Origin of the sequence: Paenibacillus sp. A14 (assembly GCF_036864815.1) — a bacterium.
Lineage (GTDB): Bacteria > Bacillota > Bacilli > Paenibacillales > Paenibacillaceae > Fontibacillus > Fontibacillus sanfengchensis.
This window is the reverse complement of sequence record NZ_JBAGJD010000011.1, coordinates 57428-111750: the sequence shown is the minus strand read 5'-3', so window position 1 is coordinate 111750 and position 54323 is coordinate 57428. Positions and strand designations below refer to the sequence as shown.

The following is a 54323-nucleotide window of genomic DNA, read 5'->3' as shown; positions in this document are numbered from 1 at the left end:
TGCTCCAGGTAGTCATAATTCTCTTCACCACCATAGCCCGCATCGGCGATGACGGTGCCCGGGAGCTTTCCTAACTGCGATTTTAACTTTTCAAGATGCGGGATGAGGCAGCGCGTATCGGTCGGGCGCTGGTGTAAACTGTAACCGACAATAAATTGATTTTCGGTGCCGATCTGCACATTGTATCCCGGCTTGAGTTGACCATTTCGCATGTGGTCTTCTTTCATTCGCATAAATGTAGCGTCAGGGTCCGTTTTGCTGTAGCTGTTTCTAGTACCTAAAATTGCTTGTTGTGTTTCGTACTTTTGAAGACGCGGAAGCAAGTCCTTACGGAGGGTGCGCACCGCCTTCTTGAGCGGCTTGTCTTTCGGTTTCTCCCGCAGGCGCTCTTCCAATTGCTTGACTGCTTGCTCCAGCTTCTCACTGGTCATAGTAGAGGACTCACCCAGCTCGAGAAGATCCCGACCTTCGTGAATTCCTTCTTCTTGCTTCTCCGCTTCCTCAATGGCTTCAAATAGGGTCTGGACTTTCTCCTGAAGCTTGGCTTTATGCTTCACCATAGCCTTCCCCCAAACAAAGGTATATCGGTTGGCATTCGCTTCAATCTTAGTGCCGTCTACAAAATAATGCTCCAACTGTATGTAGTTCTCCTCTGCCAGAAACTGAAGAACGGCAGTAAACACAGTCTCCAGTGTGCTTTTCATTCGTTCTGATCGAAATCGGTTGATGGTACGGAAGTCTGGGCGCTGACGACCCGCGATCCACATAAACATGATGTTTTCGCGGACAGCTTTGGCGATCTGGCGAGAGGAATAGATGCGCTGTGTGTAGGCGTAAATGATAACTTTGGTGAGCATTTTAGGATGGTAGCTGTCTCGTCCGCCTCCAGGGTAAGACGGGTCGAAGATAGCGTCGTCGAGACGATTTACGGCGGCGTTAACCACGCGAACGAGATGATTTTCGGGGATATCCTCTTCTAAATCCATTGGTAAACAGAGTTGATCCATGGTATATTGAATGTACAAAAGAAACCTCTCCTTTTGGGTAATGGTTGGTGGTACTTCCATTTTACCAAAGAGTGGTTTCTTTTTGTTTGACAAACTAAAAGAGGTTGCCCCTCAGTCATCTATGATGACTTTTGGGACAGCCTCTTGCTCTAAGGCATATAAGCCTTTATTACCGGCTCGCGTCTAAAGGCGCTAGCTTTCACTACGTTTAAGTATGCCGTTGCGCGATTATTACTAGTACCCCGTCAGACAACCTTGATAACATAAAATTCCTGCATATCTGCATGCTTTTTTCCTGTTTGGACTCAAAATTTCTAAATACCTGTAAATCCTCTAAGGAATTTCCGACGAAAACGGCTCGTTTCTCTAAAATCGCTGGAAATGCCTGCAGATTTGCATCTTTTTGGAGTTCGAAGCTTAGAAGCACACTAGGCGCCTCTTTGTATGTGACATATCACTTCGATTAGCCATTAAGCCACCTTTTCCTTTCGTTATACATAGTAGCTTGAACATTCCTATGATAACGACCCCATCAGGTGGTTTTTGCTATAAGCAGCACTACACAAGTGTTTTTTTGTTTCGCACGCTTCGCGAGCTCAACTGGCTAAAGCCCCAAATAAACAGGCTGCCCGTTAAGGACAGCCTGTTTACACCGTATCTTTAATAATCCGTGCGGCTGCTAAGCCCCTGCGCGATCGCCACGCCCGCGCTCGTTCCGAGCCGGGTCGCTCCCGCCGCGAGCATCGCCTCCGCATCGGCCAAGCTGCGTACGCCGCCCGAGGCCTTGACGCCGACGCCCGGTCCGACCGTCTTCGCCATCAGCTCCACCGCCTCGACGGTGGCTCCTCCGGTGGAGAAGCCCGTCGATGTTTTCACGAAATCCACGCCGGCCGATACGGCCAGCTTGCACGCGCGGACGATCTCTTCCTGCGTCAGCAGGCAGGTTTCCAGAATCACCTTTACCAGCGCCTTGCCGGCAGCGCTCTCCACCACGGCCACCATATCGCGGACCACAGTTTCTTCATCCCCGTCTTTCAAGGCACCGATATTGATGACCATGTCCACTTCCGTAGCACCATCCCGAATCGCCTGGGTCGTTTCAAAGGCTTTCACCTCGGAAGCCGACGCGCCCAGGGGAAACCCGATGACCGTGCACACTTTGACCTCCGGTGTATCCTTCAACGCTTCCGCGGCCGTCTTTACCCAGTACGGATTGACGCATACCGAAGCAAACCGATGCTCCTTCGCTTCGGCGGCCAGCTTGAGGATGGCTTCTTTGCCCGCATCGGCTTTGAGCAGCGTATGGTCAATCCGGCTTAATACTGATTGTGTCGTCATAAGAAATACCTCCGCTATTAATATAGGCTGTTAATTTGAACGCCCTCGGGGAGCTTAAACGGGTGGTCCTTATTGATCCGGTCATAGAACATGATCCCGTTCAGATGATCAATTTCATGCTGCATGACGATGGCGTCGAAGCCTTTGAAGCGTAGCTTCAATTCCTTGCCTTCCCCATCATAAGCTTTGATCTGCACCTTCTCGTAACGGGGCACGAAGCCCTGAACCACCCGGTCCACCGACAGGCAGCCTTCGCTTTCCGGCAGATAAGTCATCGCCGTGGAATGGCTGACGATTTTCGGATTATACAGGGCGACCTCGCGGTCGTTCCCCTGGTCGTCCGTTAGCAGTGCGGCAAACATCCGCTTGTTTAGGCCGATCTGATTGGCCGATAGCCCGACCCCGGCCCGAAGCTTGTATTTCTTGCTGATTTCCGGATCCTGGCTGTTCTTTAGAAAAAGCAGCATCGCCGCCATTTCCTCCCGGTCCTCTTCCGTTGGCGGGACGCTTACCGGCTCCGTCACCACGCGCAAAATCGGATCGCCTTCCCGAACGATATCATCCATAGTAATCATATAATCGCTTTTAAATTTACTCATGAGTGAACCCTTCATCCACCTTCATATACAAAATTTTCATGTCAATTCAGACCAGCCCCCAGCTTAGCACGGGGCGGAGGCCATGTCAAAATCAACGTTTGATCTTCATCCCCCAAACCGAATCCTTTTGAAAAGCGGCCGCTTCCCGAAGTTTCTCCAGGCGAATATCCCCCGGATAATGCCGCTCCAGATACAAGGCAAAGGCTTCCCGGAGTCTGATTTCCTCGTCAAGCTTATTATACTCGTTCGGGTGCTTCTCCAGTTCCTCAAGATTCGCTTCCCACAAGGCGAGATCCTCATCCGAGGACCGCTTCTCCCGCGTCCGTTCGCTTAAAGTCCGAAGCTGCCCGTACGCCGCCTTCACTTTGCCGGACAGCTTCTGCTTCTGATTCAGCCAACCCAAAATGACAATAATCAGAAAAAGCCCAACCCATAATAAGATCGCTTTCAAATCTTCACCCCGGTTGTTCGATTCATGCCTAAAGTATCACAGCGGGAAAAACCATGTCAACCAACGCTTGGACCGATACCCGTTATTATGGTCCACAGCCCCGAAATGATGATAAGCACCAGCACCGTTTTTCTGAAAAAACGCTCATTCATTCGGCTGCCCGCCCAAATACCGGTCACAACCCCGGTAATCATCGCGGGGATCGTCCAGGCCAAGGTGGAGGTGACCGTCTTATCCAGCAATCCGTTGTATGAATAACTTATAATGGTGACGATATTCAGCACCAACGCATAAAACGTCAGGTTGGCCCGGAAGGTCTGCTTGTCCGTTCCCTGGTTGGATAGGAACAAGGCCACCGGCGGGCCGCTCATCGAGATGCTTCCGTTAAGCAAACCGCTGGCCAGGCCGGCCGTCACGAAACCCAGCTTCTCGCTGCGGACCGGAAACGAGCGCCCCAGGAGCATGATCGCAGCGAACAGCAGGATCAGCCCTCCGACAAGGACTTTTAGCCAAGTCTCTGATATGTATACGAGCAAGTACGTTCCGAACGGTGCGGCCGCTATGCCCGACAGGATCAGGAGCAGCACTTTACGTACGGCCAGGTGTTTATAGCAAGCCGAGAGAATCGAAATATTCGTGAGCAGGCTCAAAACCACGATGACAGGGACCGTCTGCCGCACCGGCAAAATTTGAAATAGCAGCGGCAGGGACACCAAAGCAAATCCGAAGCTCGTTACCCCCTGAACAAAGCCCGCCAACAGGATGACAAGCATCCCAAGCAAGGTCCACAAGTTTATATCCGGAAGCATGACGATTTCCTCCATTCCACAAATTGGAGAATTATTTAACGGAAATTCGCATTTCAGGTGGATTACTACCGGGTACAATTCCCGTTAATTTGAATCCGGGCAATAGCAGTAACTTGAATCATTATAATAAAGAAAGCCGGCGTTTCGCCGGCTCTCTCCAATTATATTTATTACAGGCTGCGGCTAGTGTTTCAAGATAATCGAGCCGTAGAGCGGAAGATCGACCATGCCCGCCTTAACCTCCCCGGTCTCCAGGTCGGTATATGCCCGGTCGTCCAAGCGGACCTGCGCCGGTTTGCCGGAGAAGTTCAACAGAAACACGTAGTCGCTTACTCCGTCCGAACGGAGTTGGGCGGTCACGCCCTCCGGCAGATCGGCATTCAAAGCCCGGCGGACCCGGGCTTCGCGAATGAGCCGGCCGTACAGCGAATCGTAAAACCCGTCTTCCCGGACGCGGGCCGCCAAATAATAGGCTTGGCCCGCTCCCCGTTGATTTACCGTAAGCACCGGCATTCCGGCGTAGAAATCGTCCCGGTACGTTGCCAACACCTCAGCTTCCTCCGCATGAATCACTTCGCAGAGCTCGTGAATCTCAAAGCTTCCTTCGAACTCCAGCCGATTTGCGGGATTCATCACCAGTGCGTTGCGATCATGGTCGTGAAGGCCGTCGATCTCCTCCGCCCAAATGCCGAGCGTCTGCCGGAGCGGCCCCGGAAATCCGTTAAGATAGCAGAGATCGTGCTCATCGACAACGCCCGACCAGTACGTGACAAGCAAGGTGCCTCCGTTCTCCACGAACTTGTCCAGGCGCTTCCCGGTTTCTTCGCGCAGCAGGTAAGCCATCGGAAGCACGATCAGCTTGTACGGCGAGAAATCATCGCCGGATCCGATGACATCGGTCGGAACTCCCTGCTTCCACAAAGCCCGGTAGTGCTGGACCACCGTCTGTTCGTAATGCAAGCCGCCGTTGCGGGGGCCCTGGGCATCATGGATCGCCCAGCGGTTGTCCCAGTCAAACAGGACGGCCGCTTCCGCCGGCACGTTTGTGCCCAGCACCTCGGTGATTTGCGACAAGGTACGGCCAAGCGCCGCGACATCCTGGAACACACGGGTATGCTCGTGCCCGACATGATCTACGACAGCGCCGTGGAATTTCTCGCTGGACCCGCGGCTCTTCCGCCACTGGAAGTACTGCACGGTATCGGAGCCGTGCGCGACCGCCTGCAGGGAAGATAACCGGTGCATCCCCGGGCGTTTCAGCTTGCTGACCGGCTGCCAGTTGGTTTGGCTCGGCGTGCTTTCCATCAGCATGAACGGTTTCTTCTTGATCGTGCGGAAAATATCGTGATTAAAAGCGAACCAGGATGCAATGCCGACCTCCGATTCCGCTTCATGCCAGGTCGGGTAGGCATCCCAGGAGACGACGTCCACCGCTTTGGCGAACTCGCGGTAATCCAGGCCATAGAACAAGTCCATCATGTTCACCGTGCAGGGCAGATCCGGATTAACCGCCTTGAGCGGCTTGATCTCATGTCTGTAGAAGTCGATCGTCTGATCGGAAACGAAACGCCGCCAGTCCAGGTTGTGGCCATGGACCATCATCTCCCCGTGAGGGGCGGGCGACTCGACCTGGGACCAGGACGTGTACGTATGGCTCCAGAACGTCGTCCACCAGGCCCGGTTCAACGCATCGAGCGAACCGTATTTGCGCTTCAGCCAGGAACGGAACGCTTCCTGGCAATAATCGCAGTGGCACTCGCCCCCGTATTCATTGGAGACATGCCAACCGACGACGGCAGGATGAGAGGAGTACCGCTCCGCCAGCTTGCCGTTCATAATCATTGCCTTTTCGCGGTAAACCGGAGAGGTGAAGCAATGGTTATGCCGCATCCCGTGCAGATTGCGGCGGCGGTTGGATTCCACGCGCAGCACTTCCGGATACTTCTCGGACATCCACGCGGGACGCGCCCCGCTCGGCGTAGCGAGCCATGCATAAATGCCGTTTTCGACCAGCCGGTCCAACACTTGATCCAGCCATCCGAAATGGAAGGTCCCCTCCTCCGGCTCCAGGGCAGCCCAGGAAAATATGCCGACGGACATGACGTTGCAGCCCGCCAGCTTCATCAGCCGGATATCCTCCTCCAGCACCGCCGGGTCATGCAGCCATTGCTCCGGGTTATAATCGGCCCCGTGCATAAAGACTGGAAGCTTGCCGCTAATGGGCGGGAATTTGTGTGTCATTGGATGATCCTCCATTCATTCAAATATATTAGGAATAAGTCTTATCCGCAGCTTTACCGGCGGCTTCCCTCAGCCCAAGTTAGGCATAGCGCAAGCAAAGCGTCTCAGGAGTGAACCGAAAAGGCCTGCCCGCCGTGGAGTCCATTAGGCTGATAAATCTAAAGAAGAATTCCGAAGAGGGCGTCAAATTCCTGCAAATGTGCAGGTTTCTCCAAGCGTTTAGATCCGTAACACCGAAATGCCTGCAAAAATGCAGATTTTTCACCCCAACAATCCCCGTTCCTCGGGAATCATAAGAATTTCCTGCAGATTTGCAGGAATTCATGAAACCGGAGGCCACCGGCGCTCCGAAGTTCCCACGGCCGTCCGGGGCCGAAGTCCACTAACGGAAGCCATAGCTGCTATTTCGCATTTTTAAGGCGAATCGGAAATCTTACGGACGTATTAGTGGCTATTTTGGCAAAACGGGGCCATTCGGGCGGCATGTAAGCACAATAGGTGCTATCGCTTCCGTTAGAACACTCATACCTCGGATTTACGCAAAATAGCGTCTATTATGTACCGTAAGTGAAGTAAAAAAACCGCGATTTCACACCGCCCAGCCGAATACGCCGCATCAGGCCCTTATTCACCTGCCCGCTTCAAAGGAAGCGGGTCGCCGGAAGCGCCCCCGCTGCCCTGCGAGGACGGCGTCGGCCCCCTTGTATCCCCCGGCCTAACCGGGGACGACAAACCGCTGGAGCCGCAGGCTCCAGCCGTCCGTGCTCCGCCCCTGCCCCGGCCGCTTACTTATGAGCCGCCAGGAAGGCGTCGATCTGGCTTTGCAGCTCCTGCTGAATCTTGTCGATGCCGGCGGATTTCAACTGCTTGATCAGTTCCGCATGGCCTTTATCCAGGTCGTTGATGAGCCCGTATTCCAACGGAATCGCATAGCGAAGCATAACATTGCCCACGTTGGCCACTTCATTCTTCACCTTCGAATCGTCGAACACGAACGTTTCGAGCGGGAAGTGATAGACTTTCTCCTGCCATGCCTTGAGCAAGTCGTCCGCTTCCACCGGATATGAGGAATCCGTCCGGTTCAACGGCGAGTTCCAGCCCCAGTTGGAGAATCCGGTGTAGTTGGCCGCGCTCGGCCCCGCTTTGAACTTGTCGTCGCCCACCGGCTCGTAATGCTTGCCGACGATACCGTACATGGTAAGGTCATGAATTTCCTTATCGTTCTGCAGCAGATCCAGCAGCATCAAAGAACGCTCCACGTTTTTGGATGTGGCATGGATCGCCATCCCGTTTTGCGTTGAGATGGCCCCGATCTTTTTCTTGTCCGGTGTCAAATCCACAATAGCGCCCTCAAATTCCGGCTTCTCGCGGCGCATTTCGGCGAGATTGGCGCCCAAGGTTCCCAGCGTATGGGCGTAAGATCCGGTTTTGCCGGCTTTGATATCCTGCCATACATCGTTTTTGTTGCTTACGATATTTTTCGACCAGGCTTTGTTGTCGGCGAGATCTTTATAGTAAGTGACCAGCTGTTTAAATTCCGGCGTATCGTAGACATTGAAAACCTGGCCCTTCTCATCCGTAAGCTTATAGGCGAGCGGGATGCTGTAATCCACCAGATTCCACTCATTTTTCTGCTCCAGCAAAATCTGATCAAGCTCATGCCATTTCCAGCCGTCAGCCGGCTTCGCGCCGAACGCGTTGAATCCCTTCTCGTTGGCCCCGACCGTTTTCACGTAAGCCGCATAAGTTTCCGGGCTGTCGACCGGCTCCAGATTGTATTTTTTGCGCAGGTCTTCACGGATAAATACAACCTTATCGGTCACTTCCCGGTTGTTGTTGGGCACCATGTACAGTTTGCCGTCCACCTTGGCCTGATCCCAGGACACTTGCGGCATGGCTTCCCATGTTTTCGGCATGTAGGTTTTGAGCATGTCCTCCGTCAATTCCAGGAATCCGCCTTTGCGCGCCTGATCATTGTAAAAAGCCCAATTGGCCGTATATACAAGGTCAAAATCTTCATTGGCGGCGAACTTCAGCGGGTACTTCTGCGTCCAGTCCGCCCAGTCCAGGAATTCGGTTTCAACGGTGGCGTTGATCTTCTCTTTCAGGAGCTTGTTCAACTCGCCGAACACTTCATCGTAATCGGCCGGCTTGCCGCCGACGAGAAGCATTTTCAGCTTCACTTCCTTGGACAAGTCCGCTCCATCCGAGGCCGCCGCCGAGTTCGTGCCCGCCGTACCGGACTTCCCGCCCGAAGCGGCATCTCCCCCCTTCCCCCCGCATGCGCTCAGGAAGGTGGATACCGCCAAAACCATCGCCAGCAGTAACAGGAATCTCTTGTTTTTTAGTTTCATGACTAAAGTTCCCCCTAATGATATGAAGTTGGAATCTATCGACAACCAGGTTGCCCTGAGGTCATCCTCATCCTTTAACCGCACCGATGGTCAGGCCTTGGACGAAATAGCGCTGGATGAACGGATACGCCAGTAGAATCGGCCCCGTCGCCACGATGGTCATCGCCATCTTCAAGCTTTCCGTCGGCAGGTTCGTGGTCACCACCGCGCCCGACGCAATCATCGCCTTGCGCATCCCGTCCATGTTGCCGAGCAGGCGGTACAAGTAGTACTGCAGCGGCATCAAATCCTCGTTGGAGATGAAAAGAAGCGCATTATACCAGTCGTTCCAGTAAGCCAGTGCGATAAACAGGCCGATCGTGGCCAGTGCAGGCTTGGACAGCGGGAGAATGAACCGGACGTAAATCTGGAAATCTCCCGCCCCGTCGATTTTGGCGGATTCGATAATCGCCTCGGGAATATTGCTCATGAACGATTTCATCACGATGATGTAAAACACGTTCATCAGCATCGGCAGGATCAGCACGATCAGCGTATCCTTCAGCTCCAGGTAATTGACGATCAGCAGATACCAGGGGACAAGCCCCCCGCTGAACAAGGTGGTGAAGAAGAAGAAGAACGAGAACGAGTTGCGCCATTTGAAATCTTTTCGGGACAGTACATACGCCGTCATTGATGTCAAAAAAAGTCCGAAAAACGTGCCCAGCGCCGTTACCGAGAAGGTCACGGCATACGCTTTCAGCATATCCGCCGGAAACTCGAACAGAATGCGGTAAGCTTCCGTCGAGAACGAGGTCGGTATCAGTTGAAACCCGTTCTCGATAATGCTGCTCTCCTCGGTCAACGAGGACGAGATGACGAGCAAAAAAGGAAATATGCAAAACAACGCCAGAATGGTCAATGCGGTGTAGCCGATCACGGCCAGCATCAGCCGGTCTTTGGATTTCTTTTTGCGGGCGGTCGGAGTGATTTCCGTCCCCACGCCGCCTACTGTCGATGCGGTTGCGTTCATGTCCTCTACCTCCATGGTCAAAATAGGGCGTGATCTTTGTCGTATTTGCGCACGGCGTAATTGGCCAGCATAATGGTCGCAAAACCGAGAATGGACTGGTAGAACCCCGCGGCAGCCGACATGCCGATTTCATTCGATGTAATCAAAGACCGGAACACGAAGGTATCGATGACATCGGTGGAGGAGAACAGAAGACCGTTGTTTCCGACCATGTTGTAGAACATCCCGAAATCGCCGCGGAAAATGTTGCCGATCGCCAGCAGCACGAGAATAATCACCGTTGGCATCAGGTTCGGAATCGTAATTTTCCTAATTCGCTGAAAAATGTTGGCCCCGTCGATCTCTGCGGCTTCGTACATTTCCGTATCGATGCTTGTAATCGCTGCCAAATACATGATTGTGCCATAGCCCAGCGTCTTCCATGCCGACACCAGCACCAGAATGACCGGCCAATAAGCCGCGTTGTTGTAAATATCTACCGACTCCATGCCCAGTTTGTTCAACAGCACATTGATCGTGCCCACATCAAAGTTAAACAAGTTGTAGGAGATAGCGCCCACGACGACCCAGGAAATAAAGTAAGGCAGAAACATCACCGTTTGCGTGATTTTCCGGAACCATTTACCCGCCACTTCGAACAGCAGGATCGCCGCAAAAATTTGCAGCAAATTGTTGACGACGATAAATGCGATATTGTAGAGTGCCGTATTCCGGGTCACCCGCCAGGCGTCCCCCGAATCGAAGAAAAAGCGGAAATTGTCCAGTCCGTTCCAAGGACTTCCGAAAATTCCGCCGGCATAATTGTACTGCTTGAAGGCCAGCACGATTCCCGCCATCGGAATATAGGCGAACAGCAGGAAAAACAGAACGGCTGGAACCAGCATGATAAGCAGGACTCTATATTTTTTTACATCTCCCCAAAAGCCGTGTCCTTTCATCAGGCTTTTCGACTCCCCTCTTGTTGTGTCTGCCTAAATTATAGGGCGGAGAGTTCAGGGCCGATAATTCAGCGGCTCAACTAAAACTAATACTTTTTCCACGATCGCAAAATCGGGCTGATGGACCCTGCGTTATATGTTGTTCCTCTTCCGGTATTCGCCGGGCGTCATGTTCATCAACTGCTTGAACTGCCGGTTGAAATAAATAATGTTCTTGTATCCCATGCGCTCGGCGATCTCGTAAATCCGCAGGGTAGGGTCGTTAAGGAGCTCACAGATCCGTCTCATTTTCCGCTCGTTCAAAAAATCGCTAAAATGGGTTCCCGTCTCCTCCTTGAACAGGAAGCCAAGGTAATTCGGCGTAAAATCAAAATGAACCGCTACCCCTTTTAAAGTGATTTTCTGCTCAATGTTCCCCTCGACATACTGCATGATCTCCTCGATCAGCTTGCGCTTTTGCCGTTGCTTCTTAACGTAGAGCAGCTCGGACAGCTCGTAAAATCTTCGCCGCAGCCAGGATTTGATATCCTGAACGGTTTCGAACTGAAACAAAATAACCGGTTGATGGGCATCCCATTTCAAAAGCTCATACAGGTTCTCCCCCAGCTGCCTCAAATCCGAATGCAGCTTCGTCGTAATGCGCAGAATCAAGTCGTAAACTTCGTTTTTGCGCGCAAACGAGGCGTGGCGTTGGTGGAAAATCTCCTCCAGACAATCATCCACGGCCACCAGGTCGTATTCCAGAATGGCGCGCAGCATATTGTCCAAAATTCCTTCCACATTGGGCAGAGGCTGCTCCCCGTCCGGAACCCATTCCACGACATCCCAGGCGATCACGCGGTTTTTGCCCAGCAGCCATTTGATGCTGAGCGCGGCCTCGGCCTGGCGGTAGGATTCCCGCAGCCGCACTTCATCCTTCGCGGACTTGCCGACTCCGACCGTTACGGTTAAAGGGAAGTTGGCATTGACCGCGGCGAGCAAACCGGTCAACTGTTCGATGAAATCTCCTTCGGGGATGGAGGACAAAATCAGGCACCTCGTCTGCTCGCTGCGGAAAAATGTCCCCAGCATGTTCTCCTCCACATAACCGCGAATGAAAGAGGTTAACCCGTAAATCCGGTCATGCCTCTCCTTGTCGTCCAACCGGCTGATCTTCCATTCCACATCGTCAATCTCCGCCAAGGCGACCGCCGTTCCAAACCGCAGCAGGGGACGGAGATTGTCCAGAATGTGAGCCTCCACCGAGCCGGAGGCCAAGTCATTGAGCCAGCGCAGCAGCAGCTCCTCCCCGACGGCAGACCAAACGGCCGAAGCGGAGCGGTTCTCCTCTCTCTCCCGCTCCACCGCCTTGCATAGCGTATGCAGCATATCGTACAGCTCGCGGTCTTCCACAGGCTTCAGCAAATAACCGGAAGCCCCCAATTGGATCGCCTTCCGAGCGTAGTCGAAATCCTCATGGCCGCTGATAAATACGATTTTGGCCAACTCGTTCATTTCCTTGGCACGACGGGCGAACTCCACGCCCGACATGATCGGCATGCGAATATCGGACAGGATGATGTCCACCCGCTCCTGTTCGAGGAATTTCAACGCGTTGAACCCGCTGTTTGCCGTACCGATCACACGCAGGGAAAACGGCAGCCCGCTGCCCGCGATCCGCCGGCACAGCCATTCCAAATCCACCGCTTCGTCATCCACCAGCAACACATTGATATCCATAAATCGTCGTCCCTCCGGTTGAAATAGCCTATTGCTCTTGAGCATAGCCTACGGCTGACAAACTGAACATAAACTTTTTCAATGAAAACCCATACTTTTTCACCGATCGTCTTCACAGCGCTCCCCGCCTTTCACGTCCGGGAGAAGAATTCTCACTGTCGTTCCGGCCCCGAATATACTTGCGATCGTAATGCCGTAGTCCTCGCCGTATCTGAGCTTGATCCGCTCATCCACGTTTTTGATGCCGTATCCCTCGGTCTGGGAGGGGGCCGCCAGCAGTTGCTTAACCGTCCCCGGCCTCATCCCGATTCCGTTGTCAATGACTTTGAGTTCAATGCCCTCGGCCATTCGGCGGCCGGTAATTCTGATCGCGAGATGGTCCCCGAACCAGGCATGCTTAAACACATTTTCCACAAACGGCTGAAGAATGAGCTTGATGACCGGCACAAGCAGGATATCTTCCTCCATGTCCACGTAAACCTCAAATCGGTCCGCATATTTTACCCGTTGAATATCGAGATAGGTCTCGACTTGGCTCACTTCGTTTTTCAGCGGCGTCAGCACCTTGCCCTGATTCAACGTCAGCCTGTAAAACCGGGACAAGCCCTGCACCATATCCGTCACTTTCCGGGTCTCGCCCAGATTGGCCAGACTGCTGATCGTCGACAGTGTATTGTATAAAAAATGCGGGTTGATCTGGGCCTGGAGCGCCTCCAGCTCCGCCTGCTTCCGCTGCAAGCCCTGGACATAAACGCGATCGATCAACTCCTCGATATTTCCGGCCATCGCGTTAAACGCGTCGGCAATATGGACAAATTCGTCATTTCCCGAGAACGCGATCCTTTTCCGGAAATTCCCCTCCTGAAACGAACGGACCTGACGGACGATCCGCGCCATCCGTCTTCCCGAAATTCTCGCCACAACCGCCCCGATCACGGACATCCCCGCAAAACTTAACACACACACCGCGATAATCGATTTTTGCAGCTTGCTGGTGTCTTTGGTCAAATAGGCTCTGGGCACAAGGGTTTCGATTTTAAAAGAGGTCCCCGGGATCGGCTCGTGCAGGCTCAAGTAAGATTCGCTCCCGGCTTCGGGCCCGGCTTCTCCGCGTTGATACAAAATTCCGCCTCCCTGGGCGGTATCCACGAGCCGCAGCGTGATCCCTTCTTCCACCGGGAACGTGGCGAAATTGCCGAACAGATCGTCCAAGGAGGCCGTAATGCGGATATAACCGATCACGGTCTTATAATCGCTGAAAGACACCAGCCGGCGGATGTGGGAAATATTCCCGAGGCGTTGATCCGTATCGATCTGCAGCCAGATATTATCCTGTTCGGAATCCCGGTAAGCCAAATACCACAGGCTCTTCTCCACCTCTTCGAGAGGCAAAATGTAATAGTCGCTGCCCTTGATCGGTTTTTCCAAATCGTCCCCCGGCACCAGGTTGAGATCCGGGTTCATCGTGTACAGCATCAGCCGGATGTCGTTGCCGAATAATTGCAGCGGAGCCGTGATTTGCGGAACGATTTCGTCGAGCATGACCAGGTAAATCTCGTAGGGTTCCCCTTTGGCTTGAAGGGCCCGCTGAAAAGAGAGGCTGCCGAACAGCGTGTCAGACATCCGCTGGATTTCGTCCATCTGATACCGGATGTTGTCCCTGGCCTGCTCCATGCCCGTCCGGATATTCGTTTCCGCCATCTCGGTCCGGGACTGGACCAGCATGGTAAAGGCGATATAACCGATAATCACGTCCGTGATTAACACAAGCAGTAAATACGGCACGAGCATTTTATAAGTAAAAGGGATGAATTTCTTCATTAATTGCGACCTCGCTATACTCTGTAAGTCCGAACTTAAAGTTATATTGGTTGAACTAAAGAATTGGCGTTGGGCAAGGATGTGATAGGATTTCGGATATACGCTGCCAACATTCACAATTGTAGATATAAAGTACCACCGTCCGAGTCTACAACATTACCGGGAAAATCTCCCGTTAATGTACCGCTCTTGGCTTTTCGATCAGATTTAGCCGGAAAAGTGCCATCTATTTCGCGGCCCAAGGGCCGATATACGTACCGAATTAACGGGAAGAATTCCCTTTAATTCGAACCAAACATTTAGTTGCAGGTCAAGAGTGTGAAAAGAAGCCTTTACACCGCTGTCTATATGCAATCAATAGTTCAACTTATATAACGCTTACATTTCCTTGTGTTGGGGCATTACAAAAAAACCGGGAGGAGCCTGGGCTTCAACCACGGCTTCTCCCGGTACTCAAGCTTTATTTAAACTTTTGCCAATCCATCTTGCTCGTGTTCAGCAAATGCTCGAAATCGTTCTCCAAACGTTTCTGCTCCGCCTTGCGCGCCGCTTCGGCCTGCGCACGGGATTCTTCTTTGCGGCGATCCTCATCCTGTTTCAATTCCGCCGCCTGCTCCTTGAGCTTGGCAATCGTCTCCGCCCCGAGCAAATCCTTCAGCGTGGCCGGTTTATCCGCCGCGGACGAAGGCATACTGGTGTTGTTCTTCTTTTTGGCCATATGTGCTTCACCTCGATTTCAAGCCTAAAGTATCACAGAGTGAAAAAAATTGTCAACTCACTGTTTAATCCCTATGTAAAAACGTGTAATTCTAAGGTATATATGTTTACTACCGCCAGCTTGGAGGAAAAACCATGAACAGAGAACGGGAACAGGAATTCAGAGAACACACCCCACAACCCAAAGTGCGCCATCCGCGGATTGAGCAGGCTAAGAGGCTAAAAACGAAGCAGCTCTCCGATTGGTTCCCCGTAAAAATCGAAATGGCCCACTACTGGATCGAGCACGAGAAGACGCAGATGAAACGGAACATGACTCGGGGAGCGGTCCATTTTTGCCATTTCGGGGAAAATATCGGATGTGAACAAAACGAGGAACGGCCGGTGGTCATCGTATCCAACAATACGGTCAATTCCACGTCGGGAAATGTCCTGGTCGTGCCGCTAACCAAAAACCTGAAGGTTCGCACGGTCCCCAAAACGGGAGAAGCCGTGCTGACGAAGGACGGAAAGCCGATTCCCCGCTTCCAGAGCCATTATTTTCTGTTTAAAAGCAAATATGATTTCCTCGCATTCGATTCCGCGGCCAAAACGGAGGAAACGACCTCCGTCAGCAAGGTGAGGCTGAAAGAACATCTGGGGAACTTGGATGAAGAAGATATCAACCGTTTGGAAAATCGGCTCAAATGGTCCTTTGGAATTTAAGGTCGTTGATTTTACTATAGGGGGTTGACATTACTTTAACGGCAGGTTACTATAGTATCAAATGATTTGAACCGTTAAATATTACGTCATCCACCCTGTCGTGGATAAATTCACACGTGCCCGCGTGTTATTGAGTCTGAAGGAGCCTAGTGCTCCTTTTTTATTTTCTTTCAATTGGTATCCATTGCTAATGCTGCGTCTAGAAAACAACTAAAAATCCCTGTATTTTTGCATCTTTTTGCTCGAACGTCTTGTGCGGCGCCAAAATACATGCAGAATTGCAGAAATTCTGTATAGCAAAGTGAACAGCAGCAAGTTTATGCCGCCCACCCGGTCGTGGGCAACTTCACCCCGCTGGGAGGCTCCCGGCGGGGTTTATTTGTGTCGCCTTGTATTCCCTCTTGGTTACCAATTACCCGCTGTACAAAATCTTAACCAGTTCTTTGCGAAAGGCCCTGCAAAAAAAGCGCCAAACTGAATTGCAGACTTTCCCGGACATCCAAAGGCAATCCGAAGCCCTGCTGGCGCTCGAGGCTCGCGAAGCCGTGGATCAGGCTCCGGAGCCCGCGCACTGTATGCAGCGCCTCCTCTTGACTCAAGGAGTAACCCTCCAGGAGAGCGACGATAAAATCGACGATCCTTCCGCTGGCTTCAGCGATTTCCGGATTGGACGGATCCTTCGCCCATTGGGTCACCTCGTACAAACCCGGATGTTCCCGGACAAAACGGATGTAGGCATCGGCAAAAGAACGGATCGCCCCTTCGCCCGTCAAGCCCTCGGCAGACCGGGCAATCGTATCGTACAGCTTGCCGAGCGCATAAACGGCAACCCTCCCCCGCAGCTCTTCCAGCCCGCTGACATGGTTGTAAAGCGATGGCGGACGGATTCCCAGCCGCTGGGCGACGGAAGAGATGGTCACCGCCTCCGCCCCCTCGCTGTCCGCGATCCCAACGGCAGCCTGGAGAACGGCGCCCGGATCAATCCCCGCTCTTGGCGACATAGCGCGATCCCTCCTTTCCGGCCGTCCCCAGCTTGCGCTCCGCTTGCTCTATCGCGCGCCGCATCGCTTCGGCCGGACGGGCGATCACGCGTCCATGCCCGACCGCAAGCAGCGCCGGGTCCAAGGCCGCCAGCTTCCGCGCGCTCGCCAGCGCCATTTCGGCGCTCCACGTGGCCAGCGCCGGAAACGGAAACAGGGGCCGCAGCATGCCGCTGACCGCGATACCGCCGCGCGTTTGAAAGGCATCCCCCGCGATCAAGGCGCCGCTGCGGGTATCCAGCAGGGAAATCGAGCCGGGCGTGTGCCCCGGCGATGAAACGACCTGCAAGGATCCGACCCGGTCCCCATCCGCCAACAGCACGTCCGCGCGGGTCTTGACCTTCTTCGGAACGCCGCCCCGGATCGGGGTTTGCGCTTCTCCCGGGTCAAGCGTAGTATCGCCTTCCAGCAGCCGGGCATCCCTGGCCGAAATATACACCGGAATTTCGGGATGTTTCGCTTTCAGGGCATCCAGCGCTCCGATATGATCGTCATGAGCATGGGTCAGGACGATCCGCGTCAAGGGCTTCCCCGCAGTCTCCGCGGCGGCGCGGAGGATTCCTTCGGCGCTGTAAGGGAGCGCCGCGTCAATCAGCGTGCATCCTTCTTCTTCTTCGATCAGATAACAGTTCACCGGAAACAACCGGGGCATAAACGACACTTGAATCAGAGGGCCATAGCGCGTTACTTTCATAATAAATCAACATCCTTTCACGAAAACTAATACCTTTAGCTTTATATTAAACTAAACCCATTAGTTTATCAAGCCCGCTTTTTTTAGTCGTACAAGCGGGCGGTCGGGAATAAGATGTACAAGTTACGATTTCCCCAGATCCAGATAAGGAGGTATGGAAGCTTGAACAGTATTCTAGGATTTATCTTTCTCGGCTTATCCCTGTCCGCTCCGATCGGTCCGGTAAACGCGGCCCAACTGGACAAAGGTATCCGCGGCGGCTTTTTGCCCGCCTGGCTGGTTGGGCTCGGGGCCATCGCCGCGGATATAATCTACATGCTGCTTGTCTATTTCGGAGTGATTCACTTTTTGAACACGCCCTTTATGCAGTCGTTCCTCTGGTTATTCGGCTTCTTCATCCTCATGTATACGGGAATCGACAGCATTAAGCAGGCCTCAACCCTTAGCGTAAATGAAACGCGGGGGCGTGAACCGCTGATGAAGTCGTTCGCTTCCGGGTTTATGATGTCGATTTCCAACCCGTTGTCCATCCTGTTTTGGCTCGGCATTTACGGATCCGTACTGGCACAGACGGCTGCAACCTCCGAAACGCGCGATCTGATCATCAACAGCTGCGCCATTATCTCCGGGGTACTGCTCTGGGATGTGACGATGGCCGGGTTCGCGAGCGTCTTCCGGAAAATATTGACCGACCGCATGCTCCGGGCGATTTCCATACTTTCCGGGCTGTCCTTGATCGGATTCGGGCTTTATTTCGGCTATGAAGCCCTGCTTTTGCTGCTGGAGCGGCTTTAGGCTTTCGATAGGGACGGGATCTATTCGAGCCTGGGGTGCCTGATCAAAATCGCCTTGCGCCGATGGCGGCGGACCGGAGACTTTTTATGCTTCCAGACCTTGAACTGCATCAATAGCGTCACCATCCCGATCACAAAAATAAACCCAAGGCTCCCCCAAAATCCCGGACGGCTCGTTCCGTGGGCCAGCGTTCCGGAAACCGCGAGCAGAATCAGCGCCAACCCTCCGAAGCGTTTGACTTGGTCAAAGGCCGTCAACTTTAGCAGCTTGCCCGAGCTGATCAGGATAAACATCCAATTATATAACAGCAGCAGGCCGGCTGCGGTTGTGATATATTCGTAGATCCGCCCGGGCATCGCCAGCGACAGGGCGATGGATGCGGCGAGTCCTACCGCTGTCAGTCCAATGGCATACATCGGCCGTTTTTTCAGCGCTTTTTTGGCGAACAGCGGCGGGGCATCCCGGTCCTCGGCCAGCGTGACCAGCATCGTCGTCACCGCATAGAGCGAGGCAACCATCGTGGAGAAGCCGGCCACGATCAGCACGCCGTTGAACAAATGGGGGATGAACGGCATCTCTACCCCGCCGAGCGCCGTGATGAACGGGCTTTTCTTAGGCACGATGCTTTTCCAGGAGACCAGCGTGACCACCAGGGACAAAGACAGGATATAGACCGTCATGAGCAAGAGCAGCATGATTTTTCCCGCCTTGGGGGCATCCGCCGGATCTTTCAACCGGAACGCCATCATCCCCATAACCTCGATTCCGCCGAAGGCATAAAAGGCAAAAATAAACCCGGACCAGAGCCCGATCGCCCCCGTGGGAAAAAATTCACCGATCGTCCGCGGAAAAGCCGGGTTTCCGCCCCCTGGAATCCAGCCGAACAGGGCTGCTCCGGCAATGCCCAGAAACAAGAGTATCGCGGCTATTTTAATGACGGAAAGCACGTTCTCGATCGAATCGAATCCTTTAGTCCCCAGAAAAATAACCAGCAGCCCGAGCAGCGCGTATCCCGTTGCAAACAGCCACATCGGCACCCCCGGAAACCAGAATTTGGAGAAAAGCGATAACGCGGTCAACTGGCTGCCCATGATCAGCAGTTCGGATGACCAATAGACCCAGCCGCTGCTAAACCCGGCCCAGCGTCCGAACGCTTTTTTCGCATAGGAGCGGAATGATCCTTTTTCCGGATGCTTGGCCGTCATCTTTGCCAATGACTCAAACACGGTGTATGTACCCAGGGCGGCCAGCACGAAGGCGATCAATATCGAGGGGCCCGCCATGCTGATCCCCAGCCCCGACCCCAGAAAATACCCCGTTCCGATGGTCGAAGCAACGCCCAACAGGGATAGCTGCCACCACTTCAAATTTCCACCTTTATGCTTCTCTTTCCGGCTCTCGGCCAATGTAAACGCCTCCTGTTCGTTAGTCTGATCTGCGGAAAAACAAACAACCCGGCCTTTTAAATCATTCCTTAGGTTCTATCTCCAACGGATTATTATGCGAGGAAAAAAAGGGCTTTTTCTCCACGGCTGCAACCATATGCGAATCAATAGTTCAACCTACATAGAATGTTCGGCGCAGCCGATATACGGTCTTACCCGGTCTTGATCCGGCCACCGCAAAACTGGCCGTTATGTACATTGATCTGGACGGTTTCAAGGCGGTGAATGACTCCCTGGGCCACCAGGTTGGCGACCTCCTGCTCCAGAAGGTCGCCCAGCGGCTGGAATCCGTCACTGTACCCGGCGGACTGGCGGCGCGTCTGGGAGGCAATGAATTTTTGCTGCTCATGCCAACCTCCGCAGACGATAAAGCGGCTCGCAAGGAGGTCGAGAGTTTGGCCCGGGGCTCATTGATCTTATGAACCAGCCGTTTATCATCGACTAGCAAATGGTCTCGATCGGCTGCAGCATCGGCGCCGCTTTTTATCCCGAGCACGGAATCCAACCCGCCGAGGTGATCCAGGCTGCGGACCGATGTCTGTATCGGTCCAAATCGGAAGGGAAAAACCGCGTTACCATCGCGGATCCAAATTAAATAAACGCCAGAAAAGCTGACCACGCGGACACGGCGCGGTCAGCTTTTTTTATTTTGCTCCTCTTTCTATTTTACAATCCGGCCTGCTCGGAAACGGTCTCCCGAAAAAAGTCATTGTGGTATAATAATTCGTCAGAGCAAGTTTTGGTGATCCTGATATCCGCATCTATTTAGGTTGAACTAAATAATAGGCGTTGGGCAAGGATGTGACATGGTTTTTCGGAGATACGTTGCGTCGCCAACATCCACAATTGTAGATATAAAGAGCCCTCGCATCGTCGGAGTCTACACACTAACGGGAAAACCTCCCGTTAATTTACCGCTCTTGGCTCTTGGATCGGATTTAGCCGGAAATTCTCCATCTATTTCGCAGCCTAAATTCCGACAGACACAATTTCAGGTGAATTACCGGGAGGTTTTCCAGCTAATTCGCCTCTGCAGCCGTATACGTACCAAATTAACAGGATGAATTCCCTTTAATTTAGACCAAACCAAGGGTTGCAGGTCAAGAGAGCGAAAAGAACCCTCTACACTGCTGTCTAATATGCAAATCAATAGTTCAACCTATATAGATATAGAAGCCGGGGAGGCCTACACCACCAATTTAGACTGGAAGGAGACAAGCTAATGGCTTTCGGAGTGACCAGAGATGAACTGAATGCTTGGAAGAAGGCCGTTTCCCGGGGGGAAATCGCCTATTTGACGCATTATTGGCTCGATCCCCGCTTTCCCGGCTCCAAAACCGTGACCAAAGTCGGCTGCAGTGATCCCGCACGATTGCGCGCCTGGTGCCTGAAACATGACTTGAACCCTGAATATATCCATCATCGGTCCCCCTTCCCCCATTTCGACCTGCTCGGTCCGAAACAACGTGAAATTTTGATTGAGGAAGAGCAATGGGGTCAACTGGAGCGATTTCATATGTTATAGAGCTTGAACAGCTTACGTGTAAAAAAAGGGCTGCCCGAAGATCCAACAGATCTTTTGGGTCAGCCCCTATATATTTCCCGTTATGACAGACCGATGCGGTCCACAAGCCGTATACTTTCCTCATTCATTCCGGTTATGGATACCTCTTTGTTCAATTGCCGGTATTTAAACATCACTTTGGAGATGGCGTTCGCCGCCGATTGATCCCAAACATGGGATTTTGAAAAGTCGATGACAATCCGGTCCGGATCGCCCGCCGGGTCAAACTCTTGAAGAAAATGCGTGACGGTGCCGAAGAACATCTGCCCGGCGACCCTGTAGGTCTTTACGCCATTCTGCATTTCCGTGACCGTGCGGATTCGGGCGATTTTCCGGGCAAACACCAGCGCGCTGATCAGAACCCCGATGCCTACCCCGATGGACAAGTTATCCGTAGCCACCACGGTTACCACCGTGACGATCATGACGATGGCGTCGGATTTGGGGATTTTATGAAGCGACCGCAAGGAAGCCCATTCAAACGTCCCGATCGACACCATGAACATAACGCCGACCAGCGCGGCCATCGGGATTTGTTTGACCACCCCGCCCAGGACGAGGATCAGAAACAACAGCCCCACACCCGAAACCAGTGTGGACAGCCGGGTCCGCCCTCCCGATTTCATGTTGACCATCGACTGCCCGATCATGGCACAGCCGGCCATCCCGCCGAAAAATCCGGTAACGATATTGGCCAGCCCCTGGCCTTTCATCTCCCGATTCTTATCGCTGGCCGTATCGGTGATGTCATCGATCAACGTCGCCGTCATTAACGACTCAAGCAAACCCACTACGGCAAGAGATAAGGAAACAGGGAATATCGTCTTGATCATCTCCCAGGAGATGACGACATCAGGCAAGTGGAAAACCGGCAGGGCGCTCGTGATCTCCCCCATATCGCCGACCGTTTTAACGTCCAATTTCAGCGAGATGCTGAGCACGGAAACGACGATAATCGCTACCAGGGCGGACGGAACCGCTTTGGTGATCCGCGGGAACAGATAGATGATCGCCAGCGTCAAAGCCACGAGTGCATACATCAGCCATCCCTGACCGGAAAAATGAGTGAGCTGCGCCATAAAAATCAGAATGGCGAGCGCATTGACAAAGCCGGTCATGACGGAATGCGGCAGGAAGCTTATCCATTTCCCCAGCTTCAATTGGCCCATGATGATTTGCAACACCCCGGCCAGAATGGTAGCGGCGAACAAATATTGTATCCCGTGATCCCGCACCAGACCTCCCATCAGCAGCGCCATCGCCCCTGTGGCGGCGGAAATCATCCCCGGACGGCCGCCGGCAAAGGAAATGACCACCGCGATGCAAAATGAGGCGTACAGCCCGACCATCGGACTGACGCCCGCCAGAATGGAAAACGCGATCGCTTCCGGGATGAGCGCAAAGGCCACCGTCAATCCCGAAAGGACATCATTTTTCGCGTTCGAGAACCAACCGCCATATTTCATTGTTTTTTCCAATTCGAATAAATCCCCCTTATGTTCAAAAAGTAGGTCCGGTGCAACGCCAACGCTTTCGATTATATGAAAAAAGGCCGCTCCCCCTCAAAAAGGTCATCGGCCCGATAAAGCGCTATTATTCAAAGAATTCACCCGCTGGCGGCGGGATGCTCTCCTATCCTTTAAAATTAAAAATATTTGCGAATCATTTCAGCCACTGTGGCAGGTTTAATCGGCTTGCTGATATAATCGTCCATTCCGGCATTCAAGCAGTTTTCCCGGTCCCCGGCGAGCGCGTTCGCCGTCACGGCCACTATGACGGGGCATTTCTCCGGAGGGAGCTTATTTTTAATCACCCGTGTCGCTTCGAGTCCGTCCATCTCCGGCATATGTACGTCCATAAAGATCATGTCGAATGATTCATAAGCTACCGCCTGAAGAACCTCCAGACCGTTTGCGACCTCGCGGGTAACATGCCCCAGCCGCTCCAGCATTTTCTTCAAGACAATCCGGTTGATTTCATGATCCTCGGCAATGAGAATATTCAAACTTTTGCGGCTATCCTCTTCCTCCAAGCCTCCCGTGGCTCCGCCGGCTTCATCCCGGCGTTCCTTTAGGTCTATGCAAAAGACAAAGGTGGCTCCGGGTCCATCCTGCGGCTCCACCCAAATATCTCCGCCCATCAGGTTCACCAGTTTCTTGGTAATCGCTAGGCCTAGCCCCGTTCCTTCAAACCGCCGGGTCATGAAATGATCCAACTGGGAAAAAGGCTGGAACAACAGCGGGATTTTTTCTTTGGGAATCCCGATCCCCGTATCCCGAACGGTAAAACAAAGCTTCGCGTCCGGCCCTTGCTCCATACGCCGGGCGGTTACCGTAACGCCACCGGTATAGGTGAACTTTACGGCATTTCCGATCAAATTGAGCAAAACCTGCTTGAGGCGGTCCGCATCGCCGTACAGCCGGTCGGGAACCTCCGGGGAAACGTTAAAGTTCATGGAGAGCCCTTTTTCCTTGGCGCGAACCATAATGATTTCCAGCGTTTCGGCAATCAGTTTCCGCAGGTCGAACATTTCCTCATGCAGCTCAGACTTGCCCGCTTCGATTTTCGCGAAATCCAGAATGTCGTTAATGATCGTCAGCAATGTATCTCCGCTCTTGCGGATAATTTCCAGGTACCCCCTTTGGGTTTCGGTCAATCCGGCCGTCTCCAGCATCAAATCCGTCATCCCGATGACCCCATTCATCGGTGTACGAATCTCATGGCTCATCATCGCCAAAAATTCGCTCTTGGCCCGGTTGGTGCTCTCCGCCGCTTCCTTGGCAATCAGCAGCCGTTTTTGTTCGGTGATGTCTTTGGCAATGATATAGAAACCCACATTCTTTTTGTTTATAATGATCGGCGCAACTGTTGTCAGCACCTCGGAAGTATGGCCATACTTGGTATGGATCTTGTCGATCCCTTTAGCGACGGAAGCATCCTCCATCGATTCGGATAAGATATGGGATAAAGGCTGTTCCCCGATAAACTCGGAAAAAGGCTTTCCCACCATGTCTGAAATTTTATATCCGGTCAGTTTTTCCGCCATGGAGTTGGCGTTAATGATTCGCCCGTTCAAATCCAACGAAAAGACGGCATCGTGATTGTATTTTTTGAGGGAGTTATAGCGTTCGACCGTCTCCTGCAGCTCGCGCTCCACCCGTTTTCGGTCCGTGATGTCCTGCACCGTGCCGCTCATTTTGACCGGCTTCATTTTTTCGTCATAGGTAACGATTCCCCGCAAATGAAGGTACAGATACTCTTCCTTCCTGATTTCAAATCGACATTCAAAATCAAACTGCCCCAATCGCAAAGCGGCATTAACGGCGTCAACCATGCGTTTTCGGTCGCACGGGTGCACCTTCGTCAGAATTTCGGCACCGGAAGGAGGGTCCGCCTGTTTCTCAAGTCCAAAAATCGTATAAAGCTGATCAAAGAGCTCGACATCCCCCTCTTGTACATCCCACTCCCAGCTTCCGATCCGGGCCATCCGCATCGTCTCGGCCAGAATGAATTCCTCCTGTTTTCGTTTGGTGATCTCTCTGCCGACCGCCAAGAGCGTTGACGCTCTCGGCCCTTCCCTATTCAAACGAACGGCAAATTCAAACCATACCTCCTTGCCTTCTTTGCTTTTAAGCTTCAATGTAACAGCAGCCCGTTGATGTCTAAGCAATTCCCGGCTCAACTTTCCGAGTTCCCCGGGATTCGGGTGACACCAGGCCGTGTACTTCACCCCAATAACCTCCTCGGGACTATAACCGAGCCATCCGGTGACGGAGGGGGAGCAAAACAATCCGATCCCATTCAAATCACAGCAATACACAAGATCATCCATATTGGTAACAATATAACGGTCCCATTCCTCCGTCTCTGTCTCTTGGCGACTCAAGAGCGCTTTTGTTTTGTCTAACTCAAGAGACCGCTGTTCCTCGTGTCCGTTGCTCATTACCAAGCCTCCGTTCCAAGATCGTTCATATTCGCAGGCAAACCGGAAGGATCCTTCTGATCTTTTGTTTGGCTATGACTTGTTTTCCTTTTAAATATCAAACATTAATTTAAATGTCAATTTATAATGCAACCGAACGGCTAATTCCCGGTGCGAAAAGAAGAAATAACTTAATTTAAGTTTTCCCTTTTCATTGCCAAGCCAACCCCTTATCCTATAGGATGGAAAAGACCCGCTGTGGAGAGAAATTATATTGAGGTGGTACTATGACAATGCAATCCGCTTTACCCCCGAACACAAGCTTGTTTCGCAACCGGTTTTACCAGACGATTTTGATCTCCAACATCTTTTTGCAAATCGGGATTTGGGTTCGCAACTTCGCAATCCTTATGTTCGTTACCGATATGACGAACAATGACCCGGTGGCGGTTTCGCTCATCTCCGTGGTCGAATTTGCCCCGATCTTCGTGTTTTCCTTCATCGGCGGAGCCTTCGCCGACCGTTGGAAGCCCAAGCGAACGATGATCTGGTGCGACTTTTTGTCCGCCGCTTCCGTGTTCGCGGTGCTGCTCACGTTGATGTACGGCTCCTGGGAAGCCGTCTATTTCGCCACGTTTATTTCGGCGATCCTCTCCCAATTTTCACAGCCGTCCGTCATGAAGCTGTTCAAGCAGCACGTTCATCCGGATAAGCTGCAGCAAGGCATGGCTTTGTTTCAATCCCTGGTCGCGATCTTTATGGTGTTAGGGCCGACGCTCGGGATTTTCTCGTACCATCAATTCGGCATTTATATTTCGATCGGGGTGATGGGGGTCGCCTTCTTGATTTCCGCTCTCGTCCTGTTCCGGCTTCCGGCCGATGAGACTAATGAAGAAAAGGCGGAACGAACCACGAAGCTGACCCGCGAGCTGGCGGACGGCTTCCGCTATGTATGGCGGAGTCCGATACTTAAGGTACTTGGGGCCACCTTTGCCATCGCAGGTTTTGCCGTCGGCACCATCCAAACGCTCGGCTTGTACGTCGTCTTGGAGAATCTGGGACAGTCCAAGGAATTTCTGCAATTCCTTCTGATGGTTAACGGGGTGGCGATGCTGATCGGAGGCGGCGTGATCATGACGCTGTCCAAAAAAATTCCGCCGCAAATGCTGCTCGCTTTCGGGATGGCCGTCAGCGCCGTTTGTATCGCCGGCATGGGATTTTCGACAAGCGTTCCGCTGACCCTGGTCTTGCAATTTATTAACGGGCTTACCTTCCCTTGCATCCAGATCGGGATCAACACCATGATCCTTCAGTCCACCGAGCAATCTTACGTCGGCCGGGTCAACGGCGTACTGAGCCCGATGTTCATGGGGATGATGGTCATTATGATGTCGGTGTCCGGATTGCTGAAGAAGGTGTTCCCGCTGGTCGGCATCTATACGTTCTCCGGCATCGCCATGCTGATTGGCGCGCTGATCCTTGTTCCGATCTTCAAGGTCAAGCCGGCCCCGATTCCCGTTCCTGACGTTAAAATGAAGGAACCCGGTACCGGGACACCATAACAGTTCATTAAATTATATAAACGAAGGGTCCCGACCGCGATAAATTGCGGTTTTGGGACCCTTTTGTTAAGATAATAGAATTTCGAAGTTTCAACGACAGTACGGTTACCGGCTGTTAAAAATGTCGGTCAATACCGGAACGATCTGGGATTTGCGGGATACTACGCCCTTCAGCAGAGCCTTGTTGTTCTCCAGCTTCACGCCGTAGGCCGCTTCCACCGCGTCGGCGGCTTTGCCCAAAGCGAGCCCGATGGAGTCGTTGTTCAGAATATCGGTCACCACGAACAGGAACAAATCAAGTCCTTTGCGGTCCACGATACCGTTCAGAGCGGCTTCCAGTTCGGCTTGGCGTCCGAGCACATCATTGACGTCAACCGCGTTTACCTGGGCAATCTCCACCTTCGCGCTGCCCATGGAGAACTCTTTGGCATCGAGGGAGATCAGTTGCTCGATCGATTTGTCGCTCAGGTCGGCCCCCGCTTTAAGCATGTCCAGCCCGTATTCTTCCGAATTCACGCCGGCGATGTCCGCAAGCTCGCGGGCCGCGGCCACATCCTGCTCCGTGCAGGTCGGAGATTTAAACAGAAGGGAATCCGAAATGATTGCGGACAGCATCAACCCGGCGATGTTGGCGGGTACCGCGATGCCGTTTTCTTTGTACATCTTGTTAAGGATCGTGGCGGTACAACCTACAGGCTCGGCTCGATAATAAAGCGGGCCGCTCGTTTCAAAATTCGCGATCCGGTGATGATCGATAACTTCAGCGACACGAACCTGATCGATGTCGGAGACGCTTTGCTGACGCTCGTTATGGTCGACCAGAATAACGTCCTTCACTTCGCCCGCAGCGCTTTCAATTACGCGTGGAGCCTGGAATCCGAAGCGGTCGAGCGCAAACTTCGTTTCCCCGTTAACTTCGCCCAAGGCGACGGGTTCCACGTTCCAGCCCAGCTTGGTTTTCAAATCGGCATAAGCGATCGCGGAGCAGATCGTATCTGTGTCCGGATTTTTGTGTCCGAAAATCAATACTTTGTCCATTCGTTTACTCTCCTTTTCGTTATTCGCTTAGAAAAGTATATCCCGAACCGGATTCACAATCAAGGGTAGGCCGGGAACGGACCGCTTGCGGTGCCATATTAAGGTCCTTCTCAGGAAATATTCAGCAAATTCTCAGGTAAGTTTCCGATAATAGAACAATTAAGACGTAAGTGGAGGGCTTCACATCATGAAAAATGTTAAAGGCGTCAAAGTGTTGCTGGTGGACGACGAGCCTCATATCACCCAGTTTTTGGAGTTCGGCCTGCTTAATGAAGGCTTTGAAACCCGTACGGCGGCGGACGGCATGACCGCGGTTAACTTGGCGCTTGAATTTCAGCCCCATGTCGTCATCCTGGACGTCATGATGCCCGGCATGGACGGCTGGGAAGTGTGCCGGCTGCTGAAAAAGAACCTGAGCAATGTCGCGATTATTATGCTGACCGCCAAAGATGAAGTCGAAGACCGGGTGAAAGGCCTGACGACGGGAGCGGACGATTATGTGGTCAAGCCCTTCAGCTTCGAGGAGCTGCTCGCCCGGATCGGCGCCCGCCTGCGGAACCAGTTCCCCGCTTTGTACGGCGAGGTGTCCTTCGGCCCTTTCCGCTTGGATGACCGCAGGAAAGAGATCCGGTATCGGGACGAAGTACTGGAACTGTCGCCTACCGAATATGAACTGCTGACATATCTGGTGATCAATCACGGGATCGTTCTCAGCAAAAGCACCATTCTTGATCAGGTCTGGGGATACGACTTCGGCGGCGATGAAAATATCGTCGAGGTGTACATCCGGTTTTTGCGCGAAAAACTGAACGATAAAGAGCATCGTTTAATCCGGACGCTGCGGGGCGCGGGCTACCGGGTGGATCTGCCATGAAGCCGGGCCGGTTCTTGCCGTCGTTTCGCGGGGCGTTATTCCCCCGCTCCCTCCGCTCCCAGCTCCTGTCCAGGTCCCTGCTCATTCTGGCGCTGCTGCTGGCGCTCATCGGCAGCGTGCAATACGTGGTCGTGAAGAATTTTCTGTATCGCAATCAGGCGGAATCCTTGATGTCGCAAATCCGCGCGATTCCCGACTTCTTTTTGTTCGGCAGCGAACCCCCTTCCTGGCTGGAGCGCCCCGTCAACGGCTCCGCCTCCCCGAAAGAAGGCGAACGAAGGCCGGTTCTGTTTCTGCCGGATACTTCCCTGGCGCTGGTCAGCAGCGATTCCGAAGTCATCAGCCGGTCCGACGAGGCCGGGCTGCCCGCTCCCCGCCTTTCGGAAGCGGAGTATGCTTCCATTCGCGACCAACCCCGAAGGTTATTAAAAGACGCCTATAAAGTGGTGCGGGATCCCAACGGGACGGAGCAGCTAATTGTGTTTCGGCCCGCGGAAGGACCTCAAGGACGGGGCAGCTTGATCCAAATGGGGATCGCCACCTCCCATTTGAAGGCGATCGCGCTGCGCCAGTTAATTATCTTCATGGTCTTGTCTCTGATCGCCCTGGGGGGCGGATTGATGCTGTATTTGTCGGTACTGCGCAAAACGCTGAGGCCGCTCGACCAAATGATCGGCACCGTCAGGGAGCTCGACGCCGGCAACCTCGACCGCCGCTTCCCGGCTTCGCTCGGCCAAAGCGAAATCGACCGTCTCGCCGTTTCCTTCAACGGGATGCTTGAGCGGCTGCAGACCTCCTTCGCGACGGAACGGGAGGCGAAGGAGCAGATGCGCCGCTTCATCGCCGATGCTTCGCATGAGCTGCGGACGCCGCTGACCTCGATCCACGGCTTCCTTGAAGTGCTGCTGCGCGGCGGCGCCGACAAGCCGGAGCAGCTGGGCACAGCGTTAAGCAGCATGTTGGGGGAAGCCCGGCGGATGAAAAAGCTGGTCGAGGACCTGCTCATGCTCGCCAAGCTGGACCGCACCCCGGTGGCCAGCCGCAGCGAGTTCAGGCTGGATGCGCTGGTCGCGGAGATGGAGCCCCATCTGCGCATGCTGGCGGACGGCCGCTCCGTGGAATTCCGCTTGGCACCGGATCTGGCGGCGATGGCGGACAGCGACAAACTCAAGCAGGTCGTGCTGAATTTGTTCCATAACGCCGTCCAGCATACCGATCCGGCCAAGGGCCGCATCACCGTCACCTTGTCCAGGGTGACGGAGCAAGAAGCGCTGCTGCGCGTGCAGGACAACGGGCCGGGGATCCCGGCCGAGCATCTGCCGCACGTGTTCGAGCGCTTCTACCGCAGCGACGCCGCGCGCACGCGCAAACAGGGCGGCGCCGGCCTGGGCCTGGCGATCTCGCAGGCGATCGTCGCGGCCCACGGCGGCCGCATCTCCGCGCACAGCGCGCCGGGGGGCGGTGCCGCCTTTGAGGTGCGGCTGCCGGCCATAGCCGCGCGGTAGACGAGCGCCCCGTAATGTCCCTAGCCGCTCGGATTAGCGGTCTTTTGGGGCGCTATTCCGGCCCGGTCCAAAAGGCGTTATTCCCTGCTCATGGGCCCGAAATCAGGGGGACTGACCACTAGCGTTGCATTAACCCTGACATGGTGCATGCGCCGCCTTAAGTACAGTGTGGCAGCGAGCTGAATCCTTCTGCCCCGGACGGGAGCTGTGCCCTCTCATGTCCCTTGGCCGCTCGCATTAGCGGTCTTTTGGGGCGTTATTTCGGCCCGATTCATTTCCGCGGGAATCATAGCGGTCAAAAAGGACCTTATTGGGCGGTGCGGCCTCCGAAATCAGGGCTTGGCCCGCTTTTTCCCAACAATAGTGCCTTAAAAGGCCGCTATTCCTTACCGATGAGTCGAATTCGACAAAATAGCGGCGCAAAAGGCACTAGCGTTGCATTAACCCTGACACATGATTACAACGGAGCTTGATGCCTTCATCGCTTTTAAAGAACTTCGCAAAAAAGTACCTGCCTCTAAACAAGGTTCTGCAGTTAGGAAGTCTAACGGCCGTGAGAGCCGTTATGTTGCGATTGAATCACGTATTGGGATTCTAACGGTCGTGTGGACCGTTATTTACCATCATTTCGACCAAAACAGCCATACTTATATGGAATAGGGGCCGTGGCGGCCGTTAGAATTTGGAGTCAGCGCAAACAGGGCAAATAACGGCTGTGGCGACCGTTAGCATGGTTTAGAGGGGGAGACGACGATCTAAGTTCGACATGTTGCTTGCCGAAGCGGTGGATTGGCCCCAAATGGGCGGCATCAAGGAAGGTTTGATGCAACGTCATTGCCTAAAAGTCGGCTATCCCCCCCGACCAGCCGAATTCGCCAAAATAGCGCCGCATAAGGCGCAAAAGGCCTTATTGGCAGCCCACGGCTAAACACAAACGAAAAAACCTGCATATCGCAGGTTTTTTCAACTTTTCCGCCTATTCCTGGTCCCCGGCACTTTCAATAGCGTATTGCTTATATTTGCCGTAGTCGCTAAGCTTGCATTCCATCGAAAGCCGGGTGCCTTCCTCTTCATAGCCGGTTTCGAAGATTTTGGCGCGCTCATTAAAGTAAGACACGACCGCCCCTTGATCATAAGGGATCAGCATTTCGCAGCGGATGTAGTCTTTGAATACCCGCTCCCGGATCATCTGCACCAGTTCCTGGAGGCCGATGCGCGGTTTGGCGGCCATAAACACTTTGTCGCCCTGAATCTCGGGAATCGGACGCTCCGCCAAATCGGATTTATTGTAAGCATAAATAACCGGAATATCGGTGATGCCGATCTCCTTCAGCGTCCGATTCGTAATCTCGATCAAACGCTCGAATTCCGGGTTCGAGTAATCGACCACATGGATCAGCAAATCCGCTTCCGCCACTTCTTCCAACGTGGAGCGGAACGCCTTGATCAAATGATGCGGCAGCTTGCTGACGAAACCGACCGTATCCGTCAGCAGGAACGTCTTGTTATCCTCGAGCGGAATGCTGCGGACCGAGGTTTCCAGCGTGGCGAACAGCATATTCTTTTCAAAAACTTGCTTCTCCTGCTCGGGATTAAACATCTCCATCATCGCATTCATGATCGTCGATTTCCCGGCATTGGTATAGCCGACGAGCGAGACGACGGGCACATCGTTCTTCTTGCGCTGTTTGCGCTGGGTTTGCCGGTGCGCCACGAGCGTATCCAGCTCTCTGCTCAGCGCCGTAATCTTCTCTTCAATCCGCCGGCGGTCGAGCTCCAGCTTCGTTTCCCCCACGCCGCGGTTTTTGGTGCCTACGCCGCCGCTCTGACGACCGAGCGATTCGCGCAGCCCCACGAGCCGAGGCAGCATGTACTTGAGCTGGGCCACTTCAACCTGAAGCTGCGCCTCTCTCGTCTTGGCCCGCTGGTCAAAAATATCCAGAATCAACACCGTCCGGTCGATGACCTTGCACTCTAGGTCGGCCTCCAGGTTGCGGATCTGAGAAGGCGACAACTCGTCGTTAAAGATGACGAGGTTGCCGTCGTTCGCCTCCATTAAGGCCGTTACTTCACTCAGTTTACCGGTGCCGATATAGTGCGAGGTGTTGATTTTCGGCAAATTTTGCGTCACCACGGCCACGACTTCAATGTCGCATGCCTCCGCCAGATTGGCCAATTCCTCCATCGAATATTCGAAATCGTCTTGATGATTCAAATTGACTCCGACTAGTATAGCCTTTTGCTCTAGTTGTTCCATATATTAATTCCTCCCTTAGGGAAAATAAGATCGTCCCCGCAAAGAGACCTCAGTGCTCACTGTACCTAGCTTCTCCGTAAACCAAGGCGGGGACACCGGAAGAAACAAAAAAACACAGGCGGATTCCCTGTGTCGGTTCAAACGAAAAACATCGCAGCCCGCCTCTTGACAACGGAAAACAAACGTCTCCCGTAAAACGGCGCCCGCAAAGTCGGCATATTCTATTTCAAAAGATGAGTCCCTTCGTCATAGCATACCTATCCCGTTTGCCCTGCACAGGTGCAGAGCCTTTGAGCACTATTCAGTTAGCCGCGCAAAGTGGAAAAACGGAATTTAATATTAATCACGAGGAACCCTCCGTTCGCTTAAGATAGTTCTACTGTAACATAAAGCGTTGCGCGTGACAATTTGGCGCCATGAAATATTTAACATTACTGAATCGAGATTTTTCCCATTTAACTAGGATTCACCCTGACTCATTCTTCAACTGAAGGATTACTGTAAGGCTCCAGCGTAATATTATCAATCCAGACTGTGTAATGCTTCTTGCTGTCCGTTGAAAGTAAGAAATCAACTTCCCATTTTCCATCTATTGGAGTCCGGCAGTTGCAAATACGCGGTCGAAACCCGCCTTGGAGCGCTGAATCAACCGCTCCGGCTTCTCCATTGGCATGGACGGTGTAAGGATTTCCTGCGACACGATACCGTCATAACCGATACGCTGCAATGCGCGCAAAAACCCAGTCAGATCGATCACGCCTTCCCCAGGGTAAAGACGATCGTTATCCATTACAGCCTCTACAGGCACATCAGGAGCATCATTCAAATGCACATGGACAATTTGAGACGCCTCCAAAGACTCAATCTCCGCGATGGTCCCGCTGTTCGTGTACCAGTGATAAGCATCCAGCAGCAAGCCGACGTTCGGTTCTCCTATCGCGCCGATCCAATCCAGCGTCTCCTCCATCGTCCAAATGAACGGATATTTCCAGGCGGTTCGCAAATGATGCGGACCGACGAATTCAAGTCCGAGCCGTATTCCGTAAGCCCCGAGAATTTGCGAGCAGATCCGCAGGCGCCGCGTAGCAAGCGCCGTAAAATGCGCCGGTTTCATGTCCGTCGACGGCAAAATGTAGGTGCAGCAGCGTGTGCATCCAAGAACTCCCGCCGCCGCTGCCTCTTCCGTTAATGCGGTCAGGCCGGAGCGAAATTCTTCCTCGCCTGCCCGCCATTCTACCGGCAATCCGATAGAACCGATAACAACCCCGTGCTCAGCCAGCTTCTCTCTTGCACCAACTGCTCCGAGCCGGTCAATCAATTCCTTGGCCCCGACATCCACGGCCTGAAATCCGCCCGCGGACGCCAGCTCGATTAAGCGTACAGGACTTCCGACGGCGCCAAGGCCTGCATTCGTCACTCCTCTTAGCATAACTGTTCCCTCCTTAAAGCTCAGGCAATCTTCGAGTATCTATAAGCAACCATCACCCTATTTGAATCCTATAGTATAATGTACTTCTTAACTTTACTACACAAAATTATTTATCAACGCTTGAAATTCCCTTTTAAAGACAAAAACTGACATTTGAAAGCGCCACGACGCCAGGGAATTCCTTGGCGGGTCTTTAGGATGGGGGAACTTTAGTTCGATGCCAAAAAAGCACATCCGGTCCAACTGTTCCGGATGTGCTTTTACGTATAATGCCTTAGAAACCCATTGTTCCAAATCATCCACTGCTTATAGGACGTCCCCGCATCATAGACAAGCGTAATCTTCCTGTCCAGATCGGTAAGTTCCATCCGGTTCCGGCCGTTTTGGGCCGCGGCGGTGTAATGATTGTCCATGCTCTCGAAGAAAGGATAGACGCCTTCGCCTTGCTTCAGCAACTCCTGGTCGGTCAACGGCTGAAACTTGCCGGTAGACAGCATGCGTTCATTCAACTCCCAGCGCTCTCCCACCGTCAGCTTCAAGCGGTAATCCTTCCCCCGGCTCCCGGACGCGAACGGGGCGTTGACCGAGGTGTGGAAGGCCAGTAAGCACGGCATCTTCTCGCTGCCTTCATTCACCACCATAACCTGTTGGGAAAGCCCGTGCGCACTCAGGCCATAGCGAAGCCGAACCTTATATTTGTACGGAAAATACCGGTACGACTCATACCGTTCGTCTACAGAAACGGCGACGGATATCCTGACCGAGAAACCAAATTGCCAAAGTTCCGTAAGGTACTTCGGTTTGATTCACTTCGCTGATGAGGTGGCCCCTCTTCTTCTGTCATGTTCGTTCATTTGTATCCTCCCTGGTTCCGACAAAGTTTCTCCGCCTTTAATGTAACGGTTCCGCTCCGATCCAATCAATGCGGACTGCGACATCCGCACTCTGCAGTCCGATCCGTCCCTGCAGAAACGGCGTGGCACTGCGATCGGTATAAGAAAACACGGGTTGGTTTGAATTTCCTGCATAAACCTCTATCATCGCGCCCCGCACGGACACCTTTAGTTGAAGCTTGCCGTCCCCGGAAACGGAAGCGGCCTCGGCCGGAAGCGGGACGCTTTTTAAGCGCGTTGTTCCATAGTTGATTTTGTCGAGATGCAAGCCTTCGGCATCGGCATAAATATAATACCCGCGGACAAAGTCATTCCGGTTTTGATTCTGATCCAGCCCATTTGCGGGCTCCGAGGCGCGAACGAGAATCCCGGCGCGGCCCGTGTTCTCCATCCTCTGCAGATGGGCCTCCACCGTATAATCGGACCAGCCGGGTTCACCGGCCAAAGATTTGGCCGGTGATACCGAAGATGCCCGCAATTCCCCGTCCTTCACGGACCACATACCTTCAAACCGCGTCCAGCCAAAATCATTGCCGTCGTCAAAGTTGTCCTCCCATTTCTCGACGGGCTGGTAACGCGCAACCCGGAACCAGTCGAGGTCCACAGTCCCCGCCGTAACCTCGAGCTTCCAACGTTGCCGCCCCGCCGGCAAGTCAATTCCCGAAACCGATATGGTCTGCCATTCTCCCGCCTTCTCCCGAGCCGCTGAGAACGCCGCTATCTCTTCTCCATCCTGATCGACCAGCCTGAAGGCCACGCTCTCCGTTAAAGGCCGGATCCGGAAGTGAATCGAATATTGCCCGGATTCATTTACGTTCATCAAATAGTTCGCCCATTCCCCCGTCCGGAGCCCGGACAGTACATACCCGCCGTCCCCCCCGCTCTTCATGCTCAAGGTTCCGGGGCGGTAAGCGGGCTTCCCATCGGCATTCGCTTTGCTCACGGCATGATAGGCTTTGCCCTCCTTGCCTTCCTCAAAGTGGACTGCCTGCACCTGGCCCGGGAGCGGCTGATGAACACGACCGTCACTGCTGCCGTTGACATCATTGCTGTATGCGACATAACCGAACCGCCCATCCAGACCTGCGGCAGCGTACCCAATGGCCCCTCCGCCTGTCGAAGCCGGGCCGGCAAACTTCTGCATTTCATCGATATATACACGGATATGGGCATTCCCGGTGTTCCCGGCTTTCCCGGCGGCAGCATGCTCGATCCGGATTTTATGCCACTGGCTGTAATCGAAGTCCGCAGGCAAAGCCGCCGAGCCGAGAACACGCTCTCTCCCGCCGGACCGTTCGGTCAGCTCCATCACTCCCGCCTCGGGAATCAGCCATACCGTCCCGTAGTTTTGTTTATCCCGATACGAGAACACAGCCCCGACCCTCGACTCCGCCTTCGCTTCGCTCTCCGAGCGAACGTAGAACTCCGCCGTATACCCCGGCTCCGTCTCGGATTTCGTTCTTAGCATAGCTATGCCAGCCGCATTCGCCGCCCGTACGCCAGCACCCTTTTTGGCATCAACCGACCATTCGCCTTTCCCGGACTTAAGCCACGATTTCCCGAGGATATCCCGCTCAAACCGGTCGGCAAATACAGGCAAAGCCGGAGCAGGCTGCGGCGTATCCGTCGGTCCGGCCACAGCGAATCTATCCCCGTTCCAGAAGAGCCGGTCCATGTTCATATGGCGGAGCGGCCCCACAACGCCAGGGCCTTCCAGATTATGATAAATCATATACATGGAATCGAGATCCGGGCCGGTGACGAGCGAATTATGGCCCAGACCGACCGTTTTCCCTTCCGTCCGGATCAGGACGGGGTTCCCTTCAAACGGCTCGAATGGACCCAGGGGCGATTCGCTGACCGCAGCATCGATCCGGTAACCGTTGCTGAAGACATGATTCCCGGTATAGGTCATGTAGTACAAGCCGTTTCTTTTGAATACTGTCGGCCCTTCGGTCCAGCCGCCCATATAGGCTCCAGTAGGCGAGCCCGAAGCCGTTACGGACAGCGGAGAATCCATCGGGGCGGCATCAATGCCGCCGGTTCCGGCGTAATAGAAGTACCAGGTCCCGTCATCGTCCACAAAAGTCGAGGCATCGATCGTCCTTCCGAAATTGTCCGTCGCCACCCGGAAAGGCCCGACAGGCGAGTCGCTTTCCAGCACATAGTGGCCGTTCCCGGCCGGAGAAGTGTACATGTAAAATTTTCCGTTCCAGTAGCGGACTTCGGGCGCATACGCGGCAGTTGTAACGGGATCCTCCGTGCATAGTCCGCGATAAGTCCAGTCCACCAAATTCGGCGAGCTCCACACTTTGATGCCGGCATCCGTATCCCGCGTGCTTACGTACAAGTAATAATAGCCGTTGAACGCAAAAATAAAGGGATCTCCCAGCCCGTACTCTTCCCATTCATCCGGCAATGCCACGGGATTGCTCCATGTCCGGAGCGGCTCCGGCTCCACCGAAGAGCAAGCCCCTGCTACCAGCAGCAGCATCATGATTCCCAGCCACTTTCCAAAGCGCATGGCATTTCTCTCCTTCCTCTCAAGAAAAAACGGCAGAATCGTTGGGTAACGTCATCTACCGTTTTCAAATTATTTTCGGGTTCCCTCCACGATCGCGCGGATCGTCTCCAGCGGAAGCTTCGGCTTCCGGTCATACGTCAACAAGCCGTTGATCTCTTGCTCGACATCGCTGAATTGGGTGTAACAGAATCCTTGAATGACCGGAGATTGCCGCATCGGCTCTACGACGTTCCTCAACCGCTCCGCGAAATCCTCCTCATTTTCCGCCCCGGAGTAACCCCATCCTTCCCACTCATTCTTCTTGAAGGAGATCCCTCCAAATTCCGTGACGAGTATCGGCTGTCCCGCATAGGGGAAGCCGGGGACCAGAATCCAACGGTTACCCGGCTGCGCACTCAGCGCCGCATCTTTGGTTGCATAGCGCTCCGTCAGCACCTCGCGCCGCCATTCATAATCATGGACGGTCACCAAATCCGTGCTGACCAGCTCCCAGCCGTCATTGGAGATGACGGGACGCGTCGGGTCGAGCGATTTGGTCATATGGTAGACCGCCAAAGCATGCTGCTGTTGCTGCTTGTCGACCAGAATGTTGGGCACGCCCCAGCTCTCATTGAGCGGAACCCAGGCCACGATGCACGGATGATTGTAATCCCGCTCCACGGCCTGAATCCACTCCTGCGTCATCCGTGCCACGTAAGGCTCGGAAAACTGGTATGCGTTGGCCATTTCGCCCCAAACCAGCAAGCCCAGGCGATCCGCCCAATACAAGTAGCGGGGATCCTCGATTTTTTGATGCTTGCGCGCGCCGTTGAAGCCCATTTCCTTCGTCAATTCTACGTCTCTACGCAGATCGTCATCGCTCGGGGCGGTCAGTATACCCTCCGGGAAATAACCCTGGTCCAGCACCATTTTCATGAAATAGGACCGGTTATTCAGCAGCAGCTTCCCGTCCTCAATGGATATTTTCCGCATGCCGAAATAGCTTTTTACATTATCAGCAACCACGCCATCCACGCTCAAGGTCAATTCCAGATCGTATAAATTCGGTTTTTCCGGCGTCCACCAGCGTCCCAGCCCATGGTCGTTGAAATCTTCAAGATGAATGTGCCGGCTGGCCGACTCATGCTTCAGCGAGAACATATCTTCCGCCACAAATTCACCTTTGAACGTAATAGTGGCTTTTACGTTGACCAGCGCGCCCGGGCGATAGCCGGACAGAAAAACATCCAACGCTATATTGTTTTCGTCGATGTCGGGAGTCAGGCGGATTCGCCGGATATACGTTTCCGGAACCGGCTCAAGCCATACGCTTTGCCAGATGCCGGTCGTGCGCGTATAGAAAATTCCTGCGGATTTTTCTTCCCAGAACTGTTTGCCCCTCGGCAGCGTCACATCCCGGCTATAATCGGTCGCTTTCACTATGACGGTATTATCGCCTTCGGTAAGGACATCCGTAATGTCGGTATGAAACGGGGTATGCCCGCCCTCATGCAGCGCTACCAGCTTTCCGTTCACCCAGACCTTCGCCTCATAGTCGACGGCACCGAAATGAAGCAGCAGCCTGCCTTTTCTATAGGTATCAGGTACGGAAAACACTTTCCGATACCAAACTGTATCATGGAATCCCGTATCGTCTATTCCGCTTAACTTGCTTTGATAACAGAACGGCACGATGATTTTGCTGGCGAAATCATGATTTTCGTACCATGCTTCCCGCTCGCCCGTTCCGTTATCGTCGTAATCGAAATCCCACTCCCCGTTCAAACTTATCCATGCTTCCCGTACAAATTGCGGCCGGGGATATTCATTGCGTACTAGTTGATCAGCCATTGTTTCTACTCCTTCTTTATCCAGTAGTTATATCTTAGTGCCATTTCGCTCATCCTTTAATTCCCGAAAGGCTGACTCCCTTAATGATCTGACGCTCGAAAATCAGGAACAGCAGCATGATCGGCAATGAAGCTACGGTATTGATAACCATCGGCTTCACATAATCTTCCGTGTACTGATTCATTAAAGTAGGAATCCCCATCGGCAGCGTGAACAGGTTGTCGTCGGTCACCGACAGGAATGGCCAGAGGAAATTGTTCCAGGAGCCGATAAACGTCAGAATCGCGATCGAGACGAGCGCGGGACGGGTGAGCGGAAGCATGATGTTTACGAAAATCCGCCAAATGCCCCCGCCGTCGATCTGAACGCTCTCCAGCAGGTCGTTCGGAATTCCGTCGAAGAAGCTTTTCAACACGATGATTGCGAAGGGCGATGCCAGAGCCGGGAAGATCAGACCCATGTAGGAATTCAAAATCCCCAAATCTTTGGCGACCTGGTACAGCGGAATGAGAATCGCTTCCCCCGGAATAAGTAGCCCGGCCAAAATGAAGAAAAACATAAACGCCCTATACCGGAACGGAACCTTGGACATCGCAAACCCCGCCATCGCAGCGATGACCAGGGTCAACAGGGTCACGCATACGGCGATAAGAAAGCTGTTCCAGGACCACTGGATCAGTTTGGTGCCGGTGATGATTTCATGATAGACCGCGAAGGAATAAGGCGGTGTAAACCAGTCCATGACGGACGTGATTTTCATGCCTTCTTTTTTCACCGAAACCACAAGCATCCAGACAAGCGGAAAAGCAAACAACAAAGCCATAAACATGGAAAAAATCCGGTAAAACCATTTCATCACTGGTTCGCCCCCTTCCGGTTATTGATCCAATATTGCAGCCCGGACAACACTAGAAGAATGGCGAACAGCATATAGGACATGGTGGACGCGTACCCCAGATCGTTTTTGCGGAAGCCCGTTTGCCAAATCAGCTGGATGACGGGACGCGTCTGATCCAGAGGTCCCCCGCCGGTCATGACATAGATCTGCATGAACACTTTAAATGAAGCTATGATTTGCAGCATCGTGATCGTTTTCGTAATCGGGCTTAACAGCGGCAGCGTGATCTTCCAAAACAGTTGGGCATCGGTCGCCCCGTCCAAACGCGCCGCTTCATAGACTTCGTCCGGCACGTCCTGCATCGCCGATAAGTACAAAATAAAGTTAAAGCCGACCGTCCACCATAACGTTAATAGCGAGATGGCGATCCAGGCCAGATTCGTTTCCGTCAGCCAAAAGATCTCCGAACCTTCGGGAAGCAGCTTCACTAAATGAAGCAAAGAGTTGACAAGTCCCGTATAAGGCTGAAACACGAACAATCCCAGAAAAGAGGCAACCGCCACGGACAGAATGCTCGGGATAAAAAACACGCTGCGGTAGAATCTTTGCAGCCTGGAATTACGGTTGGCGATGAGCGCCAGAATAATGGCCAAAACGATCATAAGCGGCGTTGTGATGATGACAAAAATCGTGGAATGCCAGATGGATGCCCAAAAATCGTGGTCTTGAAACATCCGCTCGTAGTTGCCAAGCCCAACATACTTCATCTTTTTGATAAGCGTCCATTTATAGAAGCTCATCTCCACGCCCTTGATCATCGGCCAGATAGTAAACAGGAAATAAACGACCAAGAAGGGGAGCAGGAACAGGAATGCCTGCACGTCCGCTCTCAATTTGTTCATTTTCATAAGTGCCGTACCTCCCCATATGACCGGCAGACTCTACGGCCCATGCCGCAAAGTCCGCCGAATTCATTGCCTTGATCCGCTATTCGTTTAATATCTTCTGTACTTCATCCGACATTTTGGCAATACCGTCCGCCGGGCTCATTTTGTTCGCCCATACTTCGTTCAAGTATTTAAACATGGCCAAGTCGCGGATTTGCCAGTTCTTCGTAGACGGCTTGCTGAATTTAACGGTGGAAGCTACGGAAACATAATCGCTGCGGTACGGGAGATCTTTGAATTCCTGTTTTTCAAAAACGGACGGCTTGGATGGAATATGCCCCGCCTTCGCCCATACCTGACCGTTGTCGGCCAGCCAGTTAGCGAAAGTAATCGCCGCCTTCCGCTTCGCCGGATCTTCCTTCTTCGTTACCGGAAGAATAACGGTGTGCGCATCGCCCCAGGTTGCTTCCTGATCGAACACTTTCGGAATCGGCATCGCTCCGAATTCAAGCCCTTTCGTCGATTCCCAAGTACCTGTCGCCCAAACTCCGGTCATCATGATCGCTGCCGTGCCGCTTTGGAAATTTTTGTAGAAGTCGGGGTCGTTCAATTTAATCACTTTATATTTGTGGTACAAGTCCTGAATATACTGGGCGGCTTGAACCGCTTTGTCCGTATCGATTTGCGCCGAATTCAGATCGTCGGAAACTACGTCATTGCCTCCCAGTTGGGAATAAAGCGCCCACCACAAGCGGAACGGATCGTCGTTCGTGTTCGACAGGGCAAACGGTGTCACCTTTTGCGGCAGCTTGTCTTTTAGTGTAGTCAGGAATTTGACGAACCCGTCGGCCGACTGCTCCAGAATCGGCTTGCCTTCGCCGTCGAGCAGGCCCGCTTCCTTCAGCAGTTTCTTGTTGTAATACATGATGAACGGATGCGTATCGATCGGCACCGCATAGTGCGCTCCGTCTACAATCGAAGCATCCAGAATATTCTGATTAAAGCTTGCCCAGTCCACGCCGGCCTCTTCGGCCACGTCGTCCAACTCCGAGACAACTCCCTGGTTGATCAGATCGGGCAAACGGGAAATATGGGAGATTCCGACGTCGGGACCATTGCCGTTACCGACTGCGGTAATCAGCTTCGTGTAATACTCTCCCCACTCGAGCTTTGTATTCTTGACTTGAATGTCCGGATGCTCCTTGTTGAAGGCGTCGATCATCGCCTGCATATTGTCGCCGTCCCCGCCTGCGAACAATGTCCAGAACGATAAGGTGACTTTCTCTCCGCCGGCATCTGAAGCGCTTCCATTTTTTTGATCGGCACTTCCTTCATTCGTAGTGCCTGTTCCATCGTTTTTACCCGAATTGCCGCTGTTGCCGCCGCCGCATCCGCTTAATACTAAGGACAATGAGAGCAATAAGGCGAGCACAATCCCAAAACTTTTTTTCATATTGACCTCCCCTTTGACTTTTGATCGGCACAAAACATTATTATTGTTTTATTACATAATTTTTGTACCTTTGAAGCTAATATAATGCTATATCAACGGATTGTCAACGGTTTCAAACTATTTTTGTGTAATATTTTATATTATTAACCGTTTGTTACAAATATATTGTAATAAATATTACTACCCTAAGTTTTAACTTATAATATTCAGACAAACTCTGACCAGCCCAGCCCTATCGTTACAAAAATAAAGAACCATCACCCCCCTAAGAAATGATGGTTCTTTATTCCGCTTCTTCCTGAGTATAAGTTACCCGCATGACAATATCCTGATCGTAATCCCCGAATTGTTTGCCGAAAAGGTTAACGCCGCCCTTGTGCACCGCATCCGACTTGACTCCGATCCGCAACCTCAGGCTGGGGCGCTGATTCAATTGCAAATCGTTTATTGTCACCTCGGACACTTTTTGCATATCCAGCGTCGTTCGTTCATGGTCGATACGCCAAGTTTTCAACAACCCGTATTGCGTCGTCCAATCCAGCCACCATGTCGGATTCAGCACGCCCCGCCGGTCGCCGAAATCACCGGGACTGGTCCACATTCCGATCTCAACTCCGTTGACCCACACCGAAATATCCGAAGGCCAATCATTGTCATAATTCGGCGCTTCCGAACACATCTCCATAGAAAGCTCGATCGATTGAATCGTCGCATTCTGGGGAATCTCCAAAGGGAGCAGATATTCCACATACCCTTTGCGGAACCAGATAATTTGCGCGCCCACATGCTTCGGGTGATAAAAGCTGGCCGGTTCGTCCTCCCTGACCAGCATTCCCTCATGGGTAGCCATGCCGCATGTCGGGTGAACTTCACAATCGCTATAATGCCCGATCGGCATCTCCACCTCATAAAACTTCATTCCGTCCTTGGTAGAACGAACGCTTGAGTTTAGCGTAATCAATATATCATCATAATTCCGGCTGCAGACCTTCATCGCCCCGCGTACGGCCGGAAGCAGCTCCGTATTGATGAGTTTGGCCGCTTCGAGTATCTTAACGTTGTTGGCGACCGTGGAAACCGGAAGCTGCAGCGCCTCGGCAAGTTCAATAACATTCATGCTCCGCGTATTCAGCAGACGAAGAATATCGACCCTGGATCGCGTGGATAGGGCATGGGCAACCTGAACCAGTTTATCAGCTTCGTGGATACCGACTTCCAACATAAGAATCCTCCCGCAGATTTTACAAGAATTTTACATAAACAATCTCTAATGTACTTTACTACAAAAAGCTGTATTAAAGCAATAATATTAATTATATTGGGGATTTTGCTGCTCGTATAGCTTGTATTGCTTATGAAAACATAAAAAAACATAAAAACCGGCATCTATCGTGCCGGTTTTTAAAGTATATATGCCTATTCGATCATAGTCCGCATGCTTCTGCGGATAAATTATTCTCCCGAGGGTAAAGGTATTGCCGTCTCCGTTGCCAACGGAACGCCCAAATCCGGCTCCCCGTTCTCTTTCCAGCCGATTTTTTGAATCCGCGTGCTGCGCGGGCTACCCGCCGAACGGTCCCGTTCCGCCTCCGAATAGGAATAGGCATGGTAAACCAGCCAATCTTCCGAACCATCCGGCGAAACGGTAAAACTGTTGTGCCCGGGTGCGTAAACCCGCGCTTCCGGGTTCTTGGCAAAGACAGGGCCGCCAAGCTTGATCCATGACCCGGCATCCAGAAGATCCTCGGCTTCCGATATCATCGTCATGCCCAGACAGTAATCGTCGGACCAGGTCGCGCTTGCTGAAAAAACGAGATATATCCGCCCGTTTCTCCGCAAAAACGACGGTCCTTCGTTAATGGCCATCCCGCCTTGCTTCTCCCAGGGTTCCGTCGGTGCCGTTATAAGCACGTTAGGTCCCGTCAATGTCCAGGGATTAACCATGCGGGCGGCATAAATGGCCGATCCGTAATCCAGAAAATGGCCATAGCCGGAATAAAAGAAATACAACTCGCCCCGGTGCGGCAATATCGTTCCATCCAGGCCCGGATATTCCGTATTGACGGCGCCTTTAAATATCCACTCGTCGTTCAGGGGGTCGTCGCCTTTAAGCTGAAGCACGCATACTCTCCTGGTCTCGTCTCCCCCGCCGCCGTCGTTCGCCGTATAGTAGATATACCAGTTGCCTTCGATATAATGTAATTCAGGCGCCCATAAGTGATGAGAATAAGGCCCCGGCGCCTCAGGCATCCAGATGGTTTTTGGAGCAGCGCTTCCCAGTTCTGTCATGGTTTTGCCATGCCAAAGCGCGATGCGGTCCCCCAGGGTAACCGTCATATAATAAATGCCGTCTTCCCGCTTAATAATCCATGGATCGGCCCCGTTCTGCAAAATCGGGTTGCTGAATGAATTCCGGCTCATGGCCAGCCTCCTTTGTCCCCATGCTATGAATCAAGCCTATCCGTTGTACCGGATCAGCAGATCCAGCGGATAACGCCCGGCATTGCGGCCGTACAAGGCCACGCCGCCTTCCTCTGCCTGCAATTCCAAGCGGAAAGTACGGCTGCGGTTCAGCCTGGCCGTCAATTGCACCGGGACGCTCAACCTGCAAAGATAGCCGTACGATCCGGCTTCATCCAGTTTGTTCGCGACTGGCTGGTAATGCCAAGACAATACGCCGCGGCTGTCCGCCGGATCGTCCGGCAGAACAAGGGAGCCGATCTCCTCGCCGTCGATCAGCACGTTTAGGCGGGAAGGATGCTTTTCCTCATCAGTCATGTAATAGGTGTTGGGGTTATATTCCACCTTCGCGTCGGCGCCATGCATCGCGCCAATTCCCATGTCGGTATCGATCGAACCTTCGATATTCCGGGCCAATACCCGCTTCGCGCCGGCTTCGAATACAATTTCTATATCGTAAATGGCGGTCTGCTCCGCTATACCGGGCAGTGCTACGTCATAAATAAAACGGCCCTTCCCCGCACCGCTCACTTTCGCGCCTTGAATCGAGGTCCACTGATGCTCAAACGTCTGCTCCGCGTAAGAGCCTACCGGGATTTGAATGACACCGCCTCCCGCTGCGTATCCGCCAGCCTCGCCGCTTCTTACGTCGAACGTGATAAAGTTCCGCGTAATCGTTCGTCCCGCTTCATCCATCAGGGATACCGCAAGCACGGCTACCGCATCCCGGTCAGGCATCGTCAGAGACAGCGCGGAAAGCGGTGCAACGCCGTAGCCCTCCCAATCGACCTGTAAAAGACCGCTGTCCCCCACGGTGCGAACGCCCAGATGATCATGCCACAGCTCCCATTTCAACGTCAGCTTTTGTCCATGATACCGGTCGCTGAAGCTCGAACGCAGCATGGGAACAACAGCCTGTTCACACGCGGAAATCGTTCGGCACGGAGGCGCGTCGAGCACGATGAAATCCGGAGAATGCAGATCGGCCATCGTCATGCCGGGCACAAAGGCGTCATAGCCAAAGTCTTTTCCCGTTCCATCGAGACGGTAATAACCGTTGAATTCGTTCGTCACGTCGCGGAACTCGGTGAACACAAACCCGCACAGCTTGTCGTGCTTGCGAAATTCATTCATCATGTAGCGGTAATGCCAGGCCAGGTCGCTGTCGCCCGCGCCGCCTTCAATGCCCCATACATTGCCGCACTCGCTGTTCATCAGCGGCGCGTCGGATTGGACATTTCCGCCGATGCAATTGAAGGACGAGCCCGGATAGGTTTTGCCGACGACGTCGTCCAAATGGGCGCGGACCTGGTCATATCCGTTGATATAGAAATGCCATGTATTGATATCGGTCTCGACATGATCATAATTGCAAGGCGAATTATCCTCGACGATCCGGGTCGGATCGAGCTGCTTTGCCCAGCGGTATTTTTCGCGCACCCATTCCTGGGTTTCCGGCAAATAGCTGCTCTGCTGCCCGATATTTCCCGTAACTCCCGCTTCCTTGGGATCTGTCTTGAGCCCCCACGTTTCATTGAACATCACCCAGGAAAAAATCGACGGATGATTATAATCCCGCTCGATCACCTCAAGCGCCTCGTGCTCGTAAGCTTGGCGCGCCTTTTCGTCCGGGTTCCCCCAGAAGCAAGGCATATCCTCCATCACGAGAATCCCCAGCTTATCGGCCCAATACAGCTTACGCGGCTCTTCCGGCTTGATGTGAATCCTTACAAAATTGAGTCCCAGCCGCTTCATCAAGTAAATTTCATCCTGCATTTCCTCATCGGACGGATAGGTAAAATAACCGGTCTTGTGATACGACTGATCCAGTGTACCGTTCAAATAAACCGGCTTGCCGTTCAGCGTAATCCAGCGGTAACCGCGGTCGCCGAAGGCGGCCGTCCCGATTTCCCGGATGCCAAAATAAGTGGCGACTTGATCAAGCCCAAAGGAACCGCCAAGCTTTAGAACTCCCTCATACAAATGCGGGGTATCCGGACTCCATAGGTGAGGATCGTTCACGATAAAGCGGGTGTTCAGTTTATTCTCGCCGGCCGAAAGTTCAGCCGTTAAGGTATGCCGAACAGCATGATCCGCGAAGTCCATAGTAAGCTCGGCTGTTCCGGCCCGGTCCGCCATGATGGTTGCGGCCACCTCGATCCGCCCATCCATAGAGGTCCTGAACTTGGCGTCTTTGAGATACGTCTGCGGGCGGGCTTCCAGCCAAACCGGCTGCCAGATGCCGCGGATTTCGCCATACCCCTGCTTCCCCCGCGCCTGATAGCTATGATCCTGATCTTCCGCCCTCACAATGATCGTATTGCTGCCGCCCATTTGCCAGACGCCGGTAACCTCAAACTCAAACGAGCCATAGCCGCCTTGATGGCTTCCGACATGGCAGCCGTTAATCCAGACGTCGCACAAATAATCCACCGCTCCAAAGCGTAAAAACAGGCGCGACCCGCTAACGGCGGGACTCCAAGTCACCATGCGCCGATACCACCCTATTCCTTTGATATCCTTACCGATTCCGGACAGGGGACTGGCCCAGGAAAATGGCACCTGAATCTCTGCGTCAAAAGGAACTTCCCTGTCCGTGTTCCATTGCCCTTGGAGGCCCTCATCGTTCGGATCAAAACGAAAAGACCAGGGACCGTTCAAATTCAGCCAATGCTGCCGCTGCCAATGCGGATGAGGAAACTCCGGGCGAGGAATCAATAAGTTCTCCGCGTTCAACAAAGAGGTACTCATGAGTATGCACGACCTTTCGCAAGAGGTTTATGCGCCCATTTTAGCACCTGTATATGATTTTTACAATGTTTATTATAGTTTTACAATATACTTACTTCATTGTACAATTAGCTCAACAATCTTTATATAAGAAGAGGAATTTTGAGATGAATGAACCTTTGCAAGAAATGATCCGCTATCCGGCTTCCCGAATTCTTGACGTGGCCAAGGCGTTATCCGGAGACCTTCGCGTCCGCATTTTGGAAGCGCTTGGGGAGAAACCCATGAGCGTCAGTCAATTGGCCGAAGCTTTGGGCGTGGCACAGCCGACGATTTCCATCAATGTGCAGACCCTCGAGCAAGCCGAACTGATCGTCTCCACCCAGGGAGCCAACCGGGAAAAAATATGCTCCATCACCTGCCGTTCCATCCAGTTGGAGCTTCCGTCCAAGCCGGGCGACGGCCTTCATCCCATCGAGAGCATTCATATGCCGATCGGGATGTACTCACATTGTTCCGTGAAGCCCTCCTGTGGCATGGCCGGCAAAGACGGGACCTTGATCGGCTCGCAGGACGACCCCCGGGTATTTTATATGCCCGAACGAATAGACGCTGCGCTGCTATGGTTTGCCGAGTCCGGTTATATCGAATACTATTTCGCCAACCCGCTGCCTCCCGGCGTCGAACTCGATGAATTGCGCATTCGCGCCGAGCTGTGTTCCGAGGCTCCTTCCTTCCGTTCGGACTGGGCTTCGGATATTACGGTCACGGTAAACGGACTAGATGCCGGCACATGGACCTGTCCGTCCGATTTTGGGGACCGTAAAGGCAAGCTGACCCCTGAACGCTGGAAAAGCGGAACCGAATACGGGATGCTGACGGAATGGCGCATCGGTCATCAGGGGAGTTCAGTAAACGGCGTCCCTGCCGCTGATACCTCGATCGGAATGCTTCATTTGGCGTATAACCAGCCCATTTCCATCCGGTTTGAAGTAAAGGAAGACGCGGTCAATAAGCGGGGGCTTAATCTGTTTGGGAGCCAATTCGGGGATCATCCGCAGGATATCGTTCTGGAGTTCATACGGCGTGGCGGGAATTCATAAGTTCTGGAGGAGTCCGATTTATTTTGATCTGCACGCACTACAAACGGGCATGCAGCTAACTTTTTAACGTGAAAACCTCCCGTTAATTTTCCGCTCTTGGGCCTAGGGTCCGATTTAGCTGGAGAAGCTCCATCTATTTCGCGGCCCAACCGCCGATATAGGCAATTTCAGGCGAATTAGCGGGCGGTTTTCCAACCAATGTGCCTCCACGGCCACATAGGCAACAAATTAACAGGAGGAATTCCAGTTAATTTAAATAATAAATTCGCGTTGAGCATAGGGTGATAAGAACCCTTCACAACGCTGCCTTATACGCAAATCAATAATTCAGCCTACAGTACAAATCCGGTCGCAAAGGCGAACGCAGCTTAAGCCTCCGATCACTAGCGCAGCATTAACAATTTGCATGTTTGCATGCCGTGCAGAAAATAAGGGCCTGCTGCGGCGCTATTTTGTCGAATTCGGCTGGGGGATTGTGAAATAGCGGCTTTTTCGCGAAAAGTTTCAGGTTTGATGCAACGTCAGTGCCGATATACTCAATAATCAGGAAGCAGCCGTTATTTCGCGAAAAAATCACCGCGGCAGACAGGCGTTTTGGTCCTGTCTCGGTTCTTAAATTTGGTCCGGGACCGGCAAACCGTCCGGCGGGAACAAGTCGAGCGTGGTCCGGATAAACAGCTTGACCGCGTGGGAGGATTCAGCGATGGAAGGCACCGCGAGCCGAATGTCGCGATAAGCTTCTGGTTCGAGCTCGCGTTTCACAAGCCGGGGCGGAAGCGTCTTGAGCGCTAGCTCGGACAGAATCGGAAAGCCGAGGCCTTCTTCCGCCATGTTAAGAGCCATACTGACGCTCTGAACGATGTATTTTGATTGCAAGCAGGCATCCGCCCGTTCGAACAGGTCGATGAGCGGCGGCTCGTATCCGGCTTTGCACGTAATGAACGGCTCCGTAGACAGCCGTTTGACGGGGATGACGGGCAGCCCGCTAAGCGGATGATCCTCCCGCAGCACCGCAAACATTTTCTCCCGGTAGAGAGGCACCGTATCCCAATCCCCATCCGGCGGAATCAGGAACGCAACGTCAATCAGCTTCGTCTCCAGCCAGTTCCTCAACTCGTCGATGTTTCCTTCGTGCAGTTCGAACTCGATGCCCGGATGCTTCTTGGCGATGGCGCCGATAATCCGGGGAAGGAAGTGTGCGGCGGCCACGGGAAAAGCCCCGACCCGGATCGTCCCGACTTGGAGCCCCTTTTCGTCGGCGACGACTTGATCCACCTTGGCGAACGCGCCAATAATCTCGCGGAACAGCACGAGAATCCGCTTGCCCGCCTCGGTCAATTGCACGCCGCTGCGGCGGTCGCGCAGAAGCAGAGGAATGTCCAGCTCCGATTCCAGCGCAGAGATCGCGCGGCTGACCGCCGGCTGCGTCATATTCAGTTCAAGGCCCGCCTTCGTAAAGCTTCCCGTCTCCGCGATTTTGACGAAAAGATGGATCTGCGTGTTTGTCATAACGTGAATGGTATGCCCCCTATAATAAACATTCATTTTCATCATGTTAAAAAATAGTGTATCATTCGGGTTGACCCTTTAACAAGGAGAGACCTCTTATGTCAGAAGCTGCACTAACCCGCAAGCAAACCCTATTTTATTTATCCTTCCTCATACTGATGTGGGGGATCAACTGGCCGTTATCCAAATATGCGCTGGAATTTACGCCGCCGCTTCTGTTCGCAGGCCTTCGGACGCTAATCGGCGGGGTTCTGCTTATCATCGTCGCGCTGCCGCGCTGGAGGAAGCTTCGGCTTCGGGAAACATGGCCTTATTATTTGATATCGGCCTTCCTCAGCATCGTTTTCTACTACGGCTTCCAGACCGTTGGCCTTCAATACATGCCCGCCGGCTTGTTCTCGGCCATCGTGTTCCTGCAGCCGGTGCTGCTCGGATTGTTCGCCTGGATGTGGCTGGGAGAGAGAATGTACGCCCGGAAAATGATCGGCCTGCTGCTCGGTTTCGCCGGTGTGGCCGTGATGAGCATCGGCGGATTTAAAGGAGGCATCTCTTTCATCGGCATCCTGCTCGCCTTGGCATCCGCGCTCAGTTGGGCGCTCGGAACCGTCTACATCAAGCGGCAGGCGGCCAAGGTCGACTCGTTGTGGATGACCGCCATGCAGATCCTGATCGGCGGCGGCGTCATGACGGCGTACGGCTCGACCGTCGAGAGCTGGTCGGAGATCCGCTGGACCGGAGCGTTTCTCTTTGACACGCTGTTCATCTCCGTCTTCGTCATCGCACTGGGCTGGCTCGTCTACTTCAAGCTGATCGGCTCGGGGGAAGCATCGAAGGTCGGATCGTTCACGTTCCTCATCCCGGTCGTCTCCATCGTCTGCAGCGTCCTGTTCCTGAACGAGCGATTGACTCTGAATCTGCTCGCGGGAATGGCGCTCATCGTCGCCAGCATTCTGCTCGTGAACGCGAAACAGAGGCGGCTCCCGGATAACGAAAAGAAGGTACTGTTCCCTCAACAATTTTGAGGAGCAGTACCTTCTTTTTCTGTTCCGGGCTCGCTCTACTCTTTCAGGAAAGCCCGCTCCGACACATACACAAACCGCTCTCCCCGCGCCATGACATGGACTTTTTGCTCGGGATAGCGTTCGTACAGGTAGTCCACAAAATATCCGGGTTTCTCCGAATTCGCCGCAAACACATCATAATGCAGCGGGATGACGGTCTCCGCGCCGATCCGCACCGCCAGCTCCGCCGCCTCCCGGTAGTTCATGTTCCCCACCAGTTCGCTTTCCCTGCGGAAATAATCCCCGCCGTTAATCGGCAGCATAGCCACATCCGGGCGGGCTTCACTCAGCAGGTCGATCAGTTCCGGATAGATCACCGTATCTCCCGCATGGTACAATTTGACGCCATTCAGCTCAATGAGATAGCCCGTGTAGCGGTGTTTTCCCGCGGCATCCTTATCCAATTGCTCGTGAGCGGCCGGAATACCCGTAATGGCCACTTTGCCGAAAAACTCTCTTCTCCGGTTCTCGGCCTCCACGATCTTGTTCTCCGCAATGCCCATCCCAAGGAGAGGTTCTTTGCAGCAGGCCGGGGCGAGGATGAACGCCCCCTTATTTTGCGCATGAAAAACGGGTAAAGTCCCTTCATCCATATGGTCCGCATGCTCATGTGTGATCAGACACAGGTCCGCCCCCGCGATATCCTCCGGCGTGATCGGTGCCGGATACGTGCGCACCGCTTCATGATGCTTCTCCAAAAAATCCGAGACGTACGGGTCAACGTAAACGGTAATGCCATCCCCTTTAATAATGACGCTTTCCTGACCCAGAAACCAGATGGCGAGCGTTCCGTACGGAACCTCCGTTTGCGCGACTTCCCGAATGAGATCTGCGCCTTTTTTATCTTGTCGTATCATACCGTTCACCCTCCCATTTGTGTTTTACTAGTATGTATTACCCGAAAACCTAATTGTTCTGAAACTAATCGACCCGTTCCCACGTTAAAACAAACAAGACGTAGATTCGGATTCTTATCATCTGAATATGCGAGACATTCGAAAAAGGAGGTAACCACATGGATACCGGATTTGGACCCTCTTCCTTCGGAGGAGGCGGCTTTGATTTCATGTTTACGCTCATTCCGATCTTGATCGCCATCGGGTTTGTGGTCGTGATCGTCCTTTCTATCGCCAACGGCGCCCGCTACATAAAAAACGCCCGCTCCCCGCGGGATTCCAGATACGTAAAAATCGTATCCAAAAGAATGGACGTCCGGCATTCTCATCATTCCGACGATAACGCCATGCATTCTTCCTCACACACTTACTACTATATCACGCTGGAGTTTGAAAACGGAGAGCGTCGGGAATTTCTGGATGTAAAAAAACTATACGGCCTGGTCGCCGAAGGCGATGTCGGTTACGCAGCCATTCAGGGGGATTGGAACGTGGCTTTTGAGCGGGATGTAGCCCATGAGCAAAGCCGGGCCCGGTTTTAATGAGCGGGCAACGGCCTAATTTATTTGGTAGATTGTGCCGTCGGTACACTTATTAACGGGAAATTGTCCCGTTAATTTCCTGCTCTTGGGCCTTGGCACCCGATTTAGCCGGAAAAGCTCCTTCTATTTCGCACTCCGACTGCCGTTGTACACAATGTCAGGCGATTTAGCGGGAGGTTTTCCAGCTAATTGGCTTCTGCAGCCGCAACAGGGCCTAAATAACGGGAGAAATTCCCGTTATTTGGCACTAGCGTTGCTAGCGGCCAGCTTCTCTTGAAAGGAAGGCAAGCGAATAAGAGCCTTTTGCGGCCTTTTGCGTCGCTATTTTTTCGAATTCGGCTCATCGGTAGAAATAACGGTCTTTTGGGCCCCAATTTTTGAAAAAAAAGCGAGTCAAACCCGACTTCGGGCCCGCACCAGTGTATAGGGCCCTTTTGGACCGCTATGATTCCCGCAGAGCCGAATCGGGCCAAAATAGCTTCCCAAAAGGCCGCTAATACCGGCGGGCGGCTAGGGAAATTAGGGGTGCCAAATCCCACTCGCTACGCCGCTTCTTAAGTCGGCGAATAAGCCTCATAATGGGCGGCGCCATGCTTGGTGTTATTTGGTCCGTCTGCCGGCTCAGTTGACCGGCAGCCCCTGGCTCTTCGCATAATTGCCCCAGTGCGGCCGCCGTCCGTCTACGTCGGCAAAGCCGTACTCATCGGAAAGATCCCAGCTGGTGAGGGAGCGCCCCGCCTTTTCGCTTACCTTGGGGTCCGCGGCCAAGTGGGCAACCGCCTGCCCTACATAGAAAGGCGTTTCGGATTCAATGTAATGCGGCTCTTTGGCCACGGCATCCCGCCAGTTCCGCTCCTCCACTCCGAAATACTCCAGCATCTGCTCGGAGCGCAGGAACCCCGGAGTCACCGCCAGGGCGGTAATGCCGTGCGGACGCAGTTCTTCCGCCATACCTGCGGCCAGGTGGATCGGCGAGATTTTGGCCAGACTGTAGTAGAGGTTGCCCCGGTAATTATAGGTGGAGCCGTCCGTAATTTCGATCACCAATCCCTCCCCCCGCTTTACCATCAGCGGAACGCCGTAATAGCTGGTGATCAAGTGGGCTTTGACCGCCCGCTCCTGCATGAGCAGCGCATCCCCCAAGGGCTGTTCCCAAAATGACGTGCCCCAGTGCGTCAGCTTCTCGCCTCCCCAAATGTCGTTCACGAGAATATCCAGCCGCCCCTGCTGTTCGTCCGCGACCCGCTCGAACAGGGCTTTTACCTCCTCTTCCCGGGTGTGATCCGTGCGGACGGGAATGCCCATCCCTCCACGAGCGGTTACTATCTCCGCCGTCTCATCGATGGTCTCCGTCCGCTGCAGATCCGAAGCGCTCCCCCGAACGCTGCGCCCGGTACAATATACCGTGGCCCCCGCGGCCCCGAGCATCGTGGCGATTCCCCGCCCTGCGCCTCTTGTGGCACCTGCGACGACGGCGATCTTTCCCTTTAATGGTTTGTCCGTGAATAGACGATTGTCGTTCATGCTACCCATCCTCTCCTCGCTTGTTTTTACTCTTACATCCCCAGTTTACCAATCATATATGACATCTCTTGTCTTATATAAAATGGTACAATCGTGATCAAGAGAAAAACTTCTACAGGGAGGGGTCCCTATGAGGGCGGACCGGCTATTATCGATTTTGCTGCTCCTGCAAAACGGCGGAAAGTTAAACTCCCGCCAGCTCGCGGAAAAGCTGGAGGTCTCGGAACGGACGATCGT

46 protein-coding genes (1 of these 46 cut by a window edge) are annotated in these 54323 nt (G+C 53.2%); 14 read left to right on the top strand and 32 right to left on the bottom strand.

Annotation, left to right across the window (positions count from 1 at the left end):
* The 12 genes from V4U88_RS22610 to V4U88_RS22555 form a co-directional block, all read right to left on the bottom strand.
* Positions 1–1025 (bottom strand): IS1182 family transposase (locus V4U88_RS22610; protein ID WP_334074676.1); only part of this gene is annotated, 1025 nt, incomplete at its 3' end.
* A gap of 642 nt (positions 1026–1667) precedes the next feature.
* Positions 1668–2345 carry a deoxyribose-phosphate aldolase gene (gene deoC / locus V4U88_RS22605; RefSeq protein WP_334075505.1) on the bottom strand — a complete coding sequence of 226 codons (678 nt, stop codon included), beginning with the start codon at positions 2343–2345 and terminating at the stop codon, positions 1668–1670.
* A 17-nt stretch (positions 2346–2362) separates the two neighbouring features.
* Positions 2363–2944: a peptide deformylase gene (def, locus tag V4U88_RS22600; protein WP_334075504.1), complete on the bottom strand. Its 582-nt coding sequence runs from the start codon at positions 2942–2944 to the stop codon at positions 2363–2365.
* A gap of 91 nt (positions 2945–3035) precedes the next feature.
* Positions 3036–3395, bottom strand: coding sequence for a hypothetical protein (locus V4U88_RS22595; RefSeq protein WP_334075503.1), 360 nt, complete (start codon positions 3393–3395; stop codon positions 3036–3038).
* Positions 3396–3451: 56 nt separating this feature from the next.
* Positions 3452–4204 carry a sulfite exporter TauE/SafE family protein gene (locus V4U88_RS22590; protein WP_334075502.1) on the bottom strand — a complete coding sequence of 251 codons (753 nt, stop codon included), beginning with the start codon at positions 4202–4204 and terminating at the stop codon, positions 3452–3454.
* A 183-nt stretch (positions 4205–4387) separates the two neighbouring features.
* Positions 4388–6445: a beta-galactosidase gene (locus tag V4U88_RS22585; RefSeq protein WP_334075501.1), complete on the bottom strand. Its 2058-nt coding sequence runs from the start codon at positions 6443–6445 to the stop codon at positions 4388–4390.
* A 785-nt stretch (positions 6446–7230) separates the two neighbouring features.
* Positions 7231–8799 carry an ABC transporter substrate-binding protein gene (locus V4U88_RS22580; protein ID WP_334075500.1) on the bottom strand — a complete coding sequence of 523 codons (1569 nt, stop codon included), beginning with the start codon at positions 8797–8799 and terminating at the stop codon, positions 7231–7233.
* A gap of 67 nt (positions 8800–8866) precedes the next feature.
* On the bottom strand, positions 8867–9727 hold the full coding sequence (locus tag V4U88_RS22575) for a carbohydrate ABC transporter permease (protein ID WP_334075512.1): 861 nt from the start codon (positions 9725–9727) through the stop codon (positions 8867–8869).
* A 101-nt stretch (positions 9728–9828) separates the two neighbouring features.
* On the bottom strand, positions 9829–10749 hold the full coding sequence (locus V4U88_RS22570) for an ABC transporter permease (protein WP_334075499.1): 921 nt from the start codon (positions 10747–10749) through the stop codon (positions 9829–9831).
* A gap of 132 nt (positions 10750–10881) precedes the next feature.
* Positions 10882–12468: a response regulator gene (locus V4U88_RS22565; protein WP_334075498.1), complete on the bottom strand. Its 1587-nt coding sequence runs from the start codon at positions 12466–12468 to the stop codon at positions 10882–10884.
* A gap of 99 nt (positions 12469–12567) precedes the next feature.
* A complete protein-coding gene (locus V4U88_RS22560; protein ID WP_334075497.1) occupies positions 12568–14289 on the bottom strand; it encodes a sensor histidine kinase in 1722 nt (573 codons plus the stop codon).
* A gap of 460 nt (positions 14290–14749) precedes the next feature.
* On the bottom strand, positions 14750–15007 hold the full coding sequence (locus V4U88_RS22555) for a YqkE family protein (protein WP_334075496.1): 258 nt from the start codon (positions 15005–15007) through the stop codon (positions 14750–14752).
* Positions 15008–15141: 134 nt separating this feature from the next.
* Here V4U88_RS22555 and V4U88_RS22550 point away from each other — a divergent pair, with 134 nt between their 5' ends.
* Positions 15142–15711, top strand: a complete 570-nt coding sequence (locus tag V4U88_RS22550) for a type II toxin-antitoxin system PemK/MazF family toxin (RefSeq protein WP_334075495.1) — start codon at positions 15142–15144, stop codon at positions 15709–15711.
* A 431-nt stretch (positions 15712–16142) separates the two neighbouring features.
* Here V4U88_RS22550 and V4U88_RS22545 read toward each other — a convergent pair whose 3' ends face one another.
* Together V4U88_RS22545 and V4U88_RS22540 are read right to left on the bottom strand one after the other, a co-directional pair.
* The gene (locus V4U88_RS22545; RefSeq protein WP_334075494.1) at positions 16143–16712 is read right to left on the bottom strand and encodes a TetR/AcrR family transcriptional regulator; all 570 of its coding nucleotides are present in this window, start codon (positions 16710–16712) and stop codon (positions 16143–16145) included.
* The gene (locus V4U88_RS22540; RefSeq protein ID WP_334075493.1) at positions 16690–17445 is read right to left on the bottom strand and encodes an MBL fold metallo-hydrolase; all 756 of its coding nucleotides are present in this window, start codon (positions 17443–17445) and stop codon (positions 16690–16692) included. The genes V4U88_RS22545 and V4U88_RS22540 overlap by 23 nt, the downstream gene beginning before the upstream one ends.
* Before the next feature lie 162 nt (positions 17446–17607).
* Between V4U88_RS22540 and V4U88_RS22535 the strand changes: the two genes are divergently transcribed.
* A complete protein-coding gene (locus V4U88_RS22535; RefSeq protein WP_334075492.1) occupies positions 17608–18240 on the top strand; it encodes a LysE family transporter in 633 nt (210 codons plus the stop codon).
* A 20-nt stretch (positions 18241–18260) separates the two neighbouring features.
* On the opposite strand, the gene V4U88_RS22530 is transcribed toward V4U88_RS22535, so the two are convergent.
* Positions 18261–19646, bottom strand: coding sequence for an amino acid permease (locus V4U88_RS22530; protein ID WP_334075491.1), 1386 nt, complete (start codon positions 19644–19646; stop codon positions 18261–18263).
* A 221-nt stretch (positions 19647–19867) separates the two neighbouring features.
* Here V4U88_RS22530 and V4U88_RS22525 point away from each other — a divergent pair, with 221 nt between their 5' ends.
* The 3 genes from V4U88_RS22525 (at position 19868) to V4U88_RS22515 (ending at position 21210) form a co-directional block, all read left to right on the top strand.
* Positions 19868–20107: a diguanylate cyclase domain-containing protein gene (locus V4U88_RS22525; RefSeq protein ID WP_334075511.1), complete on the top strand. Its 240-nt coding sequence runs from the start codon at positions 19868–19870 to the stop codon at positions 20105–20107.
* 26 nt (positions 20108–20133) lie between these two features.
* Positions 20134–20280, top strand: a complete 147-nt coding sequence (locus V4U88_RS22520) for a GGDEF domain-containing protein (protein WP_334075490.1) — start codon at positions 20134–20136, stop codon at positions 20278–20280.
* Between the two features lie 627 nt (positions 20281–20907).
* A complete protein-coding gene (locus tag V4U88_RS22515; protein ID WP_334075489.1) occupies positions 20908–21210 on the top strand; it encodes a hypothetical protein in 303 nt (100 codons plus the stop codon).
* 80 nt (positions 21211–21290) lie between these two features.
* On the opposite strand, the gene V4U88_RS22510 is transcribed toward V4U88_RS22515, so the two are convergent.
* Together V4U88_RS22510 and V4U88_RS22505 are read right to left on the bottom strand one after the other, a co-directional pair.
* A complete protein-coding gene (locus tag V4U88_RS22510) occupies positions 21291–22715 on the bottom strand; it encodes a SulP family inorganic anion transporter (protein WP_334075510.1) in 1425 nt (474 codons plus the stop codon).
* A 179-nt stretch (positions 22716–22894) separates the two neighbouring features.
* On the bottom strand, positions 22895–25192 hold the full coding sequence (locus V4U88_RS22505; protein WP_334075488.1) for a PAS domain S-box protein: 2298 nt from the start codon (positions 25190–25192) through the stop codon (positions 22895–22897).
* Between the two features lie 266 nt (positions 25193–25458).
* Here V4U88_RS22505 and V4U88_RS22500 point away from each other — a divergent pair, with 266 nt between their 5' ends.
* Positions 25459–26733: an MFS transporter gene (locus V4U88_RS22500; RefSeq protein ID WP_416367288.1), complete on the top strand. Its 1275-nt coding sequence runs from the start codon at positions 25459–25461 to the stop codon at positions 26731–26733.
* A 105-nt stretch (positions 26734–26838) separates the two neighbouring features.
* On the opposite strand, the gene V4U88_RS22495 is transcribed toward V4U88_RS22500, so the two are convergent.
* A complete protein-coding gene (locus tag V4U88_RS22495; protein WP_334075486.1) occupies positions 26839–27771 on the bottom strand; it encodes a manganese-dependent inorganic pyrophosphatase in 933 nt (310 codons plus the stop codon).
* A gap of 187 nt (positions 27772–27958) precedes the next feature.
* Between V4U88_RS22495 and V4U88_RS22490 the strand changes: the two genes are divergently transcribed.
* From V4U88_RS22490 to V4U88_RS22475, 4 genes are all read left to right on the top strand, one after another.
* Positions 27959–28645 (top strand): response regulator transcription factor, encoded by a 687-nt coding sequence (locus tag V4U88_RS22490; protein WP_334075485.1) that lies wholly within the window; start codon positions 27959–27961, stop codon positions 28643–28645.
* Complete coding sequence (locus tag V4U88_RS22485) at positions 28642–30150, top strand: sensor histidine kinase (RefSeq protein ID WP_334075484.1); 1509 nt, start codon at positions 28642–28644, stop codon at positions 30148–30150. Before V4U88_RS22490 ends, V4U88_RS22485 begins: the two co-directional genes overlap by 4 nt.
* A 453-nt stretch (positions 30151–30603) precedes the next feature.
* Complete coding sequence (locus tag V4U88_RS22480; protein ID WP_334075483.1) at positions 30604–30810, top strand: hypothetical protein; 207 nt, start codon at positions 30604–30606, stop codon at positions 30808–30810.
* 106 nt (positions 30811–30916) lie between these two features.
* The gene (locus V4U88_RS22475) at positions 30917–31078 is read left to right on the top strand and encodes a hypothetical protein (RefSeq protein ID WP_334075482.1); all 162 of its coding nucleotides are present in this window, start codon (positions 30917–30919) and stop codon (positions 31076–31078) included.
* A gap of 48 nt (positions 31079–31126) precedes the next feature.
* On the opposite strand, the gene hflX is transcribed toward V4U88_RS22475, so the two are convergent.
* The 11 genes from hflX to V4U88_RS22420 all read right to left on the bottom strand — a co-directional run bounded on the left by hflX (position 31127) and on the right by V4U88_RS22420 (position 47472).
* Positions 31127–32407 carry a GTPase HflX gene (hflX, locus tag V4U88_RS22470; RefSeq protein WP_334075481.1) on the bottom strand — a complete coding sequence of 427 codons (1281 nt, stop codon included), beginning with the start codon at positions 32405–32407 and terminating at the stop codon, positions 31127–31129.
* Positions 32408–32996: 589 nt separating this feature from the next.
* Positions 32997–33836, bottom strand: a complete 840-nt coding sequence (locus tag V4U88_RS22465) for a sugar phosphate isomerase/epimerase family protein (RefSeq protein ID WP_334075480.1) — start codon at positions 33834–33836, stop codon at positions 32997–32999.
* 260 nt (positions 33837–34096) lie between these two features.
* Positions 34097–34591 carry an aldose epimerase family protein gene (locus V4U88_RS22460; protein WP_442951908.1) on the bottom strand — a complete coding sequence of 165 codons (495 nt, stop codon included), beginning with the start codon at positions 34589–34591 and terminating at the stop codon, positions 34097–34099.
* 136 nt (positions 34592–34727) lie between these two features.
* Positions 34728–37253, bottom strand: a complete 2526-nt coding sequence (locus V4U88_RS22455; protein ID WP_334075479.1) for a family 43 glycosylhydrolase — start codon at positions 37251–37253, stop codon at positions 34728–34730.
* 69 nt (positions 37254–37322) lie between these two features.
* Positions 37323–39083, bottom strand: coding sequence for a glycoside hydrolase family 2 protein (locus V4U88_RS22450; RefSeq protein WP_334075478.1), 1761 nt, complete (start codon positions 39081–39083; stop codon positions 37323–37325).
* Positions 39084–39132: 49 nt separating this feature from the next.
* Positions 39133–39939, bottom strand: a complete 807-nt coding sequence (locus tag V4U88_RS22445) for a carbohydrate ABC transporter permease (protein ID WP_334075509.1) — start codon at positions 39937–39939, stop codon at positions 39133–39135.
* Positions 39939–40829, bottom strand: coding sequence for a carbohydrate ABC transporter permease (locus tag V4U88_RS22440; protein ID WP_334075477.1), 891 nt, complete (start codon positions 40827–40829; stop codon positions 39939–39941). The genes V4U88_RS22445 and V4U88_RS22440 overlap by 1 nt, the downstream gene beginning before the upstream one ends.
* Before the next feature lie 79 nt (positions 40830–40908).
* The gene (locus V4U88_RS22435; RefSeq protein ID WP_334075476.1) at positions 40909–42261 is read right to left on the bottom strand and encodes an ABC transporter substrate-binding protein; all 1353 of its coding nucleotides are present in this window, start codon (positions 42259–42261) and stop codon (positions 40909–40911) included.
* Positions 42262–42544: 283 nt separating this feature from the next.
* On the bottom strand, positions 42545–43483 hold the full coding sequence (locus V4U88_RS22430; RefSeq protein ID WP_334075475.1) for an ArsR/SmtB family transcription factor: 939 nt from the start codon (positions 43481–43483) through the stop codon (positions 42545–42547).
* A 230-nt stretch (positions 43484–43713) separates the two neighbouring features.
* Complete coding sequence (locus tag V4U88_RS22425; RefSeq protein ID WP_334075474.1) at positions 43714–44682, bottom strand: glycoside hydrolase family 43 protein; 969 nt, start codon at positions 44680–44682, stop codon at positions 43714–43716.
* A gap of 36 nt (positions 44683–44718) precedes the next feature.
* A complete protein-coding gene (locus V4U88_RS22420) occupies positions 44719–47472 on the bottom strand; it encodes a glycoside hydrolase family 2 protein (RefSeq protein ID WP_334075473.1) in 2754 nt (917 codons plus the stop codon).
* Positions 47473–47618: 146 nt separating this feature from the next.
* Between V4U88_RS22420 and V4U88_RS22415 the strand changes: the two genes are divergently transcribed.
* Entirely contained in the window at positions 47619–48554 is a 936-nt protein-coding gene (locus V4U88_RS22415; protein ID WP_334075472.1) for an ArsR/SmtB family transcription factor, read from the top strand.
* A 612-nt stretch (positions 48555–49166) separates the two neighbouring features.
* On the opposite strand, the gene V4U88_RS22410 is transcribed toward V4U88_RS22415, so the two are convergent.
* On the bottom strand, positions 49167–50063 hold the full coding sequence (locus tag V4U88_RS22410; protein ID WP_334075471.1) for a LysR family transcriptional regulator: 897 nt from the start codon (positions 50061–50063) through the stop codon (positions 49167–49169).
* Positions 50064–50161: 98 nt separating this feature from the next.
* Here V4U88_RS22410 and V4U88_RS22405 point away from each other — a divergent pair, with 98 nt between their 5' ends.
* Positions 50162–51085: a DMT family transporter gene (locus V4U88_RS22405; protein WP_334075470.1), complete on the top strand. Its 924-nt coding sequence runs from the start codon at positions 50162–50164 to the stop codon at positions 51083–51085.
* 35 nt (positions 51086–51120) lie between these two features.
* On the opposite strand, the gene V4U88_RS22400 is transcribed toward V4U88_RS22405, so the two are convergent.
* On the bottom strand, positions 51121–51981 hold the full coding sequence (locus V4U88_RS22400; protein ID WP_334075469.1) for an MBL fold metallo-hydrolase: 861 nt from the start codon (positions 51979–51981) through the stop codon (positions 51121–51123).
* Between the two features lie 158 nt (positions 51982–52139).
* Here V4U88_RS22400 and V4U88_RS22395 point away from each other — a divergent pair, with 158 nt between their 5' ends.
* Positions 52140–52562: a DUF2500 domain-containing protein gene (locus tag V4U88_RS22395; RefSeq protein ID WP_334075468.1), complete on the top strand. Its 423-nt coding sequence runs from the start codon at positions 52140–52142 to the stop codon at positions 52560–52562.
* A gap of 621 nt (positions 52563–53183) precedes the next feature.
* Here V4U88_RS22395 and V4U88_RS22390 read toward each other — a convergent pair.
* Positions 53184–54086, bottom strand: a complete 903-nt coding sequence (locus V4U88_RS22390) for an SDR family oxidoreductase (protein WP_334075467.1) — start codon at positions 54084–54086, stop codon at positions 53184–53186.
* 130 nt (positions 54087–54216) lie between these two features.
* On the opposite strand from V4U88_RS22390, the gene V4U88_RS22385 reads away from it, so the two are divergent.
* Positions 54217–54323: the start of a helix-turn-helix transcriptional regulator gene (locus V4U88_RS22385; protein WP_334075466.1), read on the top strand. Its footprint extends 859 nt past the window's final position; only the first 107 of its 966 coding nucleotides appear in the window; the start codon lies at positions 54217–54219; its stop codon lies off the right edge, out of view.

What these genes read in the sequence shown, in the direction of transcription:
- deoC (WP_334075505.1), bottom strand. Translation starts at nt 2,345, where the DNA reads ATGACGACACAATCAGTATTAAGCCGGATTGACCATACGCTGCTCAAA.
- def (WP_334075504.1), bottom strand. Translation starts at nt 2,944, where the DNA reads ATGAGTAAATTTAAAAGCGATTATATGATTACTATGGATGATATCGTT.
- V4U88_RS22590 (WP_334075502.1), bottom strand. Translation starts at nt 4,204, where the DNA reads ATGCTTCCGGATATAAACTTGTGGACCTTGCTTGGGATGCTTGTCATC.
- V4U88_RS22585 (WP_334075501.1), bottom strand. Translation starts at nt 6,445, where the DNA reads ATGACACACAAATTCCCGCCCATTAGCGGCAAGCTTCCAGTCTTTATG.
- V4U88_RS22580 (WP_334075500.1), bottom strand. Translation starts at nt 8,799, where the DNA reads ATGAAACTAAAAAACAAGAGATTCCTGTTACTGCTGGCGATGGTTTTG.
- V4U88_RS22575 (WP_334075512.1), bottom strand. Translation starts at nt 9,727, where the DNA reads ATGCTGGCCGTGATCGGCTACACCGCATTGACCATTCTGGCGTTGTTT.
- V4U88_RS22570 (WP_334075499.1), bottom strand. Translation starts at nt 10,749, where the DNA reads ATGAAAGGACACGGCTTTTGGGGAGATGTAAAAAAATATAGAGTCCTG.
- V4U88_RS22565 (WP_334075498.1), bottom strand. Translation starts at nt 12,468, where the DNA reads ATGGATATCAATGTGTTGCTGGTGGATGACGAAGCGGTGGATTTGGAA.
- V4U88_RS22560 (WP_334075497.1), bottom strand. Translation starts at nt 14,289, where the DNA reads ATGAAGAAATTCATCCCTTTTACTTATAAAATGCTCGTGCCGTATTTA.
- V4U88_RS22555 (WP_334075496.1), bottom strand. Translation starts at nt 15,007, where the DNA reads ATGGCCAAAAAGAAGAACAACACCAGTATGCCTTCGTCCGCGGCGGAT.
- V4U88_RS22550 (WP_334075495.1), top strand. Translation starts at nt 15,142, where the DNA reads ATGAACAGAGAACGGGAACAGGAATTCAGAGAACACACCCCACAACCC.
- V4U88_RS22545 (WP_334075494.1), bottom strand. Translation starts at nt 16,712, where the DNA reads ATGTCGCCAAGAGCGGGGATTGATCCGGGCGCCGTTCTCCAGGCTGCC.
- V4U88_RS22540 (WP_334075493.1), bottom strand. Translation starts at nt 17,445, where the DNA reads ATGAAAGTAACGCGCTATGGCCCTCTGATTCAAGTGTCGTTTATGCCC.
- V4U88_RS22520 (WP_334075490.1), top strand. Translation starts at nt 20,134, where the DNA reads ATGGTCTCGATCGGCTGCAGCATCGGCGCCGCTTTTTATCCCGAGCAC.
- V4U88_RS22515 (WP_334075489.1), top strand. Translation starts at nt 20,908, where the DNA reads ATGGCTTTCGGAGTGACCAGAGATGAACTGAATGCTTGGAAGAAGGCC.
- V4U88_RS22510 (WP_334075510.1), bottom strand. Translation starts at nt 22,715, where the DNA reads ATGAAATATGGCGGTTGGTTCTCGAACGCGAAAAATGATGTCCTTTCG.
- V4U88_RS22505 (WP_334075488.1), bottom strand. Translation starts at nt 25,192, where the DNA reads ATGAGCAACGGACACGAGGAACAGCGGTCTCTTGAGTTAGACAAAACA.
- V4U88_RS22500 (WP_416367288.1), top strand. Translation starts at nt 25,459, where the DNA reads ATGACAATGCAATCCGCTTTACCCCCGAACACAAGCTTGTTTCGCAAC.
- V4U88_RS22495 (WP_334075486.1), bottom strand. Translation starts at nt 27,771, where the DNA reads ATGGACAAAGTATTGATTTTCGGACACAAAAATCCGGACACAGATACG.
- V4U88_RS22490 (WP_334075485.1), top strand. Translation starts at nt 27,959, where the DNA reads ATGAAAAATGTTAAAGGCGTCAAAGTGTTGCTGGTGGACGACGAGCCT.
- V4U88_RS22485 (WP_334075484.1), top strand. Translation starts at nt 28,642, where the DNA reads ATGAAGCCGGGCCGGTTCTTGCCGTCGTTTCGCGGGGCGTTATTCCCC.
- V4U88_RS22480 (WP_334075483.1), top strand. Translation starts at nt 30,604, where the DNA reads ATGATTACAACGGAGCTTGATGCCTTCATCGCTTTTAAAGAACTTCGC.
- V4U88_RS22475 (WP_334075482.1), top strand. Translation starts at nt 30,917, where the DNA reads ATGTTGCTTGCCGAAGCGGTGGATTGGCCCCAAATGGGCGGCATCAAG.
- hflX (WP_334075481.1), bottom strand. Translation starts at nt 32,407, where the DNA reads ATGGAACAACTAGAGCAAAAGGCTATACTAGTCGGAGTCAATTTGAAT.
- V4U88_RS22465 (WP_334075480.1), bottom strand. Translation starts at nt 33,836, where the DNA reads ATGCTAAGAGGAGTGACGAATGCAGGCCTTGGCGCCGTCGGAAGTCCT.
- V4U88_RS22455 (WP_334075479.1), bottom strand. Translation starts at nt 37,253, where the DNA reads ATGCGCTTTGGAAAGTGGCTGGGAATCATGATGCTGCTGCTGGTAGCA.
- V4U88_RS22450 (WP_334075478.1), bottom strand. Translation starts at nt 39,083, where the DNA reads ATGGCTGATCAACTAGTACGCAATGAATATCCCCGGCCGCAATTTGTA.
- V4U88_RS22445 (WP_334075509.1), bottom strand. Translation starts at nt 39,939, where the DNA reads ATGAAATGGTTTTACCGGATTTTTTCCATGTTTATGGCTTTGTTGTTT.
- V4U88_RS22440 (WP_334075477.1), bottom strand. Translation starts at nt 40,829, where the DNA reads ATGAAAATGAACAAATTGAGAGCGGACGTGCAGGCATTCCTGTTCCTG.
- V4U88_RS22435 (WP_334075476.1), bottom strand. Translation starts at nt 42,261, where the DNA reads ATGAAAAAAAGTTTTGGGATTGTGCTCGCCTTATTGCTCTCATTGTCC.
- V4U88_RS22430 (WP_334075475.1), bottom strand. Translation starts at nt 43,483, where the DNA reads ATGTTGGAAGTCGGTATCCACGAAGCTGATAAACTGGTTCAGGTTGCC.
- V4U88_RS22425 (WP_334075474.1), bottom strand. Translation starts at nt 44,682, where the DNA reads ATGAGCCGGAATTCATTCAGCAACCCGATTTTGCAGAACGGGGCCGAT.
- V4U88_RS22420 (WP_334075473.1), bottom strand. Translation starts at nt 47,472, where the DNA reads ATGAGTACCTCTTTGTTGAACGCGGAGAACTTATTGATTCCTCGCCCG.
- V4U88_RS22415 (WP_334075472.1), top strand. Translation starts at nt 47,619, where the DNA reads ATGAATGAACCTTTGCAAGAAATGATCCGCTATCCGGCTTCCCGAATT.
- V4U88_RS22410 (WP_334075471.1), bottom strand. Translation starts at nt 50,063, where the DNA reads ATGACAAACACGCAGATCCATCTTTTCGTCAAAATCGCGGAGACGGGA.
- V4U88_RS22405 (WP_334075470.1), top strand. Translation starts at nt 50,162, where the DNA reads ATGTCAGAAGCTGCACTAACCCGCAAGCAAACCCTATTTTATTTATCC.
- V4U88_RS22400 (WP_334075469.1), bottom strand. Translation starts at nt 51,981, where the DNA reads ATGATACGACAAGATAAAAAAGGCGCAGATCTCATTCGGGAAGTCGCG.
- V4U88_RS22395 (WP_334075468.1), top strand. Translation starts at nt 52,140, where the DNA reads ATGGATACCGGATTTGGACCCTCTTCCTTCGGAGGAGGCGGCTTTGAT.
- V4U88_RS22390 (WP_334075467.1), bottom strand. Translation starts at nt 54,086, where the DNA reads ATGAACGACAATCGTCTATTCACGGACAAACCATTAAAGGGAAAGATC.